This is a genomic window from Kocuria sp. KD4 (assembly GCF_011769905.1).
Taxonomy (GTDB): domain Bacteria; phylum Actinomycetota; class Actinomycetes; order Actinomycetales; family Micrococcaceae; genus Kocuria; species Kocuria marina.
On sequence record NZ_CP050449.1, the window covers coordinates 969,266 to 1,026,936 of the forward strand.

Here is a 57,671-nt window from a genome sequence, read left to right on the forward strand (position 1 = left end):
TGGGCACGCCCACCGCGCCCCCGCGGGTATCCGCGTGCGCCCAGGGCACGTGGTTCGACACGTGCGCCCCCGACTGTTGCGTCAAGATTCTGCGCGGTCAGGACGCACCCCGTCCCACGATCGCCCAGCGACCCGTGGGGGAGCCCATCCCGGTGGGCCTGGACGAGTCCGGGGACGTGACCTACCGATGAGCGGTGCCGATTTCACCGTGGGTACCCGCGGTTCGCAGCTGGCCATGACGCAGAGCCGCTGGGCCGCCGAGGCCGTTGCCAGCGCGGGCGGACTCGACTACGAACTGGTCACCGTGCGCACCGAGGGCGACGTGCTCACCGGGCCGCTGTCCCAGTTGGGCGGTACAGGGGTCTTTGTCACGGCGTTGCGGTCCAAGGTGCTCGACGGCGCCGTGGACCTGGCCGTGCACTCCCTCAAGGACCTGCCCACCGCGGCGGTCACGGGGCTCACCATTGCCGCGCTGCCGCAGCGTGAGGACCCGCGGGACGCCCTGTGCGCCCGTGACGGTCTGACCCTCGACGAACTGCCGGAGGGCGCGGCCGTGGGCACGGGCTCGCCGCGGCGCGTCGCGCAGTTGCGCGCCCTGCGCCCCGACCTGCGCATCGTGGACATCCGCGGCAACGTGGGCACGCGGCTCAACCGCGTGGCTCCCGGGGACCCGGGGGACCTCGACGCCGTGGTGCTCGCGGCGTCGGGCCTCAAGCGCCTGGGCCTCGAGGGGCGGATCACCGAGTACCTGGATCCGCACCGGATGCTGCCGGCCCCGGGCCAGGGTGCGCTCGCGCTCGAGGTCTCGGCGGAACTCGCGGCGGACTCGGGTCTCGCGACCGGTCTGGCCGCGGTGGACCACCTGCCCACGCGGCTCGCGGTCACTGCGGAGCGCTCGGTGCTGGCTCGCCTCGAGGCGGGCTGCGCCGCACCCGTGGGAACCTTCGCACGCCTCGTGGACGGTGATCTCGAACTGGACGTCGTCGTGGCGAATCCGGACGGCTCCGAGGTCATGCGCCGCACGGAGTCCGCGCGGGAACCCTCGGTCGAGGCCGCGCGGGCTCTCGGTCAGCGGGTCGCGGATGACCTGTTGGCCCACGGCGCGGACCGGTTGGCACGGTTGAGCCTGTGACCGCGGCGCGCGTGCTCATCACCCGCGACCCCGCTTCCGCGAGCGCCCTGGCGGTGCTGCTGCGGGAGCGCGGGTACGAGCCGTGCGCCTCGCCCCTGCTCGAGGCCCAGTTGCCGTCGGACGTGGAATCACTGCGGGAGCTGCTGGCCGAGGCCACCGGCCCGAGCGGTCCCACGTGGTTGTGCGTGACGTCCGCGACCACAGTGGCGGCGCTTGCCGCGGTCGCCCCGACCCCGCAGTGGGGTGCCGCGCTCGACGCCGCTCGGCGGCCCTCCGCTCGTCATCGCACCGAGGCCGGTGGACCCGCGCTGCGGGTCGCCGCGGTGGGCGAGGCGACCGTCCGCGCGCTGGGGGAGTATGGTGTGGGCGTGGATTTCGTCCCCGCGCGCGTCTCGAGCGCGGCGGGCATGCTCGCCGAGTGGCCCGAGGAGCACCCGGGTGCATCCGGGGCCCCGGTGCGGGCCCTCGTGCCGGTCTCGGCGCTCGCGTCCGACGCCCTCGTGAGCGGACTGCGGGAGCGGGGGTACGACGTCGTGCGGATCACCGCGTACGACACCGTCCCGGCCCCGGCGGACCGCCCGCTGCGCGCCCCCGGTGCCGGGACCGCAACCACACCAGAAGCCCCCGAGGAATGGGGCGCCGACGCCGCTCGGGCCGCGTGCGCGGCCGGTGAGCTGGCCGCGGTGGTGGTCACGGCGCCGTCGCGCGCGGACGCCCTGCTGGAGGGCATGACGCCCGCGGCCGCCACGGCGTGGATCGCGATCGGGGAACCGACCGCCCGCGCGCTGCGGGCCCGCGGAGTGGACCCGATGACCTCCGCGCAACCGACCCCAGCGGCCCTGGCCGACGCCGTGTCGCGGGCGCTGGGTGAGCCGGACACTTCGGCGCCGGAGCGGGACGATCACGCCGAGCCCGCAACGACGACGCCCGCGACGACCCGCCCCGCGACGACTCAAAGATTTCGATGATCAGGAGATGTGAACCATGACCGACCATGACGTGTCGTACGACCTCGTGTCACGGCCCCGCAGACTGCGCAGTACCCCGGCCATGCGCCGGTTCACCGCGGAGACCCGCGTGACGCCGTCCGAGCTGATCCTGCCCGTGTTCGTCAAGGAAGGACTCGACGAGCCGCAGCCCCTGGCCTCGATGCCCGGTGTGGTGCAGCACAACATGGACTCTCTCAAGCGCGCGGCCGCCGAAGCCGTGGAGCTGGGGCTGGGCGGCTTCATGTTGTTCGGGATCCCGCAGATCCGCGACGCAGAGGGCTCCGCCGCGCTGGACCCGGACGGCATCCTCAACCGCGGGATCCGTGCCGTGCGTGACGAGGTGGGGGACGACATCGTGGTCATGTCGGACCTGTGCCTGGACGAGTTCACCGATCACGGCCACTGCGGTGTGCTGGATGATCAGGGCCGCGTGGACAACGATCGCACCCTGGAGATCTACGGCCGCATGGGCCTGGCCCAGGCCGAGGCCGGCGCCCACATGCTGGGACCCTCCGGGATGATGGACGGCCAGGTGGGCGTGATCCGCGCGGCACTGGACGCTGCGGGCCGCGAGGACGTGTCGATCCTCGCCTACAGCGCCAAGTACTCGTCCGCGTTCTACGGCCCGTTCCGCGAGGCCGTGGACTCCACGCTCACGGGTGACCGCAAAACCTATCAGATGGATCCTGCGAACCGCCGGGAGGCCCTGCTGGAGCTGCAGCTGGACCTGGACGAGGGCGCGGACATGGTCATGGTCAAGCCGGCCATGAGCTATCTGGACATCCTGCGCGAGGTCGCGGACGCGTCCCCCGTGCCGGTCTCGGCGTACCAGATCTCGGGTGAGTACGCGATGATCGAGGCCGCCGCGGCGAACGGCTGGATCAACCGCGACGCCGCGATCCGCGAGTCCGTGCTGTCCATCAAGCGCGCCGGGGCCAACTCGATCCTGACCTACTACGCGACCGAGCTCGCCCGCTGGTTCCATGAGGAGAACGGCAGGTAACCCCAGAACCCCCGCGCCCGCGCCGTCGCGCGGCACGGTCTCACCGGGAGAGCCTCCCGGCGAAAGGAATGAAGTGATCTCATGAGTGTTTCGCAAGAACTGTTCGACCGCGCCCAGCGCGTCATGCCCGGGGGCGTCAACTCGCCCGTGCGCGCGTTCAACTCCGTGGGCGGTACCCCGCCGTTCATCGCCGCGGCCAAGGGCCCGTACCTCACGGACGTGGACGGGCGCGAGTACGTGGACCTGGTGTGTTCGTGGGGCCCCGCGCTGATCGGTCACGCGCATCCCGTGGTCACGGAGGCCGTCCACGAGGCCGTGGAGCGCGGTCTCGGTTTCGGCGCCACCACGCGCGGTGAGACCGAACTCGCCGAGCTCGTGGTAGACCGCGTGGCCCCGCTCGAGGAGATCCGCATGGTCTCCACGGGCACCGAGGCCACCATGACGGCGCTGCGCCTGGCCCGCGGGTTCACGGGCCGCGACCTGGTGGTCAAGTTCGCCGGGTGCTACCACGGTCACGTGGATTCGCTCCTGTCGGAGGCCGGTTCCGGTGTCGCGACCCTGGCCCTGCCGGGTTCCGCGGGAGTCACCGAGGCCACCGCCGCCCAGACGCTCGTGGTGGCCTACAACGACGTCGCGGCGCTCGAGACCGTCTTCGCCGAGCACCCCGGTGAGATCGCCGCGGTGATCACCGAGGCCGCTCCGTGCAACATGGGCGTGGTCACCCCGGAGAACGACTTCAACGAGCACATCCGTCGGATCACCCGGGACAACGGCGCCCTGATGATTCTGGACGAGGTGCTCACGGGCTTCCGCGTCCACGAGGCCGGGTACTGGGGGCTCAGCAACCAGAACGGCGAGGACTGGGTCCCGGACCTGTTCACGTTCGGCAAGGTCATCGGCGGGGGACTGCCCACCGCCGCACTGGGCGGGCGCCGCGAGATCATGGAGTACCTGGCCCCCATGGGCCCGGTGTACCAGGCGGGCACGCTGTCCGGGAACCCCGTGGCTATGGCCGCGGGGATCGCGACGCTCAAGTGCGCGGACCGGATCGCGTATCAGACCATCGACCGCCGTTCCGAGCAGCTGCAGGCGGGGGTGCACGAGGCCCTCGATGCCGCCGGGGTCGATCACTCGATCCAGGTGGCCGGCAACCTGTTCTCGGTGGCCTTCGGGACCGGTGCCCGCGGGGTGCACGACTACGCGGACGCCAAGGCCCAGGAGAGCTTCCGGTACACGCCGTTCTTCCACTCCATGCTGGATGCCGGGGTCTACCTCCCGCCCTCGGTCTTCGAGGCGTGGTTCCTCTCCGCGGCGCACGACGATTCGGCCATGGACCGGATCCTCTCGGCCCTTCCCGCCGCGGCTCGTGCGGCAGCGGAGGCTCGACCCGCCGAAGGCTGATCCGCTCCGCCTTTTCTGTACGCCTTTTCCTGTACGACGACGGCGCTGCGCCGCCCGGGTGGTTCCCGGCGGTGCCGCGCCGTCGTCATTGCGCAGTGCGACGGCCGCGGTCGTGTGCGTGACGGTCGCTGTAGCGGTGCGGGTGGGGTCAGGGGTGCGAGCGGTCCCAGGGGCGCGGGTGGACGGGCCACGTGCCGTCCACCACGGCCTCGGGATCTCGGCGCCGGAAGTATTCCTGCAACGACGCCGCTTGCTCGGCTGCCCAGCCGATCTGCAGTTCGTGCAGCTCTTCCGCGGGTCGTTCAAGCTCTGCGAACCGTTCGACCAGGGCGGTGGCGAGCCGCTCGGTGGCCAGTGCGTCCGCGGCGGAGGTGTGTGCGGCATCTAGGACCACGCCGTACTCCTCGCACAGTGCGCCCAGCGTCCGCTTGCCGCGGCGGTAGCGGTGCACCTGCTTGTTGAGCACGAACGGGTCCAGCACGGGCATCGGGGCCGGGGCGGGCAGACCGTGGCGCTCGCTCTCTCTCGCGAGGACCGTGAGGTCGTAGGCGGCGTTGAATGCGAGCACCGGGATCCCCGCGCGCCACAGCCCGCTCAGCACGTCGTGCAGTTGCGCGGTGACCTCTGCGGCGGGGCGGCCCTCGGCGCGGGCCCGCTCGGTCGTGACGCCGTGGACCGCGGCGGCCTCCGCGGGGATCTCGATCCCGGGATCGGCGAGCCACTCCCATTCCCGCGTCACGGTCCCAGTGGCGTCCACGAGGACCACCGACGCCGTCACGATCCTCGCCTCCTGTGGATCCCGCCCCGTGGTCTCGAGGTCGAACGCCGCGCGCTCGCCGGCGGTCCACGACGGCGCGGCGCCGACCTCCCTGCGAGCCGCCCCGTGGGGGACGGTTGCTGCGGTCGCCGCGGGCTCGGCGGCGTCGTCGCCGGCGGTCTGTGCTACTTCGGACGCGCGGTCGCGTGAGGGCGCGGAGCGGGTGTCGGCAGCGTTGTCCCGCGTGAGTTCAGGCCCGGGCTCGGGCGTGGCGTCGAACAGCGTGGGCTGCTCGGGCTGCGGCGCGGCGGGCTCCTCGGGGTCCGCCGCGGGTGGCGGGGGCGGCACGTCGAAGAGTGCGGGCTGTTCGGTGTCACCTGTGTCGTGCGGGGAAGCCATGCGACCACGGTACCGGTCGGTGCGCGGGCCGTTATGCGTGTCGGATGACCGTGATGTGATCACCACATGCGAACGCAGCGTGAACCGTCCTGGCGCGTCCTCCCGCCCCGCGGCGTCGAATCCGGCGGGGCGGACCCGGAGCTGGACCCCGCGCAACGCACCGTCGTGGAGCTACCGGCCGACCACGGGCCGGTCCTCGTGCTGGGAGCGCCCGGGACGGGGCGCAGCACGGTGACCGTGGAGGGTGCGGTGCGACGGATCGTCGAGGGAGCCGATCCGCAGCGCCTGCTCGTGCTCGCGCCATCGCGTGAACTGGCGGCCACGCTGCGGGACGAGATCAGCCGCCGTGCGCGCGCGACCATCAGCACGCCGCTCGTACGCGCGTGGCAGGCGTACGCGTTCGACGTCCTGCGCCGCGCACAGGCCCAGGACCTGTTGCCCGGGGTCACCACCACACCGGTGTTGTTGTCCGGGCCGGAACAGGACGCGTTCCTCGCGGAGATGATGCGCGGGCACGCTGCCGGGTACGGCAGCCCCGTGGTGTGGCCTGCGGAACTCGATCAGGCGCTCGGCACGCGCGGCTTCCGCGGCGAATTGCGCGAGCTGTTCGACCGCATGAACGAATACCGCCTGGCGCCCGACGTCCTGGCGCGCTGGGCGCAACCCCTTGGTCGCCCCGAGTGGCGCAGCGCGGCGGCGTTCCGCGCCGAGTACCAGCAGATCCGCGCCCTGCGCATGCCCAACGCCTTCGACCCGTCCGAGCTCGTGGACCGCGCGGCCCGCGTCCTCGAGGAGAATCCGGATTTCCTCGCCCGGGAACAGGACCGGTTGGACGTCGTGCTCGTGGACGACCTCCAGGACGCCACCCCGTCCGCCCACCGGCTCATCGGGGTGCTCACCCGGGGCCGGGACGCCGTGTTCACCGCCAATCCGGACACCACCGTCCAGGGGTTCCGCGGGGCCCGCCCGGACCTGTTGCGCACGCTCGAGGACCGGGTGGGCACCCCCGCTCGGCCCCTGCAGCGCTTGCAGCTAGGCACGAGTCACCGCATGCCACTGCGGGTCAACGAGGCGTGGCAGCGCGTGGCGCGGGCCATCCCAGTCGTACCGGGGGCCCGCGTCCAGCGCGCCCCCGAGCAACCCCGTGCGACCGAGCACATCGCCTCCCAGGCAACCGACGCCCACACAGCCGACGCCCACCCTGCCGACGACGCCGCAGCGCCGGGTTCGGTGCGCGCGACGCTCTTCGATTCGCCCACGGCCCAGGCGCGCTGGTGCGCGGACCACTTCTTGCGTTTGCATGTTTTGCACGGTGTGCCCTACCGGGACATGGCGGTGATCGTGCGCAGCGGTTCCCAATTGTCGGCGCTGACCCGGCAGCTGTCGGCGCTGGGCGTGCCCACGACCACGTCCGCCGCCGAGACCCCCTTGCGGGAGGAACCCGCGGTGATCCCGCTGCTGCATGCCCTGCGCTTGTTGCTCGCGGCGCAGGATGCGGTCGCGGAACCGGACGGAGCACTTGATCAGGAAGCACAGGAAGCCGGCCCGGGCCGGGGTGGGCAACCGGGCGACGATCCCGATTCCGCTTCCGGAACGTCGATGGAAGGCTCGGAGGCCGAGGACGCGGACCGTGAGCGGGCCGCCCACCGATCCATGCTCACGGCCAGTGCCGCGGTGGCCCTGTTGACGTCGCGGATCGGCGGGGCGTCCCCCATGGAGGTGCGCCGGATCCGCCAGAAACTGCGCGGTTACGAGCTGCGTACCGGTGGTGGACGCACGAGCGACGACCTCCTCGTCCAGGCGCTCGCGGACGGTGTGTTGCTCGAGCTCGCGGAGGTGCACTCGGATTCCGCGGCGCGCGTCGCTGACATGCTCCAGGCCGGTCAGGAGGCGCTGGACGAGCCCGGCGCCACCGCTGAATCCGTGTTGTGGGCCCTGTGGGACGCGTCCGGGGTCGCACCGCGCTGGCGGCGTCGTGCCCTGGCCGGGGGAGCGGAGGCCGTGCGGGCGGACCGGGACCTGGACGCCGTCGTCGGACTGTTCGAGGCCGCCGAGCGGTTCGTGGACCAGGTCCCGGGCGCCACGGCACGGGCGTTCATGGACTACATGGACCACCAGGAGTTGCCCATGGACACCCTGGCGGCCCGAGCACCGGCGGAGGACAACGTCTCGGTGATGACCCCCGCGGGGTCGGCGGGTCGGCAGTGGGCGCACGTGGTCGTCGCCGGGGTGCAACAGGGGGTGTGGCCCAACACCGCCCTGCGCGGTCAGTTGCTGGGAACGGACGTGCTCACCGACGCCCTGGACCACGGGCCGGAACAGGCCACACGGTTGAGCGCGGTGGACCGGTTGCGGCAGGTGCGCTTCGACGAACTGCGGCAGTTCGCCACGGCCGTCTCCCGCGCCACGGCCGGCCTCACGGTCACCGCGGTGGCCAGCCAGGACGAGCAACCGTCCGAGTTCGTGGACCTCGTGGCCGGCGGGAGCCGCGACGATCCCGGCATCTCCGTCGAGGAACTGAGCGCACCCGAACCCCTCACGTTGCGCCAGCTCACGGGTGCGCTGCGCCGCACCGTGCAGCAACCGGACGCGGCCGCCCACGAACGAGAGGCCGCCGCGCGTCTGCTGCATGATTTCGCCGCCCTCGCAGAGCCCGTGCCGGGTGCCGCACCCGAGCAGTGGTGGGGCCGCAACGCTTTGTCCACCGAGGACGCGCTGTTCGCACCGGACGAGGCGGTACGCGTCTCCCCGTCCACGATCGAGACGATCCACCGCAGCCCGCTCGACTGGTTCGTGAGCGAGGCCCATGCCACCGAGGTGACCGATCTGCGGCGCAGCCTGGGAACGCTCGTGCACGACATCGCCGAGCGACTCCCGGACGCCGACAGCGTCGAGTTGATCGCGCACCTGCGTCGCCGCTGGCCCTCCCTGGGCATGCCCCACGGCTGGACGGGGGAGCAGGAGCTCGAACGCGCGGAGAAGATGTTGCGTAAGTTCGCGCAGTACTCGCGGGAGATGCGCTCCGAGCACGGGCGCGAGCTCGTCTCGGTGGAGGGCAGTTTCGAGGTCCTGGTGCGCAGCGAGGCCCGGGACGCCCTGCTGACCGGGCGCGTGGACCGGCTGGAGGTGGACGCCCACGGGCGCCACGTCGTCGTGGATCTCAAGACCGGCAAACACCAGCCGACCAAGAAAGACATCCCCGAGCACCCGCAGCTGGGCGCGTATCAGGTGGCCTTGCAGGCCGGCGCCGGGCGGGCCATGCAGGAGGCCTCCCGCACCGAGGATCTGCATGAAACCCGACGTCCGGAGCGCATCGAGCTGCCCGAGGGCGCCGTGTCCGCCCAACCAGGGGGAGCGCTGCTCGTCCAGCTCGGCGGCCCCGCGGCGTCGCCCGGTGTGCAACTCCAGGACCCCCTGGACGAGGAACACCGCTGGGCGCGGGACCTCATCACGCAAGCGGCCCTCCTCGTGGCGGGCACGCGATTCGAAGCGCGGCACACCGCGGATCAGGAGGCCGGATTCGGGATCCGGTGCTCCGTCCCGTGGCTGTGTCCGCTGTGCGCCCAGGGAAGGCAGGTCACAGAGAAATGACCCAGCAGGATTCCGCCCCCCAGCCCCGCTCACCGCAGGACGTCCGGTACTCCCCGTACGAGATCGCGGAGGCGCTCGGGGACTTCCCGCCCACCGAGCAACAGGCCGCGGTGATCGCGTCCCCGTTGACCCCACGACTGGTCGTGGCGGGCGCGGGCTCGGGTAAGACGACCACCATGTCCGATCGCGTCGCGTGGCTTGTGGCCAACGGACTGGCCCGCCCGGACGAGATCCTCGGGGTCACCTTCACACGCAAGGCCGCGGGCGAACTGTCCCAGCGGATCAACCAGAAGCTGCGGAACCTGCGCCGCGCGGGACTCATCGACGAGCCCGAGGACGACGACGCCCCGGCCGCGGCGCAGGAGCCCACGGTCAGCACGTACCACTCCTACGCGAACTCGCTCGTACGCAGTTACGGGCTTCGGCTGGGCGTGGAATCGGACACCGTCCTGCTCGGTCAGGCCCAGGCCTGGCAACTCGCACACGACCTCGTGCAGAGCTGGGACGGCCCGTTGCCCGCGACCGTGCCCGCCGCATCCACGCTCACCACGGGTCTCATGCAGTTGGCGTCCGAGGCCTCGGAGCACCTCGTGGAACCGCGCCGGATCCACGAGTTCGTGGGCCGGCTGCGTGCGATGTGCCTGGACGCCCCTCCGGACGGGCGGAAGAAGTCCCCGGGGCGCAAGGTGCAGGACGCCGTGCGCCGGATGGAGCAGACCGAGGTCCTCGCGCAGCTCGTGGAGCGCTTCCGCGCGGCCAAGCGCGTGGACTCGGCGCTCGACTACGGCGATTTGCTGGCGCTCGCGGCACGGATCGTGCGGATTGACCCCCACGCGCGCACGGTCGAGCGGGAACGCTTCTCGGTGGTCCTGCTGGACGAGTTCCAGGACACGTCCCACGCCCAGTTGGCCCTGTTCTCGGGATTGTTCGGGGAGGGGCACTGCGTCATGGCCGTGGGCGATCCCCAGCAGTCCATCTACGGCTTCCGGGGGGCGTCCTCCGGCCAGCTGTTCAGTTTCGTGGAGAACTTCCCGGTCCGGGGGTCCTCGGACGTGGAGCCGTCCCGGTTCGCGGACACGAGTTTCCTCACCACGGCGTGGCGCAACAGCCTCGCGGTCCTCGAGGTGGCGAACGCCGTGGCCGAGCCGCTGCGTACCCCGCCCGCGTGGAGCCGTTCCGCGGCCACGGTCGAGGTCCCGCCGCTGGACCCGGCGCCGGGTGCGGTGCGCGGTCGTGTGCGGGTGAGCCGCTACTTCACGGACACCGAGGAGGCCCAGGCCGTGGCCGCGTCGATCCACGACCAGCGGGCCGCGCATCAGGGTCAGGCCCCGGACGAGATGCCCACCATGGCCGTGCTGTGCCGCAAACGCGCGCAGTTCGAACCCCTGCGCCTGGAACTCGAAGCCCGGGACATCCCCTACGAAGTGGTCGGGCTGGGTGGGCTGTTGCACACCCCGGAGGTCGCCGACGTCGTCGCGATGCTCCACGTCCTCACCGATCCGGGCCGCTCGGACGCCCTCGCCCGATTGCTCGCCGGCGCCAGGTGGCGGCTGGGTGCACGCGACCTCGCGGCACTCGGCGACTGGGCCGCGGCCCTCGAGCGCGGCCACCACCGGGCCGCGCGCGGCGAGGATCCGGAGCCCGCCGACGACGCGGCCACCACCGGCGAGAATGCCGAGGAGCCCGTGGTCATGGCGGACATCGTGGACCGCGCGAGCCTGATCGAGGCGCTCGAGACACTGCCCCCCGAGGGCTGGGTCTCCTCGCGCGGTCGCGGGATCAGTGCCGAGGGCGTGCGCCGGTTGCGCGCATTGCGCCGGGACGTGCGAGACCTGCGCAGTGTGCTTGGGGACGAGCTGACCACCGTGATCCACGAGGTCGAGACCGTGCTGGGCCTCGATATCGAACTCGCCGCGCTGCCCGGGGAGGATCCCGTGCACGCGCGGCGCAACCTGGACGGCTTCCACGACCAGGCGGTCCAGTTCACGGCCACGACCCGCACGCACGACGTCGCCGCGTTCCTGGACTGGCTCGAGGCCGCGTCCCACGAAGAGAACGGCCTGGAACTTCCGCCCGCGCACACGCGCCGGGACGCCGTACAACTGCTCACGGTCCACGCCTCCAAGGGCCTCGAGTGGGACCACGTCTACGTCCCCGGGCTCAACAAGAACGACTTCCCCTCCAAGAAGTCCTCCGCGTGGACCCTGGAAGCGGCCAAGCTGCCGTGGCCGTTACGTGGCGACGCCGCTCAGTTGCCCCAGTGGGATGCGCGCGTCTCGGACGTGCGCGAACTCGAGAGTTCTTACGAGGAGTTCGCGGAGGACGTCGAACAGTACGACCTCGCCGAGGAACGTCGGTTGGCCTATGTCGCGTTCACGCGCGCCAAGTCCCTGCTCGAACTCTCCGGCAGCGTGTTCCGGGGCACCGCCCAGGAGGTCAAGGAGGCCTCACCGTTTTTGCTCGAAGCGCGGGAGTTGGTCGAGGGATCGAGCCCCGGTTTCGAGGCGGGTCCGTGGGTCGAGCCGGAACCGGATGCCACCAACCCGCAGCGGGACACCCGGGTCAGCGCGCTGTGGCCGTACGACCCCGTGGAGGGACCGGAACTCGTGCGCACCGAACGCTCCGCGGACGGCGAGCACATGGAAACCGTGATCGCTCCGGCACACCGGGGCCGCCGAGAGGTCATGGAACGCGCTGCCCGCGCCGTGGCCGAGCGCGGTTTCCCGGACACCCGCGAGCTCACGGACGAGGAGTTGGCACAGGGGCCCTCCGGTGACGTGGTCACGCGGTGGCGGCGCGAGGCCGAACTGTTGCTGGGTCGCCGCGCGGCGTCCGAGGAGGACCGCAGCGTGCACATGCCCTCCCACGTCTCGGCGTCCGCGCTCGTGGCCATGGACACCGATCCCGAGGGGTTCATCAGCAATCTGCGCCGACCCATGCCACGCAAACCGGGCTCCGCGGCCCGGGCGGGCACGGCGTTCCACACGTGGGTTGAGAATTTCTTCGGGGACTCCGCGATTTTCGACGCGGACGAACTGCCCGGTTCCGACGACTACGTGGACGAGGACCTGGACCTGCCCCGGCTCGCCGAGACCTTCCGGAACAGCCCGTGGGCGTCTCTGGAGCCCTACGCGATCGAACTGCCCGTGGAGACCCCGGTGGGGTCGCTCACGGTGCGCGGTCGGATCGATGCCGTGTTCCGCACCGCGGACGGCTGGGAACTCGTGGACTGGAAAACAGGGCGAATCCCGCACGGTCGGGAGCTCAAGCGCAAGTCCGGGCAGCTCGCGCTGTACCGGTTGGCGTTCGCGCGGTTGCACGAGGTCCCGGTGGAGCTTGTGTCGGCGGCGTTCTACTACGTGGCCGCGGACCTGGTGGTGCGTCCCCACGACCTCGCGGACGAGACGGAACTCGAGGCCGTGGTGAGCTCGCTCTACGAGGTGGGCGTGACGAATCCGGACGCCGCGGAGGAGCCGCCGGTGGAGGAGCCGCCCTCGCCGGAGTGATGGTCGGGGGACAAGCCGTCGTCGCTGGGGTGACCGTCCGGGGCGGAGTCGCCGTCGAGGGCGCGGCCGTCGGAGTCAGTGCGGTCCACCGAGTCGACGTCGGAGTCGCCGGCCCGATCCGCCTCGACCGCGGCGGTCGACGCGGTCGAGGCGGGCGGCGGACCGGCCACCCCCGGGGACGGCGACGCGCTGGCCCGCACGTCCGCCGCGAGGGTCGTGAGCATCCGCTGGGCGTTGTCCACCATGGACGTGCTGCCCCGGTCCACACCGCGCACGAGCCATTCCGCGAGCGCGAACTCGGCCTTGAGGTGCGCGCGGCGCAACAGATGGCGGTCCGGGGGTTGGACGGCCGCCACGGAGTAGGCCTCTATCACGGTGTCCGCGAACGCAGGGTCGGACATGCCCACGAGCCATGAGAAGTCCACGGCGGGATCGCCCACGTGCAGATCGCTCCACCCCGTGAAGGACGCGAGTGAACCGTGGTCCACGGTGATGTTGTCCTCGTGTAGGTCCCCGTGCACCACGCGCGTGGAGAACTGCCACAGCGTGGTGTCCTCGAGGGCCTCCTCCCACCGGCGCAAGAGGTCCCCGGGGATCAGCCCCGTGGTCGCGGCCTGATCGAGATCGTGGAGCATGCGCTTGCGGCACTGTTCGGCGCTGTAGGCGGGCAGGTCCGCGTCCATCACGAGCGCACGGGGCAGAGAATGAAGGCACCCGAGCGAACGGCCCAGTTGCACGGCCAGGGGGGCGCGCGGCGTCGCACTCGGGGAGGGCGTGTGCACGGGAGGTTCGGGATGTTCGTTCTGCCGCTGGAACTCCCGCAGGCTAAGCGTGTGACCCGGCAGGTGCGAGTAGACAAAAGTGCGCAACCCGTCCTGCGCCACGGACCCCGCGACCGTGGGCAGGTGGAACGGCAACCGCGAGCGCACGGACGGGGTGAACGCCTGCAACACCAGGTGCTCGGTCTCCAGGCGCATGCTCGCTTCGGTGTTCAGGGGACTGCGGACGCGCCAGCGGCGACCCTCGGAGTCCTGGACCACGCACGAGCGGAAATCCGCGGCGTCGTCGGGAGAAGGACCGGTGGCCACAGGGGCCACCCCGGGCACGGCCGCGGCCGCGACGGCGGCCAGCAATTCGGGGGTCGTTCTCACCTTACCCACCCTACCGGCCTCGGCCCGGGGCGGGCTGTCCACCGCGGCCCGTGAGGATGTCCGGACCCCGGTCTACAGTGGTCGGATGATCTCATGCCAGGACCGTCCCGGCGCCGTCGCGCCCCTGCTCGACGACGCCCAGCTGCCCTTCGCCGGGCGCCCCTTCGACCGGGACGCGGTCGCCCGGGAGCACCGCGATCTCGTGGCTGAGGCGCTCGCCTCGCCCACCGCGCGGGTGCTCGTGCTGCGGGGCTCCCAGGCCCCCACGCGCGACGGCGCCCTGGTCCTCCCGCTCGTGGCGGAGGTCCCGGGACCCACGGATGATGCCAGCCGCCCGGACGTGTACCTGGGCCGCCTGGCGGACGGCACCCAGGTGATCCTGCGCACCTTCCCCGAGGACACCCAGCTGTCCGGTCTCGACGGTGCCCGGTGGGAGGGGCTGCGCACGCTGGCCACCGTGGTGGACCCCGAGCAGACGTCGTTGCTCGTCACGGCGCAGGCGGTGGCCTTGTGGCACCGGGACCACCCGCGGTGTCCTCGCTGCGGGGCGCTCACGCGGAGCATCCGCTCCGGGTGGGCCCGGCGCTGCCCCGAGGACGACTCGCTGCACTTCCCCCGCACGGATCCAGCGGTCATCGTGGCGGTGGTCGAGGACGGCCCGGACCCGGCCTCGCAGCGCATCCTGCTGGGCCGCTCTGCGGCATGGGCCGGCAACATGTACTCCACGTTCGCAGGCTTCGTCGAGCCGGGGGAGTCCGCCGAGCAAGCGGTCGTGCGCGAGGTGCGCGAGGAGGCCGGGATCACGGTGGACACCGTGCAGTACCAGGGCTCTCAGCCGTGGCCGTTCCCCCGCTCCCTAATGCTGGGCTTCCGCGCCGTGGCCCACACATCGGTGGCCGAGGCGGACGGCGAGGAGATCCTGGATGTCCGGTGGTTCACGCGCGAGCAGCTGCTCACGAGCACCCGCACCGGTGAGGTCACGCTGCCGGGGAGGGTGTCGATCGCGCACGCGCTGATCGTCAGCTGGCTGGGCGAGGACCTCCCGGGGACCGATTGGTGAGCGTGGAGCAGAGCGCCGAGGAGCGGATCCTCGGAGGCCTGGACCCGGAGCAGCGCGTGGTCGCGACCACACTGAACGGTCCGGTGTGCGTGCGCGCTGGAGCGGGCACCGGCAAGACGCGGGCCATCACCCACCGCATCGCGTGGGGCATCGCCTCGGGGGTCTATACCCCCCAGAAGACCCTGGCCCTGACCTTCACCGCGCGCGCCGCCAATGAGATGCGCCAGCGGCTGCGGGCCCTCGGGGCTCCCGGTGTGCAGGCCCGGACCTTCCACTCTGCCGCCCTGCGCCAGCTGCAGTACTTCTGGCCGCAGGCCGTGGGTGGGCCCCCGCCGGGGCTCGTGAACCACAAGGCGAGACTGATCACCGAGGCCGCCCAGGCCATGCGCCTGACCACGGACCGGGCGACCGTCCGGGACGTCGCGGCCGAGATCGAGTGGGCCAAGGTCTCCATGCACACCCCGGACACCTATCCGCAGGCGGCGGGCCAGCGGGACATGCCCGCGGGCTACGACGTCCGCACCATGCAGCGGCTCTACCAGTCCTACGAGGACCTCAAGGCGGACCGACACCTGATCGACTTCGAGGACGTCCTGCTGATCACGGTGGGGATCCTGGAGGAGGACGAGCGGATCGCCGCGGCGGTGCACGCGCAGTACCGCCAGTTCGTGGTGGACGAGTACCAGGACGTCTCGCCCCTGCAGCAGCGGCTGCTGGACGCGTGGCTCGGCTCCCGGGACGATCTCTGCGTGGTGGGGGACGCCTCCCAGACCATCTACTCCTTCACGGGCGCCACGTCCCGGCACCTGCTGGAGTTCCCGTCCCGGTACCCCGGGGCGTCCGTGGTGGAGCTGATCCGCGACTACCGCTCCACCCCTCAGGTGGTCAACACCGCCAACCGGCTGCTGGCCGCGCGCCGCCCGTCCCTCACGTCCACCCCGGACACGTGGGCCACACCGCTGCGCCTGGTCTCCCAGCGCCCCGCGGGCCCCGAGCCCGCGTGGAACGAGTATCCGGACGACGAGGCCGAGGCCGCGGGCGTGGCCGTGCGGATCCAGGACCTGATCGACGACGGCGTGGCCCCGCACGAGATCGCCGTCCTGTTCCGCACCAACGGCCAGTCGCAGGCATTCGAAGCCGCACTCGCGGATGCGAACATCGGCTTCCAGCTGCGCGGCTCCGAACGGTTCTTCAACCGGCCCGAGATCCGGCAGGCCATCGTGCAGATCCGTTCCGCCGCACGCACGGCGGGCGCGGACCGCGCGGACGTCCCCCAGCAGGTGCGGGACATGCTCGGTTCGCTCGGCTACACGGAGCGGGCCCCGCGCTCCGACAGCGCCACGCGCGCCAAGTGGGAGTCCCTGCGTGCACTCGTCTCGCTCGCTGACACCATGGCCCGCCGCGCCGTGGCGGACGGCGAGACGCTGTCGCTCGCCGGTTTCGCGCAGGAGATCGAACGCCGTGCGACCACCCAGGAGGCCCCGGTGGTGGACGGGGTCACGCTCGCGTCCCTGCACTCGGCTAAGGGCCTGGAGTGGGATGCCGTGTTCCTCGTGGGGCTCTCCGAGGGACTCATGCCCATCAGCTTCGCCGACACCCCGGATGCCATGGACGAGGAGCGCCGGCTGCTCTACGTGGGGATCACCCGCGCGCGGGAGCACCTCGTGCTCTCGTGGTCGCTGTCCCGGACCCCGGGCGGTCGGCCCAACCGGGCCCGGTCCCGTTTCCTCGACGCCGTGCTGCCCCCCGCGCCGCGCACCCCGGCACGACGCCGCGGCGGCCGCTAAGCGGGTGCGGCCGAGGCCCGGCCGGGACCGGTACCACCACCCGGTGACGCGTTGTGTGGTCGCAGCGCGGCGGGCGAGCGTGGACCGGGACCGGCCCGTGCGGCGTCGTCAGCTGCGCTCCGCGCTCGCCCAGAACTCGGTGGCCAGGCGGGCGAACTCGTCGGGCCGCTCGATCATGGGCCCGTGGCCGGTGTCGGGAAACCGGTGGCTGCGAGCCCCCAGGGCCTTCGCCCCGCGGGCGAGGTGACGGAAGGGCAGCACCGTGTCCTTGTCGCCCCACATGATGAACACGGGAACACCGGTGGCCCGCACGCGGGGGAGCAGCCGGCGCCGCCAGGGCCGCTTCACACCCGCGATCGAGCCGATCGAGCGCAGCATCTGCAGCATGGCCTCGGAGCCGCCGGGGCGCTGCGCGAGTTCGTAACCGCGTTCCACGCGCTCGGGCGTGGCCAGGGCGGGGTCGTGGTACATGGCCCGCTCGGAGCGCAGCGCACCCTTGCGGCTCGGTGTCAGTGCGCGCTCGCCCACCCCGGGCAGCGCCGCGAGCCGCAGGGCCGGGCTCACGCCCCTTCCGAATCCTGCGGAGTCCACGAGCAGCAGGCTGCGCACGAGTTCCGGGTGGTCGGCGGTGAGCTGCATGGCCACGGCCCCGCCCAGGGAGTTGCCGGCCACGTGGGCCGGCGCAATGCCCTGGGCGCGCACGAACTCCGCCACGCGGGAGGCGAGATTCGAGAGGCTCATGCCCTCGGTGGGGACCTCGGAGCCACCGAAGCCGGGGAGGTCCACGCTGATCACACGGTGCCGCGCGGCCAGACGCTCGTGCTGCTCGTCCCAGTCGGCCAGGCTGCGTCCGATCCCGTGGATCAGCAGCACCGGGGTGCCCTCACCGGTCTCGCGCCAGCTCAGCCCGTTCCACAGCTGCGTGCTCACGCGCCCACCCCCGAGGTGGTGCGGGCGGGCACCGTGAACTCGAGTTGCTCGTCCTTCTCGGCACCCGGACGGAACAGCACCCGGTCCCGCAGGTAGTTCTGCCGCACGTTCCATGCCCCGTCGCGGCCCTGGCGGGGCAGCAGGTGCGCGCCACGCTGGATGTAGCCGGAGGCCAGGTCGATGAGCGGGCGCAGCCCGGTGCGGGGGCCGGAGTACCGGGGCGTGACGGCCACGGCGCCCTCGCGGTCCATGCGGTCCAGCAGCCGCCGGAAGTACTCTGTGATCAGGTCCACGCGCAGGGTCCACGAGGAGTTCGTGTACCCGATGGCGAAGGCCATGTTGGGGACGCCATCGAGCATCATGCCGCGGTAGCTCACGCGCGCGGCCGGATCCACGGTCTCCCCGTCCACCACGAGATCCATGTTCCCAAGAAACTGCACGTTGAGCCCCGTGGCGGTGACGATCACGTCCGCCGGGAGGTGACGGCCCGAGCGCAGCTGGATCCCGTCCGCGGTGAAGCGTTCGATGGTGTCCGTGACCACCTCGGCGTGCTCCCCGCGCACAGCCTTGAAGAAGTCGCCGTCCGGTGCCGCGCACAGCCGCTGGTCCCACGGGTCGTACTCGGGGGTGAAGTGCTCATCCACCGGGAAGGTGGGGCCCAGGTGCTTCACAGCCCCGCGGTGCAGCAGGTCCCGCATGGCCTGCGGTCGGCGTCGGCTGAACTCGTAGATGGCCATGGAGCGCACGATGTTGCGCCAGCGGTTGGCCTCCCCGGCCACGCGCGGCGGCAGCCACTTGCGCAGCTTGATGCCAGTCTCGTCCCTGCCGGGCACGGAGGCCACGTAGGACGGGGAGCGCTGCAGCATGCTCACGTGAGCGCCGCGGTCCGTGAGCGCGGGCACGAGGGTCACGGCGGTGGCGCCGCTGCCGATCACGACCACGCGACGGCCCGCCACGTCCAGGTCCTCCGGCCAGTGCTGCGGGTGGACCACGGTCCCCTCGAACTCGGACAGCGTAGGCCAGTCGGGGGTGAAGCCCTCGTCGTAGCGGTAGTAGCCCGTGGCCATGAACAGCCACCGGCCGGTGAGCTGCTCGGCCCCGCCCGTGTGGACGTCGCGGTGCGTGACGGTCCATGTGTGGGTTTCGGAGGACCACCGTGCCTGCTCGGCGCGCCGCCCGAACCGGATGTCCTTTGTGACGTCGGCCTCCTCGGCCGCCGCGTGGACGTAGTCGAGGATGGTGTCCCCAGTGGCCAGGCTGCGCTCTCCTGTCCAGGGGTGGCTGCGGTAGCCGAAGGTGGCCATGTCCGAGTCCGAGCGGATACCCGGGTACCGAAAGAGGTCCCACGTGCCGCCCATGTCCTCGCGCGCCTCGAGGATGCGGACGGTGCGGCCGGTGCCGGCGAGCTCCCGAGCGGCGCCGATGCCGGAGATCCCGGCACCGATGATGATCACGTCGACGTCCTGAGTGTCCATGTGGTTCTCCAACTTCCTTGCGGTCGCGCGCCCCGGGGGATCCGGGTGGTGCAGCCGGTGCCCGACGGCGTTCCCGACGGGTGCCGGCTCCGAAACCTCGCGGCGACGTGGCCGCTTCCAGTTCCCTGCACGCAGGCCGTGCGCCGGGAGGGGCCCGGGTCGGCAGCGGTCCGTGCCGGTGCACACTAACGCGTGTTAGCTTGATGGTTGTCGAGTGTAACAGCTCACATTCGTGGGGCATCAGGGCCCGGCGGCGGTGGGCCACTCGCTATCATGTGGCCACCGACCTCCAGGGAGAACTCACGAGCATGCACCGGCACCGCGCCCCCGCACGGCGGGCCACGAGCGCCGACGTGGCACGGCTGGCCGGGGTCTCCCGCACCACCGTGAGCTTCGTGCTCAACGACACCCCCTCGCAGTCCATCTCCGCGGGCACCCGACGCCGCGTGCTCGACGCCGCCCGGGAGCTCTCCTACGCGCCCTCGGCGGAGGCGCGGGCGCTCGGCCGGGGCCGCTCCACCTCCGTGCTGCTATACCTCCCGCCGGCGGGGTCCCTCACCGAGGACATCGGGGTGATCGTGGAGCGGCTCTCGGTGCTGTTCTCCGAGGTGGGGCTGTCCATGGTGATCCATGCGTGGACCCGCCGCCCCGCCGCCCAGGTCTGGTCCTCCGTGACGCCGGCCGCCGTGCTCGCGTGGGACCTCGCGGAGGACGACGCCGAGCGCATGCGTCGAAGTGGCGTGCGCGGCGTCGTCTCCTGGACCGGTTCGGACGACATGGGGCGGTGGATCACGGGTCTCCGTGAGCGGGACATCGCCAGGGTGCAGGTGCAGCGGCTCGTGGCCGCGGGCCATACGCACCTGGGCTATGCGGTCACGGGCGGGGAGCACATGCACGGCGTCTCCCAGTGGCGCTTCGAGGTGCTGCAGCGCGAGTGCGCGGCCCGTGGCCTGCCTCGCCCGAGCGCTCTTCCCCTTCCTGTGGATCCCCGCGGGGCGGCCGATGTGCTGCTGCAGTGGCGCGAACGGCACCCGGGGGCGTCCGGGGTGTGCGCCCACGACACCACCGCCGCGCTCGCCGTGCTCTGCGGGATGCGGCGGCTCGGCTGGAAAGCGCCCGCGGACCTCGCGATCGTGGGGGTCAACGACTCCCCGGCGGCGGCGCTGGCCGACCCTCCGCTGACCATGGTGGCGCTGGACCCGGAGGTCACGGCCCGGCACATCGTGGCCGTGATCAACGCCCTGGTGCGGGACGAGCCCGCACCCTCGCCCCCGGACACGGCGGGGGCCTTCACGGTGGACCGCGACTCCGTCTGAGCGGGCACGGGTGGTACGGCGCACTCCGCACGCACGGTTCACAGCCCGGTGAACGCGAGGGAGCACAGGCACCTCGGATCCGGGGCCAACGGCAGAACCGTCAGCCCCCGGCGCAGCACGAGGCACGCTTCCGGACCGTCAGGTGACTGCGTTCCGGCGGTGGGCCGGGCCGGCGGTGGGCCGGACGGCGCCGTTTCGGTGCCGGCAGGTGGCACGTCCGGGGGAGCGTCGTGTGGCGGGTCAGACGGTGCCGCCCGCGGAGCGGCGTCATCCCGCAGCACGTGGGACAGCAGGCGACCCGCGATCTCCCCGGTGGCCACCGTGCGCGTCAGCACGGCCACTGCCCCGTCCTGACGCGGAAGCAGAGGCTCGCCGGACGTGGATGGGGACCCACGGAACGCGCGTCGCGCTTCACGGACCGCACTCGCCACACAGGCTCGGCACGGGCGATGCGCCCAGTCGGTGAGGGGCCAGACCACCACGGACCCGCCGTCGCGGACCACGCTCAGGGTGGGCAGCGCCGGGTCCAGGTCCGGGGAGGGAGCCGTGGCGAGGTCCGCCACGAGATCACCGGGCACGGACCACGTGTGGAGCACCACGGCGGTGGGCACTGCCGCCGACGGGAAGAGCTCGGGTGCGCTGAGCGGGGCGCAGCGCGGGGATCTGCGCCGCAGCAGGGTCCTCAGCACCAGTTCACGCGGCTGGCCCTGGAACTCCGCGGGATACGGGCCGTGGCGGACGTCCGCGGTCTCGACGGGTGCAGGATCCCGGACGTTGAGCAGGCAGACCCCGGCCTCCGCGAGCGCGAGGCACACGGCGGCGGTGAGGGGGTCGAGCCCGAGCGCGAGAACGCGCAGCTCGTCGAGCGCCGGGGGAGCGCAGGGTTCCTCGGGGGCGGTTGGGCAACGGTGGGTCATGGCACCAGGGTTGCCGAAGCGGGATGCTCCCGGGGCCGGCGCGGGGCAATCCACAGGACGGGTGCCGCGGGCACCGTGCTCTCCTTCTGTGTCCCGGTTCGTGCCCCGCCCGGGCGGGGTGGTGAACTGGGGGCATGCCCCCACCACGAGCCAGAATCGTCGAACCACCGGAGGAGATGCCGGAGATCGTCGTCAAGCGCAGTGCCCGCCGCACCAAGACCGTCAACGCCCACTTCAGCGGGGACGCCGTGGTGCTCTCGGTGCCGCAACGGGCCACCCGTGCCCAGATCGCGCATTGGAGTGCAACTCTCGTTCCCAGGGTCGTGGCCAAGCGGCGCGCGGCGGAGGCGGCCTCGCGCACGCGGCACTCCGACACGGCGCTGGAGGAGATGGCGCAGCGGCTGTCCCGGACCTACCTGGAGGGTCGTGCCCGGCCCACGAGCATCACGTGGTCCGCCCGCCAGCACACACGGTGGGGCTCGGCGACCCCCGCCACGGGTGCCATTCGGATCTCACGGCGACTCGCGGACGCGCCCGAGTGGGTTCTGGAGACCGTGGTGCTGCACGAGCTCGTGCACCTGCTCGAGGCTCACCACAACGAGCGGTTCTGGGAGATGGCACGGCGCCACCCCAGGGCGCACGACGCCGGCCAGTTCCTGGACGGCGCCGCGTGGGCGGAGCGGAACCCCGCGCAGGTCACGGGCCGGGAGTGAGCCACCCGAGGGGCCAGCCCGGCGAGCCGGGTCGGCGAGGGGCCGGTACGAGGTCCGCACGGGTCTCGGTGCGAGTGGCCCCGGGCCGTTCGCACGGGCCCGGCCGCGAACCCTGAAGTCCGTACGACGGGCCTACTACACGGAGGCCCAGCCGCCCACGATCAGTCCTCGTCCCGCGTGGCGTCGGGATCGTCCTGGTCGTCGTCGCCGGCAGTGCCCGTGCTCTCACCCGGCTCGCGTCCACGCGACGTCTCCCCGGACGCACCCTGCTTCGTGTCCGCGGAGGCCTGGCCGGTGGAACTCGCGCCCCCCGGGGCCTGCCGACCGTCCTCGTACCCGCCGGCCAGCAGCTTCTCCAGGGCGGCGTCCATCTCCTCGTCGCTGGCCGTGAGCAGCCCGCGGCGCTCCTCGAAGCCCTGGGGATCATCGAGGTCCTCGTTGGTGGGCAGCAGCTCGGGGGACTCCCAGAGGCTGTCGCGCTCGGTGATCCCGCGCTGTTCCTCCACGTAGCCCCAGAAGGTCGCGGCCTCACGCAATCGGCGGGGGCGCAGTTCGAGACCCACGAGGGAACCGAAGGTGCGCTCGGCGGGCCCGCCCTCGGCGCGGCGGCGGGCCATCATCTCGGTGAGGGCGGCGGCGGAGGGGATGTTGGCGGTGGAGGCCACGGTGACGCGGTTGACCCAACCCTCCACGAGCGCGAGGACCGTCTCGAGCTTGGCGAGTGTGGCCTCCTGGCGCGGGGTCATCTCGGGGCTGAACACGCCGGAGGCCAGCGCGTCCTGGATGCCCGAGGGGTCGGAGGGGTCGAGTTCCTGGGCGATGGACTCGATCCGGTCCATGTCGATGTGGATCTCGGACGCGAACGCCGTGATCAGGTCCAGCACGTACTGGCGCAACCACGGCACACCGTGGAACAAACGCGTGTGGGCGGCCTCGCGGATGGCCAGGTACAGCATCACGTCCGAGGCCGGCAGGTCCAGCCCCTCGCTGAACTCGGCCACGTTGGACGGCACGAGCGCGCAGCGGTCCTTGGCCAGGGGGATGCCCACGTCCGTGGAGGACAGCACCTCGCACGAGAGCGCACCCACGGCCTGTCCCAGCTGCATCCCGAACATCATGGAGCCCGCGCCGGAGAGCATCCCGGACAGGTCCGCCCCGCCCATGGCCTGGGAGAGCTCGGGGGGCAACTGCTGGGTGAGGGCGTCGGACATGGCCTTGGACACGGAGGTGGCCACCGGGGTGGTCATCTCCTTCCAGGTCTCCCACGTGGCCTCGATCCACTCGGCGCGCGCCCACGCGGACGGCAGCACGGGGGCTTCGCCGAACGCGGTGTTGTCCGTGAGCCACAGGTCCGCGAGCTTCATGGCGTCGTTCACGGCGCCCTTCTGCTTCGCCGAGACGGACGCATCGCCCTTCTGCGCGGCCACCTGACGGGCGTGCTGGTTGGCGAGCTCCCAGTTGATGGGCTCCCCCGAGGAGGTCGAACTCATCATGGACTGGATCTGCTGGAACATCATGGACATGGCCTGCGGGTCCATGGGCATACCGGCCGGCATGTCACCGGGCTTCATGTTCCCGGAGCCCAGCAGACGCTCGAACATCTCCTGGAACGGGTCCTTAGGGTTCTCGCCGTTCTCGTCGTACGGAGGGTTCGAAGGCATGGGACCGCCAATCGTCGTGGAGGATCTAGGACTGCTCAAACCCTAGCCGTCCGCCCCGGGCCCGAACCACCGCGTGCGCGCCCAGTTCGCTGATGGCTCAGGTACCCTCCGGGCGCCCGTTCACCGGGAGCGGGCGACGCCGCCGTCCCCGGCCGTGCGGCGTCTTCGAACCTTCCACGAGGGCGTGCGACGTACGCCCCAGACGGTGTGCGCGGGACCTTCCCAGGGTGGGCCGAGTACGCTGGGACGGTCCTGGAGGCCGTGGAGAGGAAGCGACGTGACGGGTGAGCAGAAGGGGGCGCGGCGCGGATTCCTCCGCCGCCGGTCGTTGCCGTCGGTCGCGCTCGCGGGGACCACGGTGCTGCTGCTCGCGGGCGTGGTGCTGCCCGCGCCGTACGTCGTGGAATCCGCCGGACCCACGTTCAACACCGTGGGCAGCCACGACGACAAGCAGCTCGTCAAGATCACGGGCGCCCCGACCTACCCGAGCGACGGCCGGTTGGACCTCACCACCGTGTACGTCACGGGCGGACCCTCCGGGCGGCTCAACTCCATCAACGCGCTGCTGGGCTGGTTGGATCCCTCCGATGCCGTGATCCCGGAGGACACCCTTTACCCGCCGGACACCACGGGCCAGCAGGTGGACGAGTCCAACGCCGCGGCCATGGTCACCTCCCAGGAGGACTCCGTGGCGGCCGCGCTGAACCACCTGGGCAAGCCGTTCACAACCACCCTGACCGTGCACGCCGTGATCCCCGGCGGCGCCGCGGACGGTGTCCTGCGGGCCGGGGACCGGATCCTCTCCGTGAACGGCACGCAGGTCACCTCGCTCGAGCTGTTGCGCGAGCAACTCGACGCCGCGGGGGAGCGGGGAGCGGACGTCGTCGTGCGCCGGGATGGCAGGACGGTCACCGAACACGTGAAGCTGACCCGGGACGAGGACTCGCAGCGGTGGCAGCTCGGCGTGTACCTCGTACCGAAATACGAGTTCCCCGTGGACGTGGACTTCCAACTGGACCAGGTGGGTGGACCCAGCGCCGGGATGATGTTCGCGCTGGGGATCGTCGAGGAACTGACCCCCGGATCGATGGCGGGCGACGAACACATCGCGGGTACCGGAACGATCTCGGCGGACGGGAAGGTCGGTCCCATCGGCGGGATCCGACAGAAATTGCAGGGCGCAGCGGAGTCCGGTGCCACGTACTTCCTGGCCCCCTCGGACAATTGCGGTGAGGTGGCCGGGCACGTCCCGGATGGTCTCACGGTGATCGAGGTGAAGACACTGGGAGATGCTGTGGAAGGGGTCGAAAAAGCGGCGTCCGGATCGGTCGTGGAGCTGCCTTCCTGCGGCACCCGGTGACATCCCGAGGCGGCGAAATTGCATGCCGCGACGGGGGCCAGCACAATAGGGTGGACACTGATCATTGACAGATCATCATCCGTGCCCAGGGAATTCAGAGGTATTCAGTGACCGCCGGATCCACATCCCCACGTCCATCCAGCGGGTCCGCAGCGGGCCGCAAGAAACACGGGGCCCTGTTGCCCACGGTGATCGCGGTGGTGGTCCTCATCGCCCTGTTCGTGGGGTTCACCCAGGTCTACACGAACATCCTCTGGTTCGAGCAGCTCGGCTACCTGCGGGTGTTCGTCACCCGTAACCTCGCGATGATCGGTCTGTTCATCATCTCCGCCGTGATCGTGGCCACGCTCATGTTCCTGAGCCTGTGGCTCGCGTACCGCAACCGCCCCCGGGACACCGGCCAGGTCAGCGACAACATGCAGAAGTACCAGCAGGCGCTGGACCCCGTGCGCAAGATCGTCATGGTGGCCGTCCCGGTGATCTTCGGGCTGTTCGCCGCCTCCACGATCACGTCCCAGTGGCAGACCGTGCTGCTGTTCTTCAACCAGGAACCCTTCGGACAGACCGACCCCCAGTTCGACCTGGACCTGGGCTTCTACGTGTTCACCCTCCCGTTCCTGCGGCTGCTGATCGGCTTCCTGGTCACCGCCCTGCTGCTCGCCGGTGTGGCCGGGCTGCTCATGCACTACGTCTACGGCGGGATCCGCATCCATGAACGCGGGATCGCCACGACCCGTTCCGCCCGCGTGCACCTGGGCTCCATCGTGGCCGCGTTCCTCGCGCTGCAGGCCGTGAACTTCTGGCTGGACCGCTACGCGACCCTGACCTCCAACTCGGGCAAGTGGACCGGTGCGCTGTACACCGACGTCAACGCCGTGATCCCCACCAAGGGCATCCTGGCGATCGCCGCCGTCCTGGTAGCCATCCTGTTCGTGGTGGCCGGGTTCATCGGCCGTTGGAAGCTGCCCCTGATCGGTGCCGCGATGCTCGTGGTCGTGGCCGTGGTGGCCGGTGGGCTCTACCCGTGGGCCATCCAGCGCTTCCAGGTGACCCCCACGGAGCAGGCGCTCGAGAACGAGTACATCCAGCGCAACATCACCATGACCCGGCAGGCCTACGGTCTGGACAACACCGAGGTCACCCCGTACGACGCCACGACCCAGACCGAACAGGGTGCACTGCGCCAGGACACGGAGACCACCTCCAACATCCGTCTGCTGGACCCCAACGTGGTCTCCTCCGCGTTCGCCCAGCTGCAGCAGTTCCGGCCGTACTATCAGTTCTCCGACATGCTCAACGTGGACCGCTACACGATCGACGGCCAGACCCAGGACACGGTCATCGCGACCCGTGAACTGAACCCGGACCAGATCCAGGGCTGGTACAACCAGTCGGTGGTCTACACCCACGGCTACGGCGTGGTGGCCGCGTACGGCTCCCGCGTGCAGTCGGACGGCAAGCCCCAATTCATGCAGGCCGGGATCCCGTCCCGCGGTGAGATCTCCAACGACTACGAGCCGCGGATCTACTTCGGGAAGAACTCGCCCGAGTACTCGATCGTGGGTGGCTCCCCTGAGGACCCGCCGCTCGAGCTGGACCGCCCCCAGACCAATGACGGGGACGCCCAGGACGCCAAGACCACGTTCGCCGGCAACGGCGGCCCCACCGTGGGCAACTGGTTTAACAAGCTGTCCTACTCCATCAAGTTCCAGTCCACGGACATGCTGCTCTCGGACGCGGTGCGCCCGGAGTCCCAGATCCTCTACGACCGCAACCCGCGTGAGCGGGTGGAGAAGGTGGCCCCCTACCTCACGGTGGACGGCAACCCGTACCCGGCGATCGTGGACAACAAGGTCGTGTGGATCGTGGACGCCTACACCACGGCGGCGTCCTACCCGTACTCCACGCCGTCCGTGCTCCAGGACGCCACCCAGGACACCCAGACCGCGCAGGGCACCGCCGCTGCGTTGCCGCCCGAGCGTGTGAACTACATCCGTAACTCGGTCAAGGCCACGGTCAACGCCTACGACGGTTCCGTGGATCTCTACGCGTGGGACGACCAGGACCCCGTCCTGAAGTCGTGGCAGAAGGTCTTCCCGAACACGCTCAAGCCGTACTCGGACATGTCCGCGGACCTCATGGCCCATGTGCGCTACCCCGAAGACATGTTCAAGGTCCAGCGTGAGCTGCTCAACCGCTACCACGTCACGGACGCGAACAGCTTCTACGCGAGCGACGACGTGTGGTCCGTGCCCAACGACCCCACTCAGCAGAACCAGGACGTCCCGCAGCCGCCGTACTACCTCTCCATGCGCATGCCGGGTGAGGACAAGGCGAACTTCTCGCTCACCTCGTCCTTCATCCCGCAGCAGAGCGAGTCCGGCAACACCCGTAACGTGATGTACGGGTACCTCTCCGCCAACGCGGACGCCGGGACGGGTGAGGACGGCGTCAAGAGCGAGGACTACGGCAAGCTGAGGCTGCTCGAACTGCCGCGCTCCTCGGTGGTGCCCGGTCCGGGCCAGGCGCAGAACCTGTTCAACTCGGACACGGATGTGTCCCAGGAGCTGAACCTGCTGCGTCAGGGTGCGTCCGAGGTCATCAACGGCAACCTGCTGACACTGCCCGCGGGCGGGGGCATGCTCTACGTCCAGCCCGTGTACGTGCAGTCCTCCGGCGATGCCGCCTACCCCACCCTGCGCCGCGTCCTCGTGGGCTTCGGTGAGAAGGTCGGATTCGCCCCCACGCTCGACGGCGCTCTGGATGAGGTTTTCAGCGGTAACTCCGGTGCCACCACGGACACCGGGGCCGGCGTGAACGACCAGGCCGCGGAGGCCGCCCAGGGCGGCGACGGGCGCACCGGCGCGGTGGACGACGGCGCGTCGGCCAGCCCCTCGCCACAGCCCTCCGGGACCCCGTCGCCGCGCTCCACGTCCCTGCAGCAGGCTCTGGACAACGCCAACCAGGCCATGCAGGAAGCGGATCGGGCACGCCGGGACGGTGACTGGACGCAGTACGGCGAGGCCCAGGACCGGCTGAAGCAGGCCATCGACGAGGCCATGCGTCAGGACGGTGCCACCCCGTAATCCAGGGGAGACGCCCGAAGGGCGGTGATCGGGTTCTCCCGGTCACCGCCCTTCGCCATCACCGTCCCCCCTTGCCGCCGCCCCTGTCCTCACCGCCCCTCGCCATCGGGGCGCTGTCCCGTGCGGATCCGCGCCGGGGGATACCCGATTTGCACGATCCGTTCACCCTCCGTATAGTTGAGGACATCGCCGCGGGGTGGAGCAGTTCGGTAGCTCGCTGGGCTCATAACCCAGAGGTCGCAAGTTCAAATCTTGCCCCCGCAACCACGAAGAAGCCCGGTTTCCCAGGAAACCGGGCTTCTGGCATGTCCGGACACGTGTCCGGGGCTACGTCGCGACAAGCAGTGGAGCAAACGCAGCAGGCGATACCGCGTTTGCTCCACGTCAGCTCACGCCGGGGGTGTCTGCTCAGCCGCGGGATGAGGCCCTGAATGCTGCGGCCACCGCACCGGCAGTCCCGGAAGTGACTCAGACTTCCTCGGAGGACACAATCTTCTCGCCGTCCTTGGTGGCGTCGCCGGCCTTGAGCGCCGCGAGCCGCGCCTCGATCTCGGTTTGCTGACCCATGTCCTCGAGCGCCTCGAACTGGCGGTCCAGGGAGGAATCGGCGAGCTCCTGCTGGCCGGCCACGCGAGCCTCCTCGCGGCGGATCTTGTCCTCGAACCGGGAGACCTCGCTCGTGGGGTCCATGACGTCGAACGCCTTGAGGGAGTCCTGCACCTGGGCCTGGGCCTGGACGGTCTTCTGGCGAGCGGCCAGCTCGTCACGCTTGGCGGAGAGCTCCTGGAGCTTGCCACGCATGGTGTTGAGCCCGTCCTTGAGCTTCTCCACGACCTCGGTCTGGGACGCGATCTGGGGTTCGACCCCGCGGGCCTCGCTCTCGGACTGGATCTGACGTTGCAGCGCGACCTTGGCGAGGTTGTCGAACTTCTGGGCCTCGCTCTCCTTGCCGGACGAACGGAACTCCTCCGCCTTGTTGGACGCGGCCAGTGCCTTGCTACCCCACTGGGCGGCCTCCTGGACGTCCTCGGCGTGGTCCTTCTCGAGCAAGCGGAGGTTACCGATGGTCTGGGCCACGGCGGACTCCGCCTCGCGGATGTTCTCGGTGTAGTCGCGGACCATCTGGTCCAGCATCTTCTGGGGGTCCTCCGCGGAATCGATCATCGCGTTGATGTTCGCCTTGGCCAGCTGAGCGATCCGCCCGAAAATGGACTGTTTGGACATGGTGTTCTCCTCTTCTCGTATCTCGGACAAAACTGAAATCTGTCACGGGGCGGCGGGTGCGTCGCTCACCCGGAGGGGGTCAGAAGTTCCCGCCCACACCGCCGTCGAAGCCACCGAAATCGCCGCCTCCGCCGCCGAAACCGCCGCCGAAGTCACCGCCTCCGCCGCCGTAGTGGCCCCCGCCGATGCCGCCGTTGAGGATCCCGCCCAGCAGGATCCCGCCGAGCATGGCACCACCGAGGCCGTTGCTGCGCCGGCCGTAACCCATGCCGCCGTAGCCCATGGGGGAGTTGTAGAACTCGTCCACGTCCGTCTGTGCGGAGCGCTGTGCGGAGTCCGCGAGGCGGATGGATTGGTTGGCCTCGTTGAGTGCCCGCTCGGGATCAGAGTTCTGCAGTTGCTGCGCGATCTCCAGGTGGCGTTCGGCCTCCGCGAGTTCCGTGCGCGCGCGGGCGCCCACACCGCCGCGGCGCGCCCACACGTAGTCGGACGCGGTGGTCAGGCTCGCCTGCGCGCTCACGAGCGCGTGGGACAGGGTCTCGCGCGCGGAGCGGGCGCGGTCGTTCGCGCTACGGACGTCGTCCAGGCCCTTGTCGAGCTCGGCCTTGGCCTGCGCGAGCCGGCGGGCGGAGCCCATGGGGTCGTAGCGCCCGGAACGCATGTTCTGGGTCACGGTCTGCAGCACGGAGCGCACCCCGGCGGCGGCACCCGCGAGCTCGGGACGGGAGCCCTGCTGGACCAGTCCCTCGGCCTCGGCGACGTCCCGTTGGGCGATGCTCACGGCGTCCTTGAGGGACTCCTCGGCCTTGGCCAGTTCCCGGCGGGCGTTCTCCACCGAGGTGATCAGACCCTCGGCCTGGCCCTGCGCCTCCTCGGCGGCTCGGATGTTGAGCACGGCCTGGGAAACCTGTCCCGCGTCCAGGTGCTGTTGGGCCTGGGCGATCGCGGATTCGGCGAACTCGAGGCGTTCGCGTGCCTGCTCGCCGTTGTCCCGCACGGGGGCCAGAGCGGCATCGTCGTACGTTGCGTGCAGCGAGACGAGCAAGGACTCGGCGTCCTGCAGGCGCGGCTGGACACCGGCCACGGCATGGCGCACGTCCTCGAGCGCCTCGGGGGCGCGGGTCTCGAGTTGACGCAACTGCGAGAAGTTCTGTTCCTGTTCCGCAAGGGAGCCGCGCGCCTGGTTGGAGCGCTCGATGATTTCCCCGAGCCACGCGCGCTGGTCCGCCTCGGTGTCCGGGATGTGGTCCTCGAGCTTCTGCTGCAGCTCGAAGGACGCGCGCATATGCTCCTTGGCCCGCGCGAGTGCGTGCTCGAACGGCTGGGTCTGCTCGCGGCCGTACTGCAGCTGCGCGAAGGTGAGTTCCTGCTCGGAGTGCTGGATCGCGTTGTCCGCCTCCACGAGCGCCGAACCCGCGCGCTTGTGCAGCTCGGGCAGGGGCACGAGCGGTCGCTGCGGCGCGCTGCTGCCGTTGTGCGGTTCCGGGGCCTGGGGTGCATCCGCGCGACGACGCCGCCCGCGCATGAGCGACGCGACGCCCACGCCCGCGGCCGCGAGCCCGCCGAGCACCACGACCCCGCCGACCACACCGCCGGCCCCGTTCAGGCTCACCCCGCCGAGTTTCGAGTCGATCCCCTTCACGGCCCCCTGGGCGGCGGCGTCCCAGTTGCCGTTGCGCAGGGCCGGGACGATGTTCTCGTTGTAGATCTCCTGGGTGTCCGAGCGGGACAGGGGACCCGCCGAGTTGGCCACGAACCGCGCCTGGCGGGTCTCGGTGGCCACGGTGAGCACGGCGTCGTTGGTCCCGAAACCATTGTTCCGGGCGAAGTCCTGGACCCACTGACCGGGATCGGTGGGGTTCGTGAACCGGTCCACGTACACCACGTAGAGCGTGATGTTGTGTTCGCTGGCGACCCTGTTGATCTCGTCCTGCAACTGCGACGTGTTGCCCAGGACGTTGGCCGAATCCACGATCCGTGTGCCGGGGTCCACCTGCTGAGGGGGCTCGGCCAGGGCGGCGGGCGCCGCGAACAAGCACACTCCCGAGAGTACGGTCGCGGAAACAGCGCGGCGCCAAACGGTGTGTGAATTCATGACCCTCGTTCCAATCGATCTCAGCCCGGCGGACGCCCGCCCGGGGATCGTCCCCGGGACATGATGATCGTCCGAATCACAGACTACGCTGAACGGACAATGCGATCACGAGATCAGCGAGCGTCCCGGAGATCGCCAGACAACGTGCAGGAATCGGCCAGTTCTCACAGCCGCGGCTCAGTACGCCCGGGCATACTGGGCCACCGGAAGCCGCCGGGCGGGTCCCGGTATCCGCATCCAGACACACGATCCCTCGACGTCCTGTCACAGTCCTGAAGGAGAGAACATGGCCGATTCCTATGACCCCCGTGCGGGCGGCGATCCCCAGCGTCCCGTGCCCCGGTACGGCCAGTACGGCTCCGGGACGGAGGGCGCCGGCCAGGGTTCGCCGTGGCACGCGCAGGACACCCAACCCATCCCGCCCGCGGGCGAACACCCCGGCGCCACCGGGGGTTACCAGTACGGCACCTATCCCGGTGGTCAGGACGGCTACACCGCGGCGTCGCAACCGGCCGGTGGTGCTGCGACCGCCACGACGCCCAAGCGCAAGTTCTCTGCGGGTGCCCTGGTCGCCGGGATGGTGCTCGCAGGGCTGATCGGTGCGGGGACCGCAGTGGGGACCGGCGCCCTCGCCGAGAACAACGGCGTGTCCGCGGCGGGCAACAGCTCCCCGGTGATCGTGAACAACACGGAATCGGTCAACCAGATCACGGGGGCCACCCACAAGGCCTCCCCGTCCGTGGTGACGATCTCCGCGTCCGCCGGGGACCGCGCGGGGACGGGGTCCGGTGTGATCTTGGACGATCAAGGACACATCCTCACCAACACCCACGTGGTCACGCTGGACGGCGCGAGCTCGGACGCCAACCTGGAGGTCCAGACCTCGGACGGTTCCGTGCGCAAGGCCAGCCTCGTGGGCACGGACCCCGAATCGGACCTCGCGGTGATCAAGGTGGACCCGAGCGGTCTCACGCCCGCGGAATTCGGGGATTCGAGCAAGCTCAACGTGGGGGACACCGCGATCGCGATCGGCTCACCGCTCGGACTGAGCGGGACCGTCACGGACGGCATCGTCTCCACGCTCAACCGGACGATCGCCGTCGCCTCCTCAGCGGCGCAGGAGACCCCAGAGGACTCCCAGCAGGGCGGCGGCGGGCAAGACTTCTTCTTCAACTTCCCGGACAACGGGCAGTCGGGCTCGCAGTCCGCGAAGTCGAGCGTCTACCTCAACGTCTTGCAGACGGACGCGGCGATCAACCCCGGCAACTCGGGCGGCGCGCTCGTGAACTCGAGCGGTCAGGTGATCGGCATCAACGTGGCGATCGCCTCGGCGGCGGGGTCCTCCTCGAACGACTCCTCCAGCTCGGGGAACATCGGGGTGGGATTCTCCATCCCGTCCAACACGGCCAAGCGGGTCGCGGACGAGATCATCAAGGACGGCAAGGCCACGCACGGCTACCTGGGCGCGTCCGTCTCCGCCTACACGCCGTCCGGGAGCAACTCGGAGCAGTTCTCCTCGGGTGCCCTCGTGCGCAGCGTGCAGGACGGCTCCCCGGCCGCGGACACCGGGTTGCGCGCGAACGACGTGATCACGCAGTTCAACGGCAAGCGCATCACGGACGCGGACGCCCTCACTGCCGGCGTGCGGGAACTCGCGGCCGGGACGGAGGCGGAGGTCACCTACCGGCGCGGCGGGGACGAGCACACGGCCAAGGTCAGGGTGGGCAACGCCGCCGAGCAATCGGGCAAGTAGGCGCCCGCGGCTCCGGCCGCGCCGACGGCGTTCACGACGGCGCTCGCAGGGTGTGCATACGCACGGTACCCGGCGAGCGCCGTCGTCGTGGCGGGATCACACGCCGTCGGGGAAGCCCAACTGCCGCCAGGCCTCGTAGAGTGCGATGGACGCGGAGTTGGCGAGGTTGAGGGAGCGGCGCCCGGGCAGCATGGGGATCCGGACGTGTTCGGTGACGTGCTCGTCCTCGAGGACATCGGTGGGCAGCCCCGTGGACTCGCGGCCGAAGAGCAGAACGTCCCCGTCCTGGTAGGCCACGTCCGTGTGGCGGGTGCTCGAGTGGGACGTGAACGCGAGGACCCGGGCGTCCCCGAGCGCGTCCCACAGTGCTTCCACGCTGGGGTGCACGTCCATGACCGCGAGATCGTGGTAGTCCAACCCCGCCCGGCGCAGGTGGGCGTCCCCGAACGTGAAGCCCAGGGGCTCCACGAGGTGCAGGCGCGCGCCCGTACAGGCCGCGAGGCGGATGGCGTTTCCCGTGTTGCCGGGGATCTCGGGGGTGTGGAAGACGAAATGCAGCATGGCTGCGAGTGTAGGCGCGTCCGTGCGGCACGGCACCGGCGGGGCGCGGGGCGTTGTATCGACGCAGCCGGGGGTCTCACCGGCGGTGCGCTGGGGGAGGCCGCGCCGGAGGTGCGCGGCCGAGGGAGGACCGCGGTGGGCGCGCCTAGAATTGGACCCATGCCCACACCGCGCGTCTACATGGATCACGCCGCCACGACCGACATGCTGCCCGAGGCCGTCGAGGCCTACGTGGCGCAGGCCCAACGCGGCGGCAACCCCGCGTCCCTGCACTCGGGTGGGCGCTCCGCGCGCATGGCCCTGGAGACCGGGCGGGACAGCGTGGCCGCCGCGTTGAACGCGGAACCGGTGGAGATCATCCTCACATCCGGCGGGACGGAAGCGGACAACATGGCCGTGCTCGGGCTGTTCCGGGCAGCCCGGGACGCGGATTCGCGTCGCACCGTGATCGCGCTGTCCACCGTGGAACACCACGCGGTATCCGAGGCGGCCGAGTGGCTCGCCGCGCACGAGGGCGCCGAGCTCGCGTGGCTCGAGGTCGATGCCGACGGCCGGGTGGACCCCGACGACCTGCGGGAGCTGCTCGACCGTCGCGGAGACGAGCTGGCCCTGGTGACCGTGATGTGGGCCAACAACGAGGTCGGCACGGTGCAACCGATCGCGGAGCTCGCGGCCCTGTGCGACCGGGCGGGGGTGTCCTTCCACGTCGACGCCGTGCAGGCGTTCTGCGCGGTGCCCGTGGACGCGCACTTGCCCGGGATCAGCACTCTTGCGGTGTCCGCACACAAGCTCGGCGGTCCGATGGGTGTGGGCGCGCTGTACGCCCCCCGCACGGTGACGTTGGCCGCCACGAGTTTCGGCGGGGGCCAGGAGCGCAGCGTGCGTTCCGGCACGGTCAACGCCGCGGGGGCGGCCGCGTTCGGTGCCGCAGTGCACGCCGCCCAGCGTGATACGCACGCCGAGTTCGTGCGTCGCGCACGATTGCGCGACACCCTCGTGGCGGGGATCCGCGAACGGGTCCCGCAGGCCGTGCTGCGCGGGCCCGAGCCCGGCGCACCCGAGGACGAGTGGGCGCACCCCACGCGGCTGCCGGGCAACGCACACTTCACGTTCCCCGGGTGCGAGGGCGATTCCATGCTCTTCCTCTTCGACGCCGCGGGGGTCGCGCTGTCCACGGGCTCGGCGTGCAACGCGGGCGTCCCGCGCGCATCCCACGTGTTGCTGGCCATGGGGGTGCCCGAGGAGACCGCGCGCGGTGCCCAGCGCTTCTCCCTGGGACACTCGAGCACGCCGGACGACGTCACCGCGGTGCTGGCTGCCGTGGCGGAGGTCTACGACCGCGCCCACACCGCGGGGCTGTCCGGGCACGTCCCGGGCTTCGCGTCCTGAGCAGCGCCGTCAGGAACCGCGGAGTGGCCGGGAACGGGGTCGTCGGGAACTGCGGCGCCGTCGGGAATAGCCCCGGCGGCGCGCTGGTTGTTAAACCGGCTCGACCAACAATTTTTTTTCGACCCTCGACGGACCTGGAGGAATTGACGTGCGTGTTCTGGCAGCGATGAGCGGCGGTGTGGACTCGGCGGTGGCCGCGGCGCGCGCCGTGGACGCGGGGCACGACGTCACGGGCGTGCACCTGGCGCTGTCCCGCACCCCGGGCACGCTGCGCACGGGCGCGCGGGGGTGTTGCACGATCGAGGACTCCCGGGATGCATGGCGCGCGGCTGAGAAGCTCGGGATCCCGTACTACGTGTGGGACTTCTCCGAACGGTTCCAGGCGGACGTCGTGGACGACTTCGTGGCCGAGTACGCTGCGGGGCGTACCCCCAACCCGTGCATGCGCTGCAACGAGAAGATCAAGTTCGCGGCCCTGCTCGAGAAAGCGCTCGCCCTGGGGTTCGACGCCGTGTGCACGGGCCACTACGCCAAGGTCGTGACGGATGCGGACGGGCACAAGGAACTGCACCGCGCGGCCGATTGGGCCAAGGACCAGTCCTACGTGCTGGGCGTGCTCACCGCCGAGCAGCTCGAGCACGCGATCTTCCCCCTGGCCGAGACCCCGTCCAAGGCGCAGGTGCGCGCCGAGGCTGAGGAGCGCGGGCTGTCCGTGGCCAAGAAGCCCGATTCGCACGACATCTGCTTCATCCCGGACGGGGACACCCGCGGGTGGCTCGAGGACCACATGGAGCTCGCCCCCGGGAGGATCGTGGACACCCAGGGCACCGAACTCGGTGAGCACCGCGGCGCGCACGCCTACACGGTGGGTCAGCGCCGGGGTCTGCACATCGGCCGACCCGCCCCGGACGGCAAGCCCCGCTTCGTCCTGGAGATCCGGCCCAAGACCAACGAGGTGGTCGTGGGGCCGGAGGCCCTGCTGTCGATCGACGTCATGGAGGGCATCCGCCCGTCGTGGGCCGGGCTCCCGCCCCGCGAGGTCGCGGCGATGGCCGAGGACGTAGACGGTCGCTCCGATGAGTTCCCCGTGACGGTCCAGGTGCGCGCCCACGGCGATCCCGCGCCGGCGCGCGCGTGGCTCACCCGGCAGGACGGGCAGCAGCGGTTGTGCGTGCGCCTCGACGAGCCCCAGCGCGGTGTGGCTCCCGGGCAGACCATGGTGCTCTACCAGGGCACCCGTGTGCTGGGCCAGGCCACCATCGACGCCGCCTTCGCCGATCGCGCGGCCGCGGCCGCGTCCTGAGCCCCACGTGGGGCGGCATGACCGCCACACGACCGGGCGCCGGGCGCGCCACCATTACAGTGGACGCATGAGTGCAGTCACCGACCCCGCCGACCACGCGCCCGTCGACTCATCGGGAACCGATTCACCGGGCACCGACCGTCCCGCGGACAGCGCGTTGACGCGCTTGGAAGCCATTCGCGGCACGATCGACAACATCGACGCCGCACTCGTGCACCTGCTCGCCGAACGCTTCAAGGCGACCCAGCAGGTGGGCAAGCTCAAGGCGGAGAACGACCTCCCGCCCTCGGACCCCGAACGCGAGAAGACGCAAATCCACCGGTTGCGCCGACTTGCGGAGGCCGCACACCTGGATCCCGAGTTCGCGGAGAAGTTCCTGAACTTCATCATCAGCGAGGTCATCCGCCACCACGAGGCCATTTCCGAAAACCACCAGCGCAGCACCGACGCATGAGCGAAGCAGTCACCGCGACCCTCACCCGTCCCCTGCGGGGCACGGACCTCCCCGAGACGTTCACCGTGCTGCGCGGTGAGCTGGGCGCACCGCACCTGGCCACCGTGCCGCTGCTGCCGGAGCGGGGTCCGCACGCCGAGCTCGCGGCCCGCACGTGCGCCGTGCTCGATTCCCTCTACGCGGACCGGCAGCCCCACGGGTGGCGGATCAGCGGTGCCCCCGGCGACGACTCCCGCCGTGCACGTCGGCAACTGGAGAGCGACCTCAACATGGTCGCGGACGTCCTGGGCGCCGAATCCGGCGCGGACACCGGACCGATCGCCTTCTCGCTGCTCGGCCCGGTCTCCCTCGCGGCGACCGTCCACGTGCACAACGGGGAGAAGCTGCAGTCGGACCCCGGCGCTCGCCGTGATCTCGCGCAGTCGTGGTGCTTGGGCGTCGCAGACCTCGTGGCCGTGCTGCGGCGCAACACGGACGGGCGCGGTGTCGTGCTGGTGCTCGAGGAACCCGAGCTGGAACGCGTGGTGACCGGGCGCATCCCGACCGCGAGCGGCTACCGCACCCTGCGTGCGCTGCCGCGCCAGGAACTGCGCGCCACGCTCTCGGACGCCGTGGCCGCGTGCCGTGCGACGGGGGCGGAGACCGTGGTCCTGGACGCGGGCGCCGTCGGGATCGACTGGACCCCGCGGGTCGGCGCGGACGCCGCCGTGCTTGGTCTGCCGGACGGGCCCACCGAGCAGTGGGAGCCCCTCGCGGCCCTGCACGAGGCGGGGGTGCGGTTGTGTTTCGACACCGTCCCTGTGACCGGGCGCACCCCCGTGTCCAAGCTCGTGCGGCGCGTGCTGGGCCCGTGGCGTGAGCTGGGCATGGATCCGGCGGCGTTGCTGGGAACCGTGCTGGCGCCATCGGCGCGGATCAGCGAGCTCACCCCGCCGGACCTGCCGGACGCCCTGCAGCGGGTGACGCACCTGGGCGGCGCGCTCACCGAGGCGTGCAACGAGGGTTGAGCCCGGCCAGGCCGTAGAATCGAGGGCGTACACGGACGCCGATCCCGGCCGCTCCGGGTGTCAGGGACGAGCGCGAAAGCGGGCCATGAAAGCAAGAATCCTGGTGGTGGACGACGACGCCGCGTTGTCCGAAATGATCAGCATCATCCTCGCGTCCGAGGACTTCGAGCCCGTCTACTGCTACGACGGCGCCCGCGCCCGGGACGTGTTCCGCGCCTCCGAACCGGACCTCATCCTCCTGGACCTCATGCTCCCCGGCATGGACGGGATCCAGGTGTGCCAGCAGATCCGCGCCGAGTCGGACATCCCGATCGTGATGCTCACCGCCAAGTCCGACACCGCGGACGTGGTGCGCGGGCTCGAGGCCGGCGCGGACGACTACGTCCCCAAGCCCTTCAAACCCGCCGAGCTCGTGGCCCGCGTCAAGGCGCGTCTGCGCCCTATGGACCGCGGGGCCACCCAGGAGATCACGCTCGGGGACATCGTGATCGACGTGACCGGGCACAGCGTGACCCGGGCCGGGCAGGAGATTTTCCTGACCCCGCTGGAGTTCGACCTGCTCGCGACCCTGGCGCGCTCGCCGCACCAGGTGTTCAGCCGGGACGAGCTGCTGCGTGACGTGTGGGGCTACCCCCACGCCGCGGACAACCGCCTGGTCAACGTGCACGTGCAGCGGTTGCGCTCCAAGGTGGAACGCGATCCGGAGAACCCGGAGGTGGTCCTCACGGTGCGCGGGATCGGCTACAAAGCCGGGGGACACGCGCATAAATGACGTCCGCCCCGGCGCGACCCGTGGCGCACAGCCCCGCCGAGCGGCGTCGACCCAAACGCTTCCGCAGGATCCGGCTGGGTCGGCGCACGCTCATCCGCCGCTGGCGGCAGTCCCTGCAGTTTCGCGCGATCGCCGTGGCGCTCACGCTCACGTCCGTGGCGTTCCTCGCCACGGGTAGCTTTCTGTCACACCAGATCGCGGACCGGTTGTTCACCGACCGCCTGGACCAGGTGCTCGAGGAGGCCCGCAGCGACATCCGCACCGCCCAGGCGAGCTTCGACGCCTCGGACGCCTCCGACCGCACCGAGGTCCAGGCGCTGATCAACTCCACGCTGGGCGGGCTGAGCCAGGACACGAGCACCACCGACCACCGCTGGATCCTGATCCCCCTGGACCAGGGCGCGGGGCAGTTGTTTGTGGGCGTGCAGACCGAGAGCGCGTGGATGACCTCTGCCACCGTGCCCCAACAACTGCAACGGCGCGTGGCCAATGGGGACGGCACGTACTGGCAACCGGCCTCGGTCCGCATGGCGGAGAACGAGCCGGAGAAACCGGTCATCGTGATCGGGGACGTAGTCCAGCTCAACCAGAACTCTCGCTACGGGTTGTACTTCGTCTACGATTTCTCGGACCCGCAGGCCACCCTGGACTCAATCCACGCGGTGCTGTTGCTGTCCATGGTCGCGCTGTTGCTGCTCGTGGGAACCATCGTGTGGTACGTGACCCGGGAAGTGGTGCGCCCGGTCTCGAGTACGGCGCGCGTGTCGCAGCGGTTGTCCGAGGGTGATCTGGACGTGCGCATGGAGGTCCACGGCAGCAACGAGGCCGCCCGGTTGAGCCGTTCGTTCAACCGCATGGCGGATTCCATCCAGGGGCAGATCACCCAGCTCGAACAACTCTCGTCCATGCAGCAGACATTTGTCTCGGACGTCTCCCACGAGCTGCGCACGCCCTTGACCACTGTGAAGATGGCCGCGGAGGTGCTCTACAATGCACGCGAGGACTTCGATCCCGTCAACCGGCGCTCCGCCGAGCTGCTGCACAACCAGGTGGACCGCTTCGACTCGTTGCTCTCGGACCTGCTCGAGATTTCACGGTTCGACGCCGGCGCTGCCCGCCTGGACATGGCGTCCACGGACATCTTCACCGTCATCTACGACGTCGTGGAGGCGTGCGCGCCGCTCGTGCTCGAAAGCGGTTCGGAGCTCACGGTGCGGTCCACCCTGACCCGCTGCGTGGTGCAGATGGACCAGCGGCGGATCGACCGGATCCTGCGCAATCTCGTGACCAACGCGCTCGAGCACGGGGAGAGCAAGCCCGTGGACATCTACGTGGGCGCCAACGAGAACTGTGTGTCCGTGGCGGTGCGCGACCACGGCATCGGGATGACCGAGGAGCAGACGACCAAGGTCTTCAACCGGTTCTGGCGCGGGGATCCCGCGCGCGCTCGCACGGTGGGCGGTACGGGCCTGGGGCTCGCGATCGCCACGGAGGACACGCGGTTGCACGGGGGCGCGCTCACGGTGTGGGCCGAACCCGACAATGGCGCGTGCTTCCGGCTCACCCTGCCCCTGCTGCGGAACCAGGTGCTGGATCCAGGGCAGCCCAATCCGCTGCCCATGCCACCCGTGGAACAGCACAGCGAATCCACCGCTCGGGTCACCGACACCGGTTCGTTGCAGCTCACTGCCCCGGCCGTGCGCCCGAGCGAGGACCGGGACACGGGCCAGCTGCTCATGGACTTTTCGGACGCCGACGTGGCCGCCGGGGAGCCAGCCGCGACGACGGATGCGAACGCCTCCGCACAAGAGCGCACGGGCTCGAGCGCCTCGCGACACCGTGATCGGACGGAGGAATCATGAATCCCGCAGACCACGATCGGACCCGTGATCGGGCGGATGCCATCCGGGCCGTCGGGGACACGCGCCGGGTGAGCGACGTCGTGTTCGGGACCACGCGGCGTCGGGCGCGGTACACGGGCCTGGTGTGCGCGATGGTTCTGGGCCTGACCCTCTCCGCGTGCGGGGCCATGCCGCGGTCCGGGCCCGTGCACAAGGTGATCGAGCCTACGGAGCAGACCCAGCAGTCCGCGATGCCCTTCAATCCCCAGGGGCCCCGGGTGGGGGCCACGGCCCAGGAGATTGTGGAGGGGTTCCTGGCGGCCGGGGTGGGCGCGCAGGACGACTACTCCGTGGCCCGCCAGTACCTCACACCGCAGCTCGCCGCGACCTGGAAGCCGGATACCCGCGTGCTCATCCACTCGGGCGAGCCCACCACGGTGCCGCGGCTCAACGACGGCGAATTCCGCACGAGCATGGAGGTCAGCGGGGAGCTCAGTGCCAGCGGCGTGCTCGCCAAGCAGCCCTCGGGCAGCACGCGCGTCCTGGATTTCGTGCTCACCTCGGTGGACGGGCAGTGGCGGATCTCCCGGGCGCCCGACGGCGTGGTGGTCCCGCAAGCGGACTTCGAGAAGATCTTTTCGCCCACCAACCTCTACTTCTACTCGGCTCAGGACAGCAAGTACCTCGTTCCGGATCCGCGGTGGTTCGCGACCCGCTCCACGACCTCCACGGCGGCGGTGCGCGCGCTCATGCGCGGGCCCGCCGCGTATCTGGGCAATGCCGTGACCAGTGCGATCCCGCAGGGTACCGCGCTGTCCCGTTCGGCCGTGCCGGTGTCCGGGGGGACCGCGGCGGTGGACCTCACGCTCGCGAGCTTCGACCCCGCGGAGGTGAACCAGGCACGCCGGATGGAACAACAGCTGCGGGCCACCCTGCGCACCATCCCGAACGTGGACGACGTCGAACTGCGGATCAACGACGCCCCGGTGGACACCTCCGGCGGCAGCGACAACGACCCGATCCAGGCCGTGACCGTCCCCAACCGGCAAATCGGGGTCTCCGACAACAAGCTCGCGTTCTACCAGGGCGGCCAGACCGAGCTGATCCCGGACCTCACGCTGCCAGAGGGCGTCACGCTCAGCAAACCGGGAATGGGCGTGGAGGCCGGGGCCTTCGGGTTTGTGGACAGCGCCGGTTCCACGGTCTACACCGTGTCCCCCGGACAGCAACCCCGGCAGCGGTGGTCCGGGTACAAGCCCACCCGGCCGAGTTTCGACAACCTGGGGTGGGTGTGGGGCGCGGACCGCTCCGGGACCGTCCGGGTCGTGCGGGCGTCCTCGGAGGGGCAGGGTGACACCGTGTCCGCCTCGTGGCTCGACGACCAGCACGTGGCGTCCCTGCGGATCTCCCGCGAGGGCAGCCGGGCGCTCGTGGTCACGACCGACGCCGCCGCGACGCGTTCCACCGTGTGGATCGCGGGCGTGGTGCGGGACGCCTCCGGCAGACCCACCGAACTCGCGAAGGGCAATGCCGTGGCCACGGACGTGGACGTGGACACCGCCCAGTGGATCGGCCCGGACGAGTTCGTGTCCAGTGCCCTGGACCAGGACACCAACGCGCAGCCCCGCCGGTACACGATCGCGGGCAAGGTGGACGAGCTGCCTGCCCTGACCGGGGTGACCTCCCTGGCCGGGGGCAACGGGTCCGCCGCGGTGTACGGCGCCTCGGACGGGCGGCTCTACATGCTCACGGGCAGTTCCTGGGCGCTGCAGAGCGAAGAGGTCACGGACACCGCGTTCGCGGGGTGAGCACCCGTTCCTGAGTGGATGCGCCGTGCGCTGCGCGCTGCACATGTCTGCCGTACCGGGGACGGACACCGTCCGCGCACCGTGAACTGGTGCCATGACCCGCTCCCGCCCCGTCGTTCCGTATCGCTCCTCGGCGGTGCCTCGTTCCGCGCTGTACGACGTCGCTCCGGGCAGTGGCACCGTCGGCGCACCGTGGCGTCGCCCGTCGGTTCTCGCGCGGTGGGACCGTCGGGCCGCGGTCGTCAGCGGGTGGTGCACGCAGGCCCTGGACCTGGTGTTACCGGTGTCGTGCGCGGTGTGTGCCGCCCCGGGCACCATACTGTGCCGTGCGTGTCGGATCGTGCTGCGCCGCGCCACGGCCCGGCCGCACCCGGTGATACCCCCGGCGGCGCTCGCCGCGTCCGGTGTGCGGGTCGTCGTCGCGGGGGAGTACGAGCACGAACTCGCCTCGTGCGTGCTGTCCTTCAAGAACGGCGGCCGTACCGATCTCGCTCCTGTACTCTCCGCCGTGCTCTCGGCAGCCCTGGCGACCGTGGCGCGCGAGCTCGGCGACGACAGGCCCACCCTGTACTGGGTGCCGGTGCCCACGAGCGCCCGCGCGCGGCGGCGTCGATGGTTCGATCCGGTCGCCACCCTGCTGCGCGGCGCGGCCCTGCCCCCGCGTTCGCACATCGCACCCGCCCTCACGCACCGCGCGGTGGCCGGGAGCGGCACCCAGAAGGGCCGCGGGAGGATCCAGCGCACCCGGGCGCTACGCGGGAGCCTGCGCGCCCGGGACATGTCGGGACTCACGTGCGTGGTCGTGGACGACGTGCTCACCACGGGCGCCACGGCCGCCGAGGCCGTCCGCGCCCTGACCGCGGCCGGGGCCAGGGTGCCCGCGGTCGTGACCCTCGCGGGGGTGCGCGTAGGGCGTTCACCGGGGGAGAACGCAGGATCATCGGATGTCGTCCTTCATGAATTTCCCCGTTGTTTCCTCTAGCGTTAGATCACGGGAAGCATTGAAGGTGTCCCGTGTGGGAGAGCAGCACATCCCGCGTCATCCCCAAGATGTGGAGGGTCTCATGGAACTGAACATCCTAGGCCGCAACGTCACCCTGCCGGACCGATTCAAGGAATACGTCGAGGAGAAGAGCGAGCGCTTCCAGCAGCTCGGCGATAAGGTCCAATCCATCGAGGTCAAGGTCACCAAGGAACACGCCGCCTCCGGCCACCAGGGCATGCGGGTGGAGATCACCGTTGTGGGGCGCGGGCCCCTGGTGCGCGCCGAATCGCGCAACGACGACAAGTTCGCGGCGTTCGACGAGGCCTACGCCAAGCTCGTGGAGCGGTTGCGTCGGGCGCGTGACCGCCGTAAGGTCCACCGCACCGGGCACCAGAGGCCCATCGCCGTGCACGAGGCCACGGGATCGCTGCCCGTGGACCCTTCGGGACCGACTCCCACGTATGCCAGCCAGGAAGAACTCGCGGCGGCCGAGGACGAGGCCTTCAGCACCGAGTACCCTCTGAGCGACCCCCCTACCCCCGTGGAGATCCGGCGCAAGCGCTTCCCCGCCCACGAGATCACCGTGGACGAGGCCGTGGACCGGATGGAGCTCGTGGGTCACGACTTCTTCCTGTTCGTGGACAAGGAGACCCAGGAACCCTCCGCCGTGTACCGCCGTAAGGGGTGGGAGTACGGGGTGATCAGTCTCAGCAATGACGGACGCTCCGGGGAGGAGAAGGCGCGGGCCTACCAGCCAGACACCGCGAACTCCGCGGCCTCCTGAGTATTCGCAGCACCGCACCGAGGACGGGCCCGCGACCACGTCGCGGGCCCGTCCCGTGCCCGGCGAGCGGGTAGCGGGAACCTGGTCGTTGCCCGTCCCGCGCCTGCCGAGTGGGCATCGGGGATTCGGCGGCTACCCGTCCGGGGGCCACCCGGTGCCCGGCGCGGTGGCACGCGGCCGGCGTCCAGCCTGGCTCACGTACACTGTTCGGCGGTGCACCCACTGTCCTGCCGGTGCCCACCATTGATCTCGGAGGAGCGAACACACGTGGCGTCATTCCTGGAAAAGGTTCTTCGCACTGGGGACAAGCGGGTCCTGAAGCGGCTGAGGACTTACGCCGACGCCGTCAACAGCCTCGAGGACAGTTACAAGGAACTCTCCGACGCCGAGCTGCGCGCCGAGACCGACTCGTTCCGGGAGCGCATCGAGGGCGGCGAATCCCTGGACCGGCTTCTTCCCGAGGCGTTCGCGGCCGTGCGGGAAGCGGCGTCCCGCACCCTGGGTCAGCGCCACTTCGACGTCCAGATCATGGGCGGTGCCGCTCTGCACCTGGGTTACATCGCGGAGATGAAGACCGGTGAGGGCAAGACCCTGGTGGCCACGGCGCCGGCCTACCTCAACGCGCTCGCGGGCAAGGGCGTGCACGTGGTCACGGTCAACGACTACCTCGCCGAGTACCAAGCCAACCTCATGGGCCGTGTCTACCGTTTCCTGGGGTTGGAGACCGGCGTGATCCTGAGCGGTCAGGACCCTGCGACCCGGCGTGAGCAGTACGCCGCGGACATCACCTACGGCACGAACAACGAGTTCGGCTTCGACTACCTCCGGGACAACATGGCCTGGTCCAAGGAGGAGCTCGTCCAGCGCGGGCACAACTTCGCGATCGTGGACGAAGTGGACTCCATTCTCATCGACGAGGCGCGGACCCCGCTCATCATCTCCGGACCGGCCTCCGGGGAGGCCAACCGGTGGTACCGCGAGTTCGCGACCGTCGTGCAGAAGCTCGACCCGGAGACCGACTACGAGGTCGACGAGAAGAAACGCACCGTGGGCGTGCTCGAACCGGGGATCGAGAAGATCGAGGACTGGCTCGGCATCGACAACCTTTACGAGTCCCAGAACACCCCGCTGATCGGGTTCCTCAACAACGCGATCAAGGCCAAGGAACTGTTCCGCGCGAACAAGGACTACATCGTCGCGGGTGGCGAGGTGAAGATCGTGGACGAGCACACCGGCCGAGTGCTGTCCGGGCGGCGCTACAACGAGGGCGTCCACCAGGCCATCGAGGCCAAAGAGGGCGTGGAGATCAAGCCCGAGAACCAGACGATGGCCACCATCACACTGCAGAACTACTTCCGTCTGTACGACAAGCTCTCGGGCATGACGGGTACGGCCCAGACCGAGGCGGCCGAGTTCATGAACACGTACGAGATTGGCGTCGTGGCCATCCCGCCGCACCGCGGCATCGCCCGCGAGGACAAGCGGGACGTGGTCTACAAGAACGAGGCCACCAAGTACGCCGCCGTGGTGCGGGACATCGAGGATCGCCACGAGAAGGGCCAGCCAGTCCTCGTGGGCACTGCGTCCGTGGAGAAATCGGAGTACCTCTCCCGTCTGCTGGCCAAGCGCGGTGTGCGCCACGAGGTGCTCAACGCCAAGAACCACGCGCGTGAGGCCGCGATCGTGGCCCAGGCCGGCCGCAAGGGCGCGGTCACCGTGGCCACCAACATGGCCGGTCGAGGCACCGACATCATGCTGGGTGGCAACGCCGAGTTCAACGCCGTGGAGAAAATGGCCGAACTCGGCCTGGACCCCGAACGCGATGCCGAGAAGTACGAGGCGCGGTGGCCCGACGTCCTCGCGGAATGCGAGGCCTCGACCAAGACGGAACACGAGGAGGTCCTCGAATCCGGGGGGCTCTACGTCCTGGGCACGGAGCGCCACGAGTCCCGCCGGATTGACAACCAGTTGCGCGGGCGGTCCGGTCGTCAGGGGGACCCGGGGGAATCTCGGTTCTACCTGTCCCTGTCGGACGACCTCATGCGCCTGTTCAACCCCGGTGCGGCGCAGCGCCTCATGGCGATCGCCCCGGACGACGTCCCCGTGACGGGTCGTTTGATCACCTCCGGTATCGCCAACGCGCAGAACCAGGTGGAGGGGCGCAACGCCGAGCAGCGCAAGAACGTGCTCAAGTACGACGACGTCCTGAACCGCCAGCGCGCCGTGATCTACCGGGATCGCAAGCGGATCCTCATGGGCGACGACATCGAAGATCAAATCCGGCAGTTCACGGACGAGGTCATCACATCGGTGATCACGGAGCACACCGGGACGGGTCACCCTGAGGACTGGGACCTGGACGCGCTGTGGACCGCGCTGCGGGCCATCTACCCCGTCTCCCTGACCCGCGACGAGGTCCTCGAGGAAGCGGGCGGCCGCCCGCGGTTGACCTCGGACTTCCTCCAGGAGCAGATCCTCTCGGACGCCGCGGTCACCTACAAGGAACGCGAGGACGAACTCGGTTCCGAGGCCATGCGCAACCTCGAGCGCCGGGTCCTGCTCTCGGTGATCGGTCAGCGCTGGCCCGAGCACCTCTACGAGATGGACTACCTCAAGGAGGGGATCGGGCTGCGCGCCATGGCCCAGCGCGATCCGCTCGTGGAGTACCAGCGCGAGGGCCACGCCATGTTCCAGGAGATGATGGCCGCCATCCGCGAGCAGACCGTGGTGACGCTGTTCAACCTGGAGGTCCGCAAGCAGCGCACCGGCGCGGACGGTGGTGCCGTGGAGCTCACGACGCCCCAGCGTCCCGCGTTCCTGCAGTACACCGCCCCGGACGAGGACGGCACGCCGAGCGCGGCCGTGGAGCCCGAGCCCCTGGTGTCCTCCGACGACGACGAGCCTGCGGCGGACACCGAGCCGGCGACGACGAACGGGGCCTCGGATGCCAACGGTGCCACCTCCGCTGGCGAGGGGGCCAACCGCGCCCAGCGTCGGGGGAAGTCCGCCAAGGCCGGCGGCAAGGCGAAGCGGGGCAAGCGGCGCTGAGGCCCGGCTGGACTCGGCGAGATCACCCGACCTCCAGATGGGTGACCCGCCACTGCCGCGCGATCCGCTCGATCCGTAACGCCACGGCGCGCGCCCGGGTGGATTCCTCCACCACGAGGGATGCCTCGTAGCACCCGGGGGCTGGGCTGCACACCCGGATCCGCCGGATCCGGGCGGCGCGGTGCACCTCGAACACGGCGCGCCGGTCCGGGCACTGTTCCTGCACGAGCTTGAGCATGGCCGCGCGCTGGGTGAAGCGTTCCACGACCTCAGGCTCCGTCCACCGGGACAGTTGGTTCGCCGGGCGGGTGCCCGCGAGGATCTCCACCGCGGCTTGCCCGATGCTGCGGGCGATCGCGCCGACCCGCTCCATCTCGTTCTTGCCCGTGAGGGCCGCCACCGTGCGGTCCTGGCGCCACGTGTAACCGCCCGCGGGAGTGCGGGGTGCTGATTCGGGGACGGCGATGCTCATGGTGTGCTCCTCGGTGACGAAGGGTGGGCCGGACGGCCCGGGGACGATGGAGAGAGGTTGTGGCCCGCCGCGAGGCGAGTTCCCGACGGTGTTCCGGGGCCCGCGTGGGTCGCGGGCGGATCCTGAAGTGGCCGTGTTTGGAGTAATGGATCCCAGGGCGGACCTGCCTGGGGTAGACCTATCCGGTGCAGCGCTCCTCGTGCGGTGTGCCCGCCGCATCGAGCAGGTGGGGCGGAACGCGTAACTGGTCCCCGGGGCGGATCAGATCCCCCTGGTGCGCCACGGCGTTCAGCTCGAGCCACGCCGGGAGGTTGTGGCACACGGTGGCGTCCGTGGCCCCCGGCCCCAGCAATTGTTCGGTGAGGCCCCACAGGGTGTCCCCGGCCATCACGGTGAGGACGCCGTTGGAGACGCGTTGCCCAGCGGGCGGGTTGGCCGGCTCGAGCATCGAGGTCGGGGCCTCCGGGGCCCGTACAGGAGCGGCCGTGGATTCGGGGGTCGCTTCCGGGCCGCTCGTCTGCGCTCCGGGTGCGGTGTCGGGAACAGCTTCCTGAACGGATTCCGGTGCGGGGGCGGAGGGCTCCGCGAGCTGCTCGGTACCGGCGGTGGCCGGGGCCCAGAAGGGGTCGAGGGCGGCGTCGTCGGCGTGGGCGGGCGCCACGACCACGAGCTGCACGCCCACGAGGGCGACCGCGGTGCGCGCGACCAGGGTGGGCGTGAGGCGCGTGGCCCACCGCTCCAGGCCGTGCCAGCGCAGTCGCCGGGCCGCCCGGGCGAGGGCGAGCATCACCAGTCCACCGACCCACCACCCGGCCACGGCGAGGCACGCACCCGCCGCGATCACCGCGACCAACAGGTCGGGGTCTTGAGCGGATCCTGTGGCGCGCAGAGTCTGCGCATATCCGAGGCCCAGAACCCCCAGCGCCCCGGCCAGCACGGGGACGCCGAGCCACGCGACGGCCAAGCGGGTGTCGGTGGAAGGTGCCGATCGATGGATGGTAGACATCTTTGCCTCCGAATATTGCCGTTTGATGCCGTTTGACATTTCTAGATCATTCAACGGCCTCGGTCGGCTGTCAATCATCGTTGCAATTGCATTCATGTCGGCATGACATCCGACGCGGAGCCGGCCCCTGCACGCCGTAGCGTGACCTCAGGACCCCGAGACCCAAGGACGGTGGCGGATGCGCTGGGACGACCTCTTCGAGGACATGGAGGCCCAACTCGAGCAGGCCAGGGTGCGGCTCGTGGAGCAGGAGGCCGTGGAGACCGCGCGGGCGGAGCTGTCACGACTCACGCTGCTCGAGCGGCTCGCGGCGCACCGCGGCGGCCCCGTGCGGCTGCGCCCAGCGCGCGGTGACACCCTGGAGGGAGAGCTCGCGGACGTGGGCTCCGGCTGGGTCGTGGTGCGCGAGCGGCACCTCCAGCACCTGGTCCCACTGCACAGCGTGGTGTGGTGGGAGGGACTACCGCGTCGCTTCGAGGTGCTCCCGGAACATTCGACCATCCGCAGGCTCGGCATGGGCCACGTCCTGCGCGCCCTCAGCACCGCGCGCGTGCACGTGCGGGTCGTGCTGCAGGACGAATCCCGTCACGGGGAGATCGAGGGCACGGTGGACGCCGTGGGTCAGGACTTCTTCGACGTCGCGGTGCACCCGCAGGACCAGTTCCGCCGACGCAGCTCGGTCACCGCGGTGCGCACGGTGGGGTTCCATGCCGTGGCGCTGGTCTCGTCCCTCGATGCGGGGTGAGTCGCCCGGCGTCCCAAGGGTGTGTCAGTGCAGGGTGCCCTCACGCACCGCTTGCTCGGTGCGCTCGTAGCCCTGTTGGATGTACTCCTCCAGCTTGACCGTCTCCACGCGCCACTGCCCCCGGCCGCCCACCTGGATCGCGGGAAGCTCCCCCGAACGCACCATGGCACGCGCTTGCGGGACGGAGATCGAGAGGATCTCGGCGACGTCCGCGAGTGTGAGGAATCGCTGCTGGGACATTCCGGTCCATCACTTTCTTAGGTGCCGTTGCATGCTGTTTCATCGGGGTTCGCTCGTCATTGTCCCACGTGAGGGGGTAGGCGGCGGGTTATCAACAGGTCCTGGGCGGAATGAACACGTGGCCACCTCCGTCCACAGGTCGTTCGTCACACTTCCCAGCGCGGTGTGCGACGCGGCACACTCGGGTGCAGCCGGCGGGGGCCGGCGCATCACGAAAGGATGTCAGCATGGGGAGCACCGCGGCGCTCGAGCGCTCGGGACGGTCCACGGCCGCACGATTCCGCAAACCGTCCTGGCGGGATCCGCGGCTGCTCGTGGGGCTGCTGTTGGTCCTGCTCTCCGTGCTGGGGGTGATCCTGCTGGTCGCCACGGCCAACCGTACCCAGCCGTACTACGTCGCGGCCAACGACCTCTCCGTGGGGCAACGGATCACGCGGGAGGACCTGGGCACGGTGGACGCACACCTGCAGGATTCCTCCGCGCAGTACGTCCCGGACGGGCAACTGCGGGAGAACGCGGTGGTGACCCAGCGCGTGGCGCGCGGGCAACTCGTGCCGACTGCGGCGGTGGGCACCGCGGACGAGCTCGACCGCACACCCGTGGGGGTCGCCCTGACCACCCCCATGCCGGCCCAAGCGGAGGCGGGGTCCCACGTGGACGTGTGGGTGGCCGAGCCCAAACCCACGGGGCGCGGGTACGGGGCGCCCGAGAAACTCGTCACGGGCGCGGAAATCGCGCGCGTGGACACCAAGGACACGGCGCTTGGCGGTAACGCCTCGGCCACGGTCTACGTGCTCGTCACGCAGGCCCAGGTGGGTCCGCTCGTGGACGCACTCGGCAACGACGCCAAGGTGACCCTGGTGCTCAACACGGCGGGTTCCGGCTCGTGAGTATCTCAGTGGTGACGCTCGGGACGAGCACGTGGCCGCTCGTGGACCGGCTCGAACGGTTGCACGGGGACGTCACGGTGGTGCGGCGCTGTCTGGACCTCGCCGAGCTGCTCGCATGCGCCCACACCCGCATGGCCCACGTGGCGCTCGTCGCGGAGGGCGCCGAGGAGCTCACCGCGAGCCTGCTCGATCAACTCGAGACCGACGACCTGCGGGTCCTGGTGGTCGAGGGACACGACGAGTCCCGCGTGCAGCGTCTGGGTGTCGGCAGCGTGCCCCCGGACGCCACCGGGGAGGAGCTGGCCCGGATCATCACCCGCGCGATGCTCGGTCCCGCACGCTCGCCGTCGTCGGTGCGGGAGGACGGCGCTGCGGCGCCGGGCGAACGCCCGGCACCCGAGCGTGAAGCGGCGTCGGGAGGAACGTCGTCAAAGGGAATGGCATCGAAGGCAGCGGTATCGAACAGCGCGGCGGCGACTGATGCACCCGCGGACGGGCCGACGTCGCGCGAAGGAGCAGCCGGGCGAGCCGCGGGCCGAGCAGTCGCGAAGTCCGCATCCTCCCCGGACAGCACCCATGGGGAAGGGCACATCGGCCCCGACGCCGCCGGACTCGGCTCGGGGGCTGCCGTACCCGGTGGGTCATCCGGCGATCCCGCGACGGCGCACGACCTCGATGACTCAGACGCCCTCGACCATGTCGAAGCCTGCCGGGTGATCGCCGTGTGGGGACCGATGGGAGCGCCCGGCCGCACGGTCACCTCGCTCAATCTCGCCGCCGAACTTGCCCTGCTCGGGCGGCGTGTGCTGCTCGTAGACGCGGACACCTACGCCGCCTCGGTCGCGGCGAGCCTCGGGATGCTGGACGAAGCCGCGGGGCTGGCGCAGGCGTGCCGGCTCGCCGATCAGGCGCGGCTGGACCGGGAGGGATTGCGACGCTGCGCGAGCACGGTGTCCGTCGCGGGCGCCTCGCTGGACGTCCTGACCGGGATCACCCGCTACGACCGCTGGCCCGAGATCCGGGGTTCCGCCCTGGACCTCGTGATCGACCGTGCCCGGAAGGACTACGACGCCGTGGTCGTGGACACCGCCTCCGGCCTCGAGTCCGACGAGGAGATCAGTTCCGACTTCATGGCCCCGCGGCGCAATGCCGGGACGCTGACCGCGGTCGCGGCCGCGGACGTGGTGATAGCACTCGGCGCAGCGGACACCCTCGGCGTACCGCGGCTCGTCAAGGCTCTGCCGGACCTGTTGGACGCGGCACCGGACGCGTGGATCGTCGTCGTCATGAACAAACTGCGCGCCGCCGCCACCGGTCGCTCCGCGGCCGAGTCCGTGCGGGAGGCCTGGGAGCGCTTCTCGCCCGGGCACCCCGTGGCCCACACCCTCTCGTGGGACGCCAAAGCGTGCGACGACGCCCTGCTCGCCGGTGCTGTGCTCTCGGAGACAGCGCCACGCAGCACGCTACGTCACGAGATGAGTGGGCTCGCGGAGCTCGTGCGGCGGATGCGTGAGCCCGATGCACACGAGGGCGCGGCAGAACCCGTGGGTGCGGGAGCGGGCCCGGCGGGGACTAGGCTGGGGCGTCGGATGGGCGCGTGGTTGCGCCGCGGTTGAGCATCGGAAAGCGAGCGTTCCATGGCCTTCACGGATCCGTTGCGATCTGTCCCGGACTTCGACGCCGGGGACGCCGAGTGGCTGCACCTGCTCGTGGGGGACTGGCAGATGGTCGCGGACCTGGGCTTCGGGGACCTGCTGTTGTGCTTCCCCGCGGACGTGATCCCCGCCGCCGAGAGCCCCACGGGGGATCCGATCCCGGGTGAGGGCAGCGAGTTCCTCGTGTTGGCGCACGCCCGGCCCACCACGGGACCCACCGCTTACCAGAAAGACATGGTGGGGGAGGTCGTGGGTGGCGAGGCTGCGTTCACACTGCGCAGGGCGTGGGTGGACCGGCAGATCGAACGGGCCGGTCCGTCCGAGTGGTCGAGCCTCGCGTCGCGGTCGGTCACCCTCGTGCCGCTCGTGCGCAACAACCGCACGATCGCCGTCCTCAGTCTCACCGCGGACCCCCAGCACGACCGCTTGCCGTCCCGCATGGAACTCGTGTACCACGAGCTGGCTTCGGCCCTGCTGCGCATGGCGAACCAGGGGACGTGGCCGGATTTCGCGGTGCGCACCGATTCCCGCCGGGGCGCCCCGCGCGTGGGCGACGGCATGATGCGGCTCAACGCCGAGGGGACCGTCGAGTTCTGTTCCCCCAACGGTCTGTCCACGTTCCGGCGGCTGGGTCTGGCGGGGGACATCACGGGGCAGAACCTGTTGCATGTGGCACGCCAGTTGCCCCTGACCGCCCCGGGCGTGGACGAGACCCTGGCGCCCGTGCTCGCGGGGACCATGCCGTGGCGCGCGGAACTGGCCACCGGAAAGGCCTCCGCCACGCTGCGTGCGATCCCGCTGCGGGAGGGCCCAGAACGCACCGGGGCGCTGTTGCTGTGCCGGGACGTCACGGAACTGCGGCGCCGCGACCTGCAGCTCGTGTCCAAGGACGCGACGATCCGGGAGATCCACCACCGGGTCAAGAACAACCTGCAGACGGTCTCCGCCCTCCTGCGCCTGCAGTCCCGGCGCATGCATTCCGACGAGGGACGCAACGGCCTGCAGCAGGCCATGCGGCGCGTGAGTGCGATCGCGCGCGTGCACGAGTCCCTGTCCCACGAGATCTCGGAGGACGTGGACTTCGACGACCTCATCCGCCACCAGGTCAAACTCGCGGTGGAGACCGCCTCCGCGGGCCAGCACGTGCGCACCCGGGTCAGCGGCCGGTTCGGGCGGTTGCCGTCCAAGAGTGCGACGTCCGTGGCCCTCGTGGTCAACGAGATCGTGGCCAACGCCGTGGAGCACGGGCTCAAGGACCGGGACGGCACCGTGGAACTCGCGGTGACGCACCGGCAGGACGAGGTCACGGACGCGGGAGAGAGGTACCGCGTCGTCGAGATCGCGATCAACGACGACGGGCGCGGCATGGGGGACGCCGTGATCGAGGAATCCGGTGTGGACGCCTACCGCCCACCCGCGGAGGGCGAGGGACTCGGGATGCAGATCGTGCGCACGCTAGTGGCCGGTGAGCTGCAGGGCGGCATCCGGTGGCAACCCGCTGACGGGGGTGGGACGAGCGTGATCATCACCGCCCGGTTCCCGCGGGCGACGTCCGGGCGCTCCTGACACGCCCAGCCGGCCGCGGACGACGGCGGCCCGTGACCCGCTCGTGGGAGCAGGTCACGGGCCGCCGTGGGGAACGGACTCAGGAGGCGCGGCGGGCGCGGGCGGCGCGGCGCTTCAACGCACGCCGTTCGTCCTCGCTCATACCGCCCCACACACCGGCGTCCTGACCGGATTCGAGGGCCCACTGCAGGCACGTGTCCATGACCTCGCACGTGCGGCACACGGCCTTGGCTTCCTCGATCTGCAACAGGGCGGGGCCGGTGTTGCCCACCGGGAAGAACAGTTCGGGATCCTTTTCGAGGCAAGCTGCGCGACTACGCCAATCCATGACGGCACGGCTCCTTTCGGGTTCGTGGGTGCGGGCCCGTGCGCATCCCAAGCAATGCGGCAGCGAGCCGCGTCGCGGATTTCCGGGGGGAATGACACACAGAAAAGGCCCGTGAATGTCGGGCCCTGGGGATTCTGCCCATTATTTTCCCACGTAAACACACAGTAAACAAGGGTGTGAGCGCTATATCACATCCCAAGGCGCCCCTCGCAACGATTGCCGCCGGATGTCCGTGCGCGAGGCCGGCCCCTGTACCGGCGGCTGGGACCCACTGATGAGACGGACCCGTGGGACCGGTTGCTCGGGCCGCTGCCCGCGCGGCCGACGGCCGGCATCGGTGGCCGGGACCGAGTGTTCGGACCGGTTTCCCGAATGAGCCGTCGGCACCGACAGGTGGCATCGGTCTCCGGCATCAGCGGACGGGGCAGGTTCCCGGCATCCGTCACCGACCGCGGGCCGATGCGGTCACTACAGTGGGAGTGCTCCCGTTCCCGCCGAAAGGTTTTCCGCATGGCCGCCCCGGATCGTCGTACCGCCCCCGGAGCCGCGAGCTCCCGGCCCTGGACCGCATCCGTGATCACCGTGCTGGTGGCGTTGGAGGGCGCGGCATTGCTCGCGGTTGCCGTGGGCCTGGTCGTCTCCCTGTTCTCCGTGCATGTTCTACCCATCGCGGGGATCATCTTCGCGACCGTCGTGCTCGCCGCGGGTGCGTTGTGGCTCGGCGCGGCGGCCCGCGGGACCTGGCGAGGTTTACGCTGGCCGCGCGCCGCGGTCCTGGTGTCTCAGGCGTTCTTGTTGATCGTCGGACTGTCCTTCCTGCAGCTCACCATGGGCTTCTGGGGGATCGTGGTCGCGGCGATCGCGGTGGTCACCGTCCTGTGCTTGTTCGCACCGCGCACCGTCGCCTGGATGCATCGCACCCACGACGACGTCGCTCGCTGACCTCGCGGGACCTCCCGCGGAGCACGCCGGGACCTCAGGCACCGATGCCCGCGCGAGCCGGCAGTGATAGCGTCCACCGCAACGGCCCCCGGGTGACCGGACGGTTGCGGGGCGTGGCCCGCCGAACGGGGCCGAGCGTCGTCGTACCTCTCACCCTGTGACCGCCTGCGCGGGCGCGGGCAGCTGCACCGGTTCCGCGAGGCCGCGGTGCACCCAGACCGCGCGGCCGGGCGGCCCGCCCAGCGCAAGGCCCGTGAGGGACACGCCGAACACGTCACCGTCGAACACCCGCCGTGGTCGAACCAGGAGCGTGTCCGCGTGCTGGCGCCACGCGAGTAGCGGGGGAAAGGTCCCCGCGAGCGCATCCGTGAGGCGCACGCCCACGATCATCCGTACCCCGGGCTGGGCCCAGGCGGTGGCTGAGCTGCCCGCCGCCTGGTGGGACTCGACCGGGGAAGCATGCGCGGACCACGCGGTGGCCAGTGCCCGGAGGACATCGGAGGTGAGGTGGTCCGCGTCGTCGATCACGATCGTGGCCGACCGATCAGCTGACCTGGCGGCGTGCAGGAGCTCCTCGGCCTCGGCTGCGGTGCTGGGTGAGCCGGCGAATACGAGATGTCCAGGCCCGCCGTCTCCGGATGCGCGTGCGGCCAACCCGGAACGGGCGGCGTCGAGGAACGTGGATCGCCCCGACCGCGCCGGGCCGGCGACGATCAGGGTCGAACCGGGACCCCACGGGTGAACGGCGCATTGCCCGTCCCGCGTGACACCCAGCACCAAGCCGGCCACGGACCGATCGGGGACATGCCACACGGTGGGCAAGGGGAAGGACGTGGGCCACGGGTTCGCCGTCTGGTGCGTCGGGCCGTCGGTGCGCCGTGCGTCCGGGGAATCCTGGGACGCGGCGGCGAGTGCACCCGCAGGTTCATCGGGCCGTGGCGGGACGAGCCGGACATCCCGGAGGTCCGTGGGCACGGTGGGCCCGGGCGGGGCACTGTGGGCGACCGCGGGCGCGTCGGGTCCGAGCCCCCCGGCGAGCTGGACGACCGCGAGGTGCCCCGAAGAATCTTCCGCGCCCCACGGCGTGCAGCGGGCGGCCATCGGGCCCGCGAGGGCGGCTCGCTCGGGATGCGGCGTGAACGGGGGCAGGCGGGGCCACTGCACGAGGGCGTCGTTGCTCTGTCCTTGTGGGAAGTACAAGCGGTTGGAGCCGAGGTGGGACGCGCGTCCCGCAACCAGTGCGCGATCTCCCGCGACCACGCAGGACAACCCTCGGGACGCACCCGTGGCCATGAGGGACACCAGCTCGTCCTCCAGGTACGCCCACGTGCTCGCACGCAGGACCTGGCAACAGCGATCCCAGTCGTCGACGGCGAGGACGGCGCGTGACGGGGGGTCCCTGGGAACGGTGGACGCGTGCTCGAGACCCTCGTGGAGTTGTCGCACCAGGTGGGCCACGTCCCCGGGCTGGTCCGCACGGGCGCAGCCGCGGACAGCGGGGTGCAGGGGCCGACCGTTCGCCGTGGTGAGCCCCTCCACGGCCTGGCCCGAGGCGGTGAGGACGTACACCGCCACCCCCGTGTGTGCCTGGTCCGTGGCGGTCGGGATCCGGATGTGGGCGCAGCGCCGCAGTACGTCGCGCAATCCCTTGCGCGTGGCCTCGGGGCGTCCGATCAGCAACAGTGGCCCGTCCTGCCACGGGTGCCACGAGACCCGCCCGCACCAGTGGGCCGCCGGATTCTCCGCAGCACCCAGATCCACCTCGTCACCGTCGGTGCGCACCGCGGGCACGTGGCGGGGCAGGGGCGGTGGGACAGCGGCGTCGGCGGGAACGTGAGACGATGCCATATCAGCGGAGGTGGGCGGCGGATACCCGTGCCAGGCGCGGGAGACGTCGCGCACCGCGGCGGTGACCCCGGCTTCCCGCTCCGAGGACGCGGTGAGGCGGACGTGCCCGGTTCCCGCGGCGGGCGGGCTCGGAAGGGGACCGGGATCGAAACGAAGCACCAGGGGCTCGGGCCGCGGTGGGATCATGCGGGTCAGGACCGCCGCCTGCACCTCCACGGGCGGGCCGTCCCCGCGGTCCAGGAACCCGCGGCCCGGGATGCCCGGGGCGATGCGGGCCGCCGCGGCGGTTCCGAGTACGTCCATCGACTCCTGATCACTGCGCACCCGCAGACACAGTGCCTGGGTGATGTTGGCGCGCACGTCCGCGCTCAGTGCACCCTGGGGACGCTGGGTCGCGAGCACGAGGTGCACACCGAGGGAACGGCCCACCGCGGCAATCACCGCGAGCTGTTGCCCCGCATCCGGGAAGGCATCCGTGAGCATCCTGGCCTCGTCCACCACGACCACGAGCTCCCGTAGGGGAAGTGCACCGCTCGCGGCGCACCGTAGCTGCGCCATATCACTGAGCCCGAGGGAGCACAGGACCCGCTCGCGGCGCTGCACCTCGGAGCGTAGGAAGGCCAGGGCGCGGCGGACCTCGTCGGGTCCCAGGTCCGTGAGCAGGGTTGTGACGTGCGGTAGCCCCGTCAGTGGGGCCAGGGCCGCCCCGCCCTTGAAATCG

42 protein-coding genes, 1 tRNA gene and 1 pseudogene (2 of these 44 running past the window's edge) are annotated in these 57,671 nt (G+C 70.8%); 30 read left to right on the forward strand and 14 right to left on the reverse strand.

Annotated features, from left to right (window positions below):
- The 5 genes from HBK84_RS04515 to hemL form a co-directional block, all read left to right on the forward strand.
- On the forward strand, positions 1-191 hold the final stretch of the coding sequence (locus tag HBK84_RS04515) for a ferrochelatase (RefSeq protein WP_167318301.1). 1,015 nt of this gene lie to the left of the window's left edge; 191 of the gene's 1,206 nt are visible here — the last part of the coding sequence; its start codon lies off the left edge, out of view; its stop codon occupies positions 189-191.
- On the forward strand, positions 188-1,132 hold the full coding sequence (gene hemC, locus HBK84_RS04520) for a hydroxymethylbilane synthase (protein ID WP_167318302.1): 945 nt from the start codon (positions 188-190) through the stop codon (positions 1,130-1,132). The genes HBK84_RS04515 and hemC overlap by 4 nt, the downstream gene beginning before the upstream one ends.
- Positions 1,129-2,100: a uroporphyrinogen-III synthase gene (locus HBK84_RS04525; protein ID WP_167318303.1), complete on the forward strand. Its 972-nt coding sequence runs from the start codon at positions 1,129-1,131 to the stop codon at positions 2,098-2,100. Before hemC ends, HBK84_RS04525 begins: the two co-directional genes overlap by 4 nt.
- Positions 2,101-2,116: 16 nt before the next feature.
- On the forward strand, positions 2,117-3,124 hold the full coding sequence (gene hemB, locus HBK84_RS04530; protein WP_085107670.1) for a porphobilinogen synthase: 1,008 nt from the start codon (positions 2,117-2,119) through the stop codon (positions 3,122-3,124).
- A gap of 81 nt (positions 3,125-3,205) precedes the next feature.
- Positions 3,206-4,525: a glutamate-1-semialdehyde 2,1-aminomutase gene (hemL, locus tag HBK84_RS04535; protein ID WP_064846089.1), complete on the forward strand. Its 1,320-nt coding sequence runs from the start codon at positions 3,206-3,208 to the stop codon at positions 4,523-4,525.
- A gap of 148 nt (positions 4,526-4,673) precedes the next feature.
- Here the strand turns inward: hemL and HBK84_RS04540 are convergent.
- Positions 4,674-5,375: pseudogene (locus tag HBK84_RS04540) on the reverse strand (3'-5' exonuclease); the annotation flags it as partial.
- A gap of 372 nt (positions 5,376-5,747) precedes the next feature.
- On the opposite strand from HBK84_RS04540, the gene HBK84_RS04545 reads away from it, so the two are divergent.
- Together HBK84_RS04545 and HBK84_RS04550 are read left to right on the forward strand one after the other, a co-directional pair.
- Positions 5,748-9,272: an ATP-dependent DNA helicase gene (locus HBK84_RS04545; protein ID WP_167318305.1), complete on the forward strand. Its 3,525-nt coding sequence runs from the start codon at positions 5,748-5,750 to the stop codon at positions 9,270-9,272.
- Complete coding sequence (locus HBK84_RS04550; RefSeq protein ID WP_167318306.1) at positions 9,269-12,778, forward strand: ATP-dependent DNA helicase; 3,510 nt, start codon at positions 9,269-9,271, stop codon at positions 12,776-12,778. Before HBK84_RS04545 ends, HBK84_RS04550 begins: the two co-directional genes overlap by 4 nt.
- On the opposite strand, the gene HBK84_RS04555 is transcribed toward HBK84_RS04550, so the two are convergent.
- The gene (locus HBK84_RS04555; RefSeq protein WP_240919103.1) at positions 12,706-13,929 is read right to left on the reverse strand and encodes a macrolide 2'-phosphotransferase; all 1,224 of its coding nucleotides are present in this window, start codon (positions 13,927-13,929) and stop codon (positions 12,706-12,708) included. The genes HBK84_RS04550 and HBK84_RS04555 overlap by 73 nt on opposite strands.
- Before the next feature lie 85 nt (positions 13,930-14,014).
- Between HBK84_RS04555 and nudC the strand changes: the two genes are divergently transcribed.
- Together nudC and HBK84_RS04565 are read left to right on the forward strand one after the other, a co-directional pair.
- Positions 14,015-14,989, forward strand: coding sequence for an NAD(+) diphosphatase (nudC, locus tag HBK84_RS04560; RefSeq protein ID WP_167318307.1), 975 nt, complete (start codon positions 14,015-14,017; stop codon positions 14,987-14,989).
- The gene (locus tag HBK84_RS04565; protein WP_064846093.1) at positions 14,986-16,776 is read left to right on the forward strand and encodes an ATP-dependent helicase; all 1,791 of its coding nucleotides are present in this window, start codon (positions 14,986-14,988) and stop codon (positions 16,774-16,776) included. Before nudC ends, HBK84_RS04565 begins: the two co-directional genes overlap by 4 nt.
- A gap of 108 nt (positions 16,777-16,884) precedes the next feature.
- Here the strand turns inward: HBK84_RS04565 and HBK84_RS04570 are convergent, their stop codons facing one another.
- Both HBK84_RS04570 and HBK84_RS04575 read right to left on the reverse strand, forming a co-directional pair.
- Entirely contained in the window at positions 16,885-17,706 is an 822-nt protein-coding gene (locus tag HBK84_RS04570; RefSeq protein ID WP_206069194.1) for an alpha/beta fold hydrolase, read from the reverse strand.
- Positions 17,703-19,181 carry an NAD(P)/FAD-dependent oxidoreductase gene (locus tag HBK84_RS04575; RefSeq protein WP_144930622.1) on the reverse strand — a complete coding sequence of 493 codons (1,479 nt, stop codon included), beginning with the start codon at positions 19,179-19,181 and terminating at the stop codon, positions 17,703-17,705. The genes HBK84_RS04570 and HBK84_RS04575 overlap by 4 nt, the downstream gene beginning before the upstream one ends.
- Positions 19,182-19,489: 308 nt before the next feature.
- Here HBK84_RS04575 and HBK84_RS04580 point away from each other — a divergent pair, with 308 nt between their 5' ends.
- Positions 19,490-20,497 (forward strand): LacI family DNA-binding transcriptional regulator, encoded by a 1,008-nt coding sequence (locus HBK84_RS04580; RefSeq protein WP_167318309.1) that lies wholly within the window; start codon positions 19,490-19,492, stop codon positions 20,495-20,497.
- 38 nt (positions 20,498-20,535) lie between these two features.
- Here HBK84_RS04580 and HBK84_RS04585 read toward each other — a convergent pair whose 3' ends face one another.
- A complete protein-coding gene (locus HBK84_RS04585; RefSeq protein WP_085107653.1) occupies positions 20,536-21,414 on the reverse strand; it encodes a hypothetical protein in 879 nt (292 codons plus the stop codon).
- 176 nt (positions 21,415-21,590) lie between these two features.
- On the opposite strand from HBK84_RS04585, the gene HBK84_RS04590 reads away from it, so the two are divergent.
- On the forward strand, positions 21,591-22,127 hold the full coding sequence (locus tag HBK84_RS04590; RefSeq protein ID WP_052160959.1) for a M48 family metallopeptidase: 537 nt from the start codon (positions 21,591-21,593) through the stop codon (positions 22,125-22,127).
- A 161-nt stretch (positions 22,128-22,288) separates the two neighbouring features.
- Here the strand turns inward: HBK84_RS04590 and HBK84_RS04595 are convergent, their stop codons facing one another.
- Positions 22,289-23,788 carry a zinc-dependent metalloprotease gene (locus HBK84_RS04595; RefSeq protein WP_167318310.1) on the reverse strand — a complete coding sequence of 500 codons (1,500 nt, stop codon included), beginning with the start codon at positions 23,786-23,788 and terminating at the stop codon, positions 22,289-22,291.
- Between the two features lie 277 nt (positions 23,789-24,065).
- Here HBK84_RS04595 and HBK84_RS04600 point away from each other — a divergent pair, with 277 nt between their 5' ends.
- The 3 genes from HBK84_RS04600 (at position 24,066) to HBK84_RS04610 (ending at position 28,501) form a co-directional block, all read left to right on the forward strand.
- Entirely contained in the window at positions 24,066-25,148 is a 1,083-nt protein-coding gene (locus HBK84_RS04600; RefSeq protein ID WP_098053956.1) for a PDZ domain-containing protein, read from the forward strand.
- Positions 25,149-25,255: 107 nt separating this feature from the next.
- Positions 25,256-28,234, forward strand: a complete 2,979-nt coding sequence (locus HBK84_RS04605) for a UPF0182 family protein (protein WP_167318311.1) — start codon at positions 25,256-25,258, stop codon at positions 28,232-28,234.
- Positions 28,235-28,424: 190 nt separating this feature from the next.
- Positions 28,425-28,501: transfer RNA gene (locus HBK84_RS04610), tRNA-Met, on the forward strand.
- A 201-nt stretch (positions 28,502-28,702) separates the two neighbouring features.
- On the opposite strand, the gene HBK84_RS04615 is transcribed toward HBK84_RS04610, so the two are convergent.
- A complete protein-coding gene (locus HBK84_RS04615) occupies positions 28,703-29,458 on the reverse strand; it encodes a PspA/IM30 family protein (protein ID WP_167318312.1) in 756 nt (251 codons plus the stop codon).
- Positions 29,459-29,537: 79 nt separating this feature from the next.
- Positions 29,538-31,553 (reverse strand): TPM domain-containing protein, encoded by a 2,016-nt coding sequence (locus HBK84_RS04620; protein ID WP_144997990.1) that lies wholly within the window; start codon positions 31,551-31,553, stop codon positions 29,538-29,540.
- 286 nt (positions 31,554-31,839) lie between these two features.
- Here HBK84_RS04620 and HBK84_RS04625 point away from each other — a divergent pair, with 286 nt between their 5' ends.
- Positions 31,840-33,306, forward strand: coding sequence for a S1C family serine protease (locus HBK84_RS04625; RefSeq protein WP_167318313.1), 1,467 nt, complete (start codon positions 31,840-31,842; stop codon positions 33,304-33,306).
- 96 nt (positions 33,307-33,402) lie between these two features.
- On the opposite strand, the gene HBK84_RS04630 is transcribed toward HBK84_RS04625, so the two are convergent.
- Complete coding sequence (locus HBK84_RS04630) at positions 33,403-33,867, reverse strand: tRNA (cytidine(34)-2'-O)-methyltransferase (protein ID WP_085107632.1); 465 nt, start codon at positions 33,865-33,867, stop codon at positions 33,403-33,405.
- A 159-nt stretch (positions 33,868-34,026) separates the two neighbouring features.
- Here HBK84_RS04630 and HBK84_RS04635 point away from each other — a divergent pair, with 159 nt between their 5' ends.
- The 10 genes from HBK84_RS04635 to secA all read left to right on the forward strand — a co-directional run bounded on the left by HBK84_RS04635 (position 34,027) and on the right by secA (position 47,258).
- Positions 34,027-35,256: a cysteine desulfurase family protein gene (locus tag HBK84_RS04635; protein ID WP_167318314.1), complete on the forward strand. Its 1,230-nt coding sequence runs from the start codon at positions 34,027-34,029 to the stop codon at positions 35,254-35,256.
- Positions 35,257-35,404: 148 nt separating this feature from the next.
- Positions 35,405-36,559 (forward strand): tRNA 2-thiouridine(34) synthase MnmA, encoded by a 1,155-nt coding sequence (gene mnmA, locus HBK84_RS04640; protein WP_167318315.1) that lies wholly within the window; start codon positions 35,405-35,407, stop codon positions 36,557-36,559.
- 67 nt (positions 36,560-36,626) lie between these two features.
- Positions 36,627-37,013, forward strand: coding sequence for a chorismate mutase (locus tag HBK84_RS04645; RefSeq protein ID WP_167318316.1), 387 nt, complete (start codon positions 36,627-36,629; stop codon positions 37,011-37,013).
- A complete protein-coding gene (locus tag HBK84_RS04650) occupies positions 37,010-38,020 on the forward strand; it encodes a hypothetical protein (RefSeq protein ID WP_167318317.1) in 1,011 nt (336 codons plus the stop codon). Before HBK84_RS04645 ends, HBK84_RS04650 begins: the two co-directional genes overlap by 4 nt.
- Positions 38,021-38,105: 85 nt before the next feature.
- Complete coding sequence (gene mtrA, locus HBK84_RS04655) at positions 38,106-38,792, forward strand: MtrAB system response regulator MtrA (protein WP_085107621.1); 687 nt, start codon at positions 38,106-38,108, stop codon at positions 38,790-38,792.
- Positions 38,789-40,654 (forward strand): MtrAB system histidine kinase MtrB, encoded by a 1,866-nt coding sequence (gene mtrB / locus HBK84_RS04660; RefSeq protein WP_167318318.1) that lies wholly within the window; start codon positions 38,789-38,791, stop codon positions 40,652-40,654. The genes mtrA and mtrB overlap by 4 nt, the downstream gene beginning before the upstream one ends.
- The gene (locus HBK84_RS04665; protein WP_240919104.1) at positions 40,651-42,441 is read left to right on the forward strand and encodes an LpqB family beta-propeller domain-containing protein; all 1,791 of its coding nucleotides are present in this window, start codon (positions 40,651-40,653) and stop codon (positions 42,439-42,441) included. The genes mtrB and HBK84_RS04665 overlap by 4 nt, the downstream gene beginning before the upstream one ends.
- A gap of 94 nt (positions 42,442-42,535) precedes the next feature.
- Positions 42,536-43,423: a ComF family protein gene (locus tag HBK84_RS04670; RefSeq protein ID WP_167318319.1), complete on the forward strand. Its 888-nt coding sequence runs from the start codon at positions 42,536-42,538 to the stop codon at positions 43,421-43,423.
- Positions 43,424-43,505: 82 nt separating this feature from the next.
- Positions 43,506-44,210, forward strand: coding sequence for a ribosome hibernation-promoting factor, HPF/YfiA family (gene hpf, locus HBK84_RS04675; protein ID WP_085107617.1), 705 nt, complete (start codon positions 43,506-43,508; stop codon positions 44,208-44,210).
- Positions 44,211-44,477: 267 nt separating this feature from the next.
- Complete coding sequence (gene secA / locus HBK84_RS04680) at positions 44,478-47,258, forward strand: preprotein translocase subunit SecA (RefSeq protein ID WP_167318320.1); 2,781 nt, start codon at positions 44,478-44,480, stop codon at positions 47,256-47,258.
- A gap of 22 nt (positions 47,259-47,280) precedes the next feature.
- Here secA and HBK84_RS04685 read toward each other — a convergent pair whose 3' ends face one another.
- Positions 47,281-47,730, reverse strand: coding sequence for an Rv3235 family protein (locus HBK84_RS04685; RefSeq protein ID WP_131332632.1), 450 nt, complete (start codon positions 47,728-47,730; stop codon positions 47,281-47,283).
- A gap of 178 nt (positions 47,731-47,908) precedes the next feature.
- Positions 47,909-48,736, reverse strand: a complete 828-nt coding sequence (locus HBK84_RS04690; RefSeq protein WP_167318321.1) for a LysM peptidoglycan-binding domain-containing protein — start codon at positions 48,734-48,736, stop codon at positions 47,909-47,911.
- Positions 48,737-48,914: 178 nt separating this feature from the next.
- Between HBK84_RS04690 and HBK84_RS04695 the strand changes: the two genes are divergently transcribed.
- Positions 48,915-49,481, forward strand: coding sequence for a hypothetical protein (locus HBK84_RS04695; protein ID WP_167318322.1), 567 nt, complete (start codon positions 48,915-48,917; stop codon positions 49,479-49,481).
- Positions 49,482-49,505: 24 nt separating this feature from the next.
- On the opposite strand, the gene HBK84_RS04700 is transcribed toward HBK84_RS04695, so the two are convergent.
- Positions 49,506-49,721, reverse strand: a complete 216-nt coding sequence (locus HBK84_RS04700) for a helix-turn-helix domain-containing protein (protein ID WP_085107605.1) — start codon at positions 49,719-49,721, stop codon at positions 49,506-49,508.
- Positions 49,722-49,948: 227 nt separating this feature from the next.
- Between HBK84_RS04700 and HBK84_RS04705 the strand changes: the two genes are divergently transcribed.
- Genes HBK84_RS04705 through HBK84_RS04715 form a run of 3 tightly spaced genes read left to right on the forward strand, consistent with a single transcriptional unit; the run spans position 49,949 to position 53,832 of the window.
- Entirely contained in the window at positions 49,949-50,611 is a 663-nt protein-coding gene (locus HBK84_RS04705; RefSeq protein ID WP_167318323.1) for an SAF domain-containing protein, read from the forward strand.
- Positions 50,608-52,227 (forward strand): AAA family ATPase, encoded by a 1,620-nt coding sequence (locus HBK84_RS04710; protein ID WP_167318324.1) that lies wholly within the window; start codon positions 50,608-50,610, stop codon positions 52,225-52,227. Before HBK84_RS04705 ends, HBK84_RS04710 begins: the two co-directional genes overlap by 4 nt.
- A gap of 21 nt (positions 52,228-52,248) precedes the next feature.
- A complete protein-coding gene (locus HBK84_RS04715; RefSeq protein ID WP_167318325.1) occupies positions 52,249-53,832 on the forward strand; it encodes a sensor histidine kinase in 1,584 nt (527 codons plus the stop codon).
- 79 nt (positions 53,833-53,911) lie between these two features.
- Here the strand turns inward: HBK84_RS04715 and HBK84_RS04720 are convergent, their stop codons facing one another.
- Complete coding sequence (locus tag HBK84_RS04720) at positions 53,912-54,160, reverse strand: WhiB family transcriptional regulator (protein ID WP_019309413.1); 249 nt, start codon at positions 54,158-54,160, stop codon at positions 53,912-53,914.
- 510 nt (positions 54,161-54,670) lie between these two features.
- On the opposite strand from HBK84_RS04720, the gene HBK84_RS04725 reads away from it, so the two are divergent.
- Positions 54,671-55,102, forward strand: a complete 432-nt coding sequence (locus HBK84_RS04725; RefSeq protein ID WP_098053980.1) for a hypothetical protein — start codon at positions 54,671-54,673, stop codon at positions 55,100-55,102.
- Between the two features lie 150 nt (positions 55,103-55,252).
- Here HBK84_RS04725 and HBK84_RS04730 read toward each other — a convergent pair whose 3' ends face one another.
- A protein-coding gene (locus HBK84_RS04730; RefSeq protein ID WP_167318326.1) for an FtsK/SpoIIIE domain-containing protein crosses the window boundary here: on the reverse strand, positions 55,253-57,671 show its 3' portion. Its footprint extends 1,958 nt past the window's final position; only the last 2,419 of its 4,377 coding nucleotides appear in the window; its start codon lies off the right edge, out of view; the stop codon is at positions 55,253-55,255.

Excerpts from the sequence above, each read along its gene's own strand:
- HBK84_RS04575 (WP_144930622.1), bottom strand. The coding sequence starts at position 19,181 with ATGGACACTCAGGACGTCGACGTGATCATCATCGGTGCCGGGATCTCC.
- HBK84_RS04650 (WP_167318317.1), top strand. The coding sequence starts at position 37,010 with ATGAGCGAAGCAGTCACCGCGACCCTCACCCGTCCCCTGCGGGGCACG.
- HBK84_RS04620 (WP_144997990.1), bottom strand. The coding sequence starts at position 31,553 with ATGAATTCACACACCGTTTGGCGCCGCGCTGTTTCCGCGACCGTACTC.
- nudC (WP_167318307.1), top strand. The coding sequence starts at position 14,015 with ATGATCTCATGCCAGGACCGTCCCGGCGCCGTCGCGCCCCTGCTCGAC.
- HBK84_RS04545 (WP_167318305.1), top strand. The coding sequence starts at position 5,748 with ATGCGAACGCAGCGTGAACCGTCCTGGCGCGTCCTCCCGCCCCGCGGC.
- HBK84_RS04720 (WP_019309413.1), bottom strand. The coding sequence starts at position 54,160 with ATGGATTGGCGTAGTCGCGCAGCTTGCCTCGAAAAGGATCCCGAACTG.
- HBK84_RS04595 (WP_167318310.1), bottom strand. The coding sequence starts at position 23,788 with ATGCCTTCGAACCCTCCGTACGACGAGAACGGCGAGAACCCTAAGGAC.
- HBK84_RS04685 (WP_131332632.1), bottom strand. The coding sequence starts at position 47,730 with ATGAGCATCGCCGTCCCCGAATCAGCACCCCGCACTCCCGCGGGCGGT.
- HBK84_RS04665 (WP_240919104.1), top strand. The coding sequence starts at position 40,651 with ATGAATCCCGCAGACCACGATCGGACCCGTGATCGGGCGGATGCCATC.
- HBK84_RS04690 (WP_167318321.1), bottom strand. The coding sequence starts at position 48,736 with ATGTCTACCATCCATCGATCGGCACCTTCCACCGACACCCGCTTGGCC.
- HBK84_RS04670 (WP_167318319.1), top strand. The coding sequence starts at position 42,536 with ATGACCCGCTCCCGCCCCGTCGTTCCGTATCGCTCCTCGGCGGTGCCT.
- HBK84_RS04580 (WP_167318309.1), top strand. The coding sequence starts at position 19,490 with ATGCACCGGCACCGCGCCCCCGCACGGCGGGCCACGAGCGCCGACGTG.
- HBK84_RS04635 (WP_167318314.1), top strand. The coding sequence starts at position 34,027 with ATGCCCACACCGCGCGTCTACATGGATCACGCCGCCACGACCGACATG.
- HBK84_RS04630 (WP_085107632.1), bottom strand. The coding sequence starts at position 33,867 with ATGCTGCATTTCGTCTTCCACACCCCCGAGATCCCCGGCAACACGGGA.
- hemC (WP_167318302.1), top strand. The coding sequence starts at position 188 with ATGAGCGGTGCCGATTTCACCGTGGGTACCCGCGGTTCGCAGCTGGCC.
- hpf (WP_085107617.1), top strand. The coding sequence starts at position 43,506 with ATGGAACTGAACATCCTAGGCCGCAACGTCACCCTGCCGGACCGATTC.
- HBK84_RS04550 (WP_167318306.1), top strand. The coding sequence starts at position 9,269 with ATGACCCAGCAGGATTCCGCCCCCCAGCCCCGCTCACCGCAGGACGTC.
- HBK84_RS04725 (WP_098053980.1), top strand. The coding sequence starts at position 54,671 with ATGGCCGCCCCGGATCGTCGTACCGCCCCCGGAGCCGCGAGCTCCCGG.
- HBK84_RS04590 (WP_052160959.1), top strand. The coding sequence starts at position 21,591 with ATGCCGGAGATCGTCGTCAAGCGCAGTGCCCGCCGCACCAAGACCGTC.
- HBK84_RS04705 (WP_167318323.1), top strand. The coding sequence starts at position 49,949 with ATGGGGAGCACCGCGGCGCTCGAGCGCTCGGGACGGTCCACGGCCGCA.
- HBK84_RS04615 (WP_167318312.1), bottom strand. The coding sequence starts at position 29,458 with ATGTCCAAACAGTCCATTTTCGGGCGGATCGCTCAGCTGGCCAAGGCG.
- HBK84_RS04585 (WP_085107653.1), bottom strand. The coding sequence starts at position 21,414 with ATGACCCACCGTTGCCCAACCGCCCCCGAGGAACCCTGCGCTCCCCCG.
- HBK84_RS04695 (WP_167318322.1), top strand. The coding sequence starts at position 48,915 with ATGCGCTGGGACGACCTCTTCGAGGACATGGAGGCCCAACTCGAGCAG.
- HBK84_RS04625 (WP_167318313.1), top strand. The coding sequence starts at position 31,840 with ATGGCCGATTCCTATGACCCCCGTGCGGGCGGCGATCCCCAGCGTCCC.
- HBK84_RS04715 (WP_167318325.1), top strand. The coding sequence starts at position 52,249 with ATGGCCTTCACGGATCCGTTGCGATCTGTCCCGGACTTCGACGCCGGG.
- mtrB (WP_167318318.1), top strand. The coding sequence starts at position 38,789 with ATGACGTCCGCCCCGGCGCGACCCGTGGCGCACAGCCCCGCCGAGCGG.
- hemB (WP_085107670.1), top strand. The coding sequence starts at position 2,117 with ATGACCGACCATGACGTGTCGTACGACCTCGTGTCACGGCCCCGCAGA.
- hemL (WP_064846089.1), top strand. The coding sequence starts at position 3,206 with ATGAGTGTTTCGCAAGAACTGTTCGACCGCGCCCAGCGCGTCATGCCC.
- mtrA (WP_085107621.1), top strand. The coding sequence starts at position 38,106 with ATGAAAGCAAGAATCCTGGTGGTGGACGACGACGCCGCGTTGTCCGAA.
- HBK84_RS04645 (WP_167318316.1), top strand. The coding sequence starts at position 36,627 with ATGAGTGCAGTCACCGACCCCGCCGACCACGCGCCCGTCGACTCATCG.
- HBK84_RS04700 (WP_085107605.1), bottom strand. The coding sequence starts at position 49,721 with ATGTCCCAGCAGCGATTCCTCACACTCGCGGACGTCGCCGAGATCCTC.